The organism is Bradyrhizobium sp. IC4060 (assembly GCF_020193715.1).
In the GTDB taxonomy this organism is placed as follows: domain Bacteria; phylum Pseudomonadota; class Alphaproteobacteria; order Rhizobiales; family Xanthobacteraceae; genus Bradyrhizobium; species Bradyrhizobium yuanmingense.
The window spans coordinates 844,291-901,961 of sequence record NZ_JADYVJ010000002.1 but is presented as its reverse complement, the minus strand read 5'-3'; the positions used below and the strand labels follow the sequence as shown (position 1 = coordinate 901,961).

Genomic DNA, 57,671 nt, shown 5'->3' with positions numbered 1-57,671 from the left:
CTTCGCACCGGCAGCTTGAGCGACGGCGGCAGCCACGGGGTGATGGCTCGACAGTGCGAGCCGGCCGGCGAGCTCGAAGATGTCGGCGGGGATGGCGGCGGCGTTCATCACCTCGAGATCGGGCAGCGTCAGCGTGCCGGTCTTGTCAAAGATCACATGGTCGGCTTCAGCCAGCCGCTCGATCGCATCGCCCGCATTGAGCAGCACACCGGCCTTGAACATCGCGCCCGAGGCCACCGTCTGCACCGTCGGGATCGCAAGCCCTAGGGCGCAGGGACAGGTGATGATCAGCACGGCGACGCCGGTCACGATCGCATCGTGCCAGCTCGCACCGGCGAGGACCCATCCGAGAATGGTCAGGAGCGCGGTCGCATGCACCACCGGCGCATAGAGCCGCGAGGCCCGGTCGGCAAGGCGCATGTAGCGCGAGCGCGCCTGGAGCGCGTTGTCGAGCAGCCGCGTGATCTCGGCGAGCAGCGTCGCCTCGGAGGCGGCCGAGACTCGCACCCGCAAGCTGCCGGAGATGTTCATCGATCCCGCATAGACCGGCGTGCCCTGCTCGGCCGTGACATAGAGCGTCTCGCCGGTGATCAGGCTCTGGTCGATCTCGGAACGCCCTTCGATCACGGTGCCGTCGACCGCGCAGCGCTCGCCGGGCCGGAGCAGCACGATGTCGCCCGGATTGATCGCCGCCACCGGCACCTGCGAGATCTCGTCGGGCCCGATGAACTTCGCCGCCGTCTCCGCCTTCAGCGCGGCGAGATTGCCGGCGACCGCGCGGGTCCGCCGCCGCATGTTCTGGTCGAGGAAGCGGCCGACCAGGAGGAAGGTCAGCAGCATGATCGCGGCGTCGAAATAGGCATGCTCGGCGTGGTGGATGGTCTCGACCACGGACATGCCGAGCGCCAGAATCACGCCGATCGAAATCGGCACGTCCATGTTGGTGGTCTTGGCCGACAGAGCGCGCCAGGCCGAGCGAAAGAACGGCTGGCCGGCATAGGCCGCCGCCGGCAGCGCGATCAGCGCCGACAGCCAGTGGAAGAAATCGCGCTGCTCCGGCAGCATGTCCGAGACGTTGCCCGACCACACCGGGATCGACAGCATCATCACGTTCATGGTGGCGAAGGCCGCAACGCCAAGGCAGCGCAGCAGGAAGCGGGATTCGGCGACCTCCGCCGCTTCCGCACTCTCGGTCTCGAACGGATAGGCCTTGTAGCCGAGCTCTTCGAGCCGGTCGATGAAACGGCCGGGGTCGAGCGTGCCCGCCTTCCATTCCAGCGCGACGCGGCGGTCGGTGAGGTTGACGCGCGCCAGGGTGACGTCGGGGATGGCCGAGAGCCCGCGCTCGATCTTGGCCATGCAGCCGGCGCAGTGAACGCCCTCGACGGCGAGATCGATGTGCCGGAGGCCCTCGCCCGCATCGCGGACGTAATGAGAGAAATCGCGCGTGACCTGCATGACGGAATCCTTCAGTTCAGGATCACGCGGTTGCGCGACATGAACACGCGCGTCCCCCGCGCCTCGCCCTCGATCACCAGGTCCCATTGGCCCGGCGCGACGGACGCCGCATTGCCGCGATAGAGGCCGATGCCGGCTTCGCTGAGCTCGACGGCGAGGTCGGCGCGCTTGTCGGTGGGCCGCTCCAGCCGGCCGCCGAACTTCAGCCCGGAGATCGGCTGGCCGCCGGCGTCGCGGGCCTCGACCTGGACCGAGGCGCCGCCATCGTTGCGGCGCTCGACATGGGCGTTGACCTTCCACTTCCGCGCGGCCTGGTCCTGCGCCGCCGAGATCTCGCGATCGTAGACGAGGCCCGCGGCATAGGGGCTGTCGACGTCGGTGCCGGGCAGCGTTGCGATGGCGAGCTTCATCATGGTGGCATTGACGCCGATCACGAGGCCGAAGAAAGCGACCAGCATCAGGAAAACCTTGGTTCCGGTCAGCGGCTTGGATGACATGGTGGTCTCCTGATCTTACGGCGCGACAAAATTGTCGGTGGCGCTCGCGGCGACGCCGAGCCCGATGTCCATGACGTGGAAGCGGACCGGAATCGATTTCTCCGGATTGTTTTCGGCCGGCGCGGTGACCAGCAGCCGCAGCTCGCTGGTCGCATCGCGCGGGATCACGATGATCGGACGGTCCGGCGTGACCGAATCGATGCCGACGACGTGCATCGTGGGGTTCACGGGCCCCTCGACGTCGATCGCGATGACGCGGTCGTAGCCGCTCTTGTTCAGCAGCCGCACCGTATAGGCGTTGCGGATCGAGCCGTCGCTCAGCTTGACCGCGACCGGGTTGCGGTCGTGCAGCACGTTGACTTCGAGCAGGCTGCGGGTCGCCAGCGTATAGATCATGAAGCCGCCGACGGCCGCGATAATGGCACTATAGACGACGGTGCGAGGCCGGACGATCCGGTAGATCGGCGCCTTGCCTTCCTGGCGGCGATGGATGTTGATGTCGTTGTCGTAGCCGATCAGCCGCTTCGGCCGGCCGATCTTTGTCATCACGTTGTCGCATGCGTCGATGCAGAGGCCGCACTGGATGCATTCCATCTGCGGCCCGTTGCGGATGTCGATGCCGGTCGGGCAGACCGCGACGCATTGGTAGCAGTCGACGCAATCGCCGACCTGCTGGCCGAGGGCGCACAGCTCGGCGGCCTTTTTCACCGAGGTGCGCTTCTCGCCGCGGTCATAGCGATAGGTGACGTTGAGCGCCCATTCGTCGGTGAGTGCGGCCTGAATGCGCGGCCACGGACACATATAGGTGCAGACCTGCTCGCGCATGAAGCCGGCGAGCAGATAGGTCGTCGCGGTGAGGATGCCGATCCAGATATAGGCGAGCATCGGCCCCTGGAAGGTGACGAGCTCCTTCACCAGGGTCGGCGCGTCGTTGAAATAGAGCACCCAGGCGCCGCCGGTCCACCAGGCGATCATGAGCCAGATCGAATGCTTGAGCACGATCTCGGAGATGCGCTCCAGCTTCATCGGATCGGACGATTTGTCCTTCTTCATCCGCTCGCGCCGGTCGCCCTCGATCAGTCGTTCGACCGCGTAGAACAGGTCGGTCCACACCGTCTGCGGACAGAGATAGCCGCACCAGATCCGCCCGCCGATGGAGTTCATCAGGAACAGCGCCACCGCGGCGACGATCAACAGGCCCGTGAAGTAATAGACCTCCTGCGGCCACAGCTCGATGAAGAAGAAATAGAAGCGGCTGTTGGAAAGATCGATCAGCACCGCCTGGCTCGGCGCACCGAGACCGCGATTCCAGCGCACGAAGGGCAGGAAGTAGTAGACGCCGAGGCAGAATGCCATCAGGCCCCATTTGATCCGGCGGAAAGTACCGGAGACGCTCTGGGGATAGACCTTCTTGCGGGCCGCATAGAGCGGCCCGACGTCGTCCGCGGGCTTCAGTTCGTTCGGATTGACGGTCTTGTTCATCGCCTCGAGCTTCTTCAAAGGTGCGATTAAACCTAGACCCGGCACCGCCGCGCGGGTTGATCCAACGCAAACGGGGGCGCTTTTCTTCGCCCCCGCCGGAAGTCGTCGGTCGCGGACCGGCCTATTTGCCGCCGCCGAGCGAGTGGACGTAGACCGCCATCGCCTTGATGGTGGCGGGATCGAGCCGGCCTTCCCAGGCCGGCATCACGCCGGCGCGGCCCTGGCCGATGGTCTCGATCAGGCTCGCCTCGTCGGAGCCGTAGAGCCAGATCTTGTCGGTCAGATCAGGTGCGCCCATCTCCTGGTTGCCCTTGCCGGCGTCGCCGTGGCAGGCGGCGCAATTCTCCGCGAAGATCTTCTGGCCCTTGGCGGCGTCATAGCCGTTGCGGGTCGACAGGCCCGACAGCGACCGCACGTAATTGGCGGCGGTGACGATCTCGTCGCCCTTCAGCACGCCATCCTTGCCGAAGGCGAGCATCTGCCCCTCATGGGTCTTGGCATGGCCCGACCGCACGCCGAACTGGATGGTCTGCATGATCTGGTCGAGCGAGCCGCCCCACAGCCATTCGTCATCGTTCAGGTTGGGATAGCCCTTGGACCCCGTCGCACCCGTGCCGTGGCACGGCGCGCAATTGTCGCCGAACACCGTCTTGCCCTTGGCGCGCGCAAGCGCGAGTAGAGCCGGATCCTTCTGGATGTCGGCGAGCGAGGCCGTGCCCAGCGCCGCCATCTTGTCACCCCGGATCTTCTCGAGGTTGGCGAGCTCGACCGCGACGTCGGCGCGCGAGGAGTAGCCGAACAGGCCGGTGGTGTTGCTTTGGATCAGCGGCCAGGCCGGATAGACGATCCAGTAGCCGATCGACCAGACGATGGTGAGATAGAAGGTGATCACCCACCACCGCGGCAGCGGCGTGTTGAGCTCCTTGATGCCGTCCCACTCGTGTCCGGTCGTGGACTTGCCGGAGACGGAATCGATGTCGCTAGAATGATCGGTCATGTTCTCTCACTCCTCCCGCAAGGGCAGGTGCGCTGCCTTGTCGAACGCAGCCTTGTTACGGGGCCAAAATGCGTAGGCGATGATCGCGAGAAAGATCGCGACGAACACCGGTGTCCAGATCGTCGTCACGAGATCGGACGCAAGATTATGGACGGTCAGGATGGCTTTCATCGTTCATGCCTTCTCAGCGAAGATTGGCTTTCTCGTTGTAGATCTTGAAGTCGACCAGCGTACCGAGCATCTGCAGGTACGCGACCAGCGCGTCCATCTCGGTCGGCGTGCCGGTCTTGCCGTCGAAATTGCGTACGACGGCCTTGGCGTAGCGCTTGGTGAAGGCGTCGGTGCCGGCATTGTCCGGATCGGCCTGGGCCTTCAGGTCGCCGGCGGCATTGGCGATCTGCTCGTCGCTATAAGGGACGCCGACGGTCCTGAGGGTGCGCATGTCGCCGGCGATCGCATCGGGGTCGATCTCGGCCTTGCTGAGGAACGGATAGCCGGGCATCACGGACTGCGGCACGATCGCGCGCGGGTTGGCCAGATGGGTGACGTGCCACTCGTCGGAATACTTGGCGCCGACGCGCGCGAGATCCGGACCGGTGCGCTTGGAGCCCCACTGGAACGGGTGGTCATACATGCTCTCCGCGGCGAGCGAGAAGTGGCCGTAGCGCTCGACCTCGTCGCGCAAGGGCCGGACCATCTGCGAGTGGCAGAGATAGCAGCCCTCGCGGACGTAGACGTTGCGTCCGGCGAGCTCGAGCGGCGTGTAGGGCCTGACCCCATCGACCTTCTCGATCGTGCTCTTGAGGTAGAACAGCGGAGTGATCTCGACGAGACCGCCGATCGCAACCACGAGGAGGATACCGACGACCAGGATGATCGAGTTCTTTTCGAAGATTTGGTGGCGTGTCCAGAACGACATTGCTTGAGCTCCTCATTCCGCCGGCTGAAGAGCGACGGGCATCTGGACTTCCTGCTCGCCGACGCGAACCGTCATCCAGAGATTGTAGGCCATGATCAGCGAGCCGATCAGGAACAGGCCGCCGCCTGCGGCGCGGATGATGTAGAAGGGATGCATCGCCTCGACGGTCTCGATGAAGGAATATTCGAGGAAGCCGAGCGAGGTGTAGGCGCGCCACATCAGGCCTTGCAGGATGCCGGAGACCCACATCGCCGAGATGTAGAGGACGATGCCAAGGGTGGCGACCCAGAAGTGCCAGTTGACGAGCTTGAGGCTGTAGAGGCCCTTGCGATTCCAGGCCCACGGCACCAGGCAGTACAGCGCGCCGAAGGAGACGAAGCCGACCCAGCCGAGCGCGCCGGAATGCACGTGGCCGATGGTCCAGTCGGTGTAGTGGCTGAGCGAGTTGACCACCTTGATCGACATCATCGGGCCTTCGAAGGTCGACATGCCGTAGAAGGCGACGGAGACCACGAGCATGCGCAGCACGGGATCGGTGCGCAGCTTGTCCCAGGCACCCGACAGCGTCATCAGGCCGTTGATCATGCCGCCCCAGGAGGGCATCCACAGCATGATCGAGAAGGTCATGCCGAGCGTCTGCGTCCAGTCCGGCAGCGCCGTGTAGTGCAGATGGTGGGGACCTGCCCAGATGTAGAGAAAGATCAGCGCCCAGAAGTGGATGATAGAGAGCCGGTAGGAATAGATCGGCCGCTCGGCACGCTTCGGGATGAAGTAGTACATGATGGCGAGGAAGCCGGCGGTCAGGAAGAAGCCGACCGCGTTGTGGCCGTACCACCACTGGAACATGGCGTCCTGGATGCCGCCCCAGGCGACGTAGGACTTCGAGCCGAACACCGAAACGGGCAGCGCCGGGTTGTTGCCGAGATGCAGCACCGCGATCGTCACGATGAAGGCGAGATAGAACCAGTTCGCAACGAAGATGTGCGGCTCCTTGCGCTTGAAGATGGTGGCAAGGAAGACGAGCAGATAGACGACCCAGACGATGGTCAGCCACAGATCGGCGTACCATTCCGGCTCGGCATATTCCTTTGACTGGGTGACGCCGAGCAGATAGCCGGTGCCGGCGATCAGGATGAAGAAGTTGTAGCCGAGCACGACGAACCACGGCGCGAGGTCACCGGCAAGGCGGGCGCGGCAGGACTTCTGCACCACGTAGAAAGAGGTCGCGATCAACACGTTGCCGCCGAAGGCGAAGATCACGGCGGAGGTGTGCAGCGGACGCAGGCGGCCGAAGCTGATCCAGGGCAGATCGAAGTTCAGCGCGGGCCAGGCCAGCTGCGAGGCGATGATGAGGCCGACGAGGAATCCGGCAATGCCCCAGAACATCGCCATGAAGGCCGAGAACTTGATCGGCCCCATGCTGTAGTTCGGGCGGCCGTTGATCTCCTGGGCCGGCAGCGCCGCCGGCCGCTCGAAGTAGCGGTTGACGATGAAGAACACCGCAGCGAGGCTCGCCGCCGCGCTGAGCGCAGCGTGGAACGCGAAGGGCGCATCGAGCGCCTTGGCCGAGGCGATCACGCAGAGGAAAGCGGTGACTGCGAATACGACAGCCAAGCCGCTTTCACCGATGGTCATGGATTTTGAGATGGAGGGCTGGCTCATGCGGATTCTCTCTGAAAGAACACGCTGCCAGAAACCACATCCACCTTCGCGGCGAATTGATTGAAATCAAGATAGATGGATTTCTGTTAATGTGAGCCGATGCAGTGCCGCTTGAAATGCCCTCTCCCCTTGTGGGAGAGGGCAGCGAGAAAGGTGCGGCAAACTCACTTGGGTGAGGGGTTGGTTCCGCACGAAAAGTTTTTTCGTTGAAGCGGACCCCTCATCCGGCGCTTCGCGCCACCTTCTCCCGCAAGGGGAGAAGGGAAGAAAGATAGATAACCTCCGTGAAATCACGGAGGTTGGAACAGAAGGATCCAGACGTCACTCCCGCGCCGTCGCCTTGAGCGCCGCAATGACGTCCTCGCGCGCGATGATGCCGGCGAGCTTCTGCGCGCCGTCGAGCACGATGATGCTCCTGATGCGGTGCTCGACCATGATCTGGAGCACGCGCGTCAGCCGCGTGTCGGGGCTGACATAGATGAACTCGGGCGTCATGACGTCGCCGATCTTGCGGCTCATCAGGTCGTCGTAGCGCGGCAACATCTGGCTCGGCGTAAAGGCGAAGCACTTCAGGATGTCGAACTTGGTCACGATGCCGACCACCTGCCCGTCGTCTTCGACCGGATAGGAATTGAAATCGTCGGTCTCGAACATCTCGCTGAGCTGGAACAAATCGAGGCCGCGCTGCACCGTCTTGACGTTGCGCGTCATGTAGCCGTCGACGGTCTGTTCAAGAAATTGGTACACGGCGCGTCCTCCTCGATTCCTCCAACTGGCCAGCCGATGGTCAGTGCGACAGCAGCACGCTGCGGACGGTTTGCGTCACCAGATATTGGGTGACGCCTCCGAGGATCAGTTCGCGAAATCTCGAATGACCATAGGCGCCCGCGACGATCAGGCCCGCGCCGGTGTCGCCGGCGACTTTCTCCAACCGCGCAGCAGGGGTTTCGTTTCCTGCGGCCTCGAGAACCCGCGCAGTCGCGGTGATGCCGTGGCGGCCGAGCCAGGCGGCAACGTCGCTGACACCGGCCATCACGGCCGAACGTTCGTCGCCCCGCTCCGGGATTTCCACGATGGTGACGTCCTTCGCCTTGTGCAGCATCGGCAGCGCGCCCGCCACCGCCCGCCGCGCTTCCGGCGTGTCCTTCCACGCCACCAGCACGCTGCGCAGGTCGAGCCAGTTGGCCCGGTCGGGAACGACGAGCAGCGGGCGGCCGGTCTGCATCACCAGGTCCTTGGGACTCGCCAGCGAGAAAGCATCGGAGAAGGCCGGGCTCTGCCCGCCGCTGACGACGATGTCGGCGCAACGCGCCTGCGCCGTGACGAAGCGGGCCGGATAATCCATCGCGCTGCGCCACTCCGCATGCCCACCGCGATTCTTCACGGCCGCCCGGAATTGCGCTTCGAGCCCGGCCAGCCGCCGCTTGATCGAAGCTTCGCCCTCGTCGATCAGCGCTTGCGCCTCTGCGCCGTCGGTGAAATAGAGCGGCGGGACGAACTGCGCCGCAGCGACCCCGACGATGGCCGCCTCGAATCGTTCGGCGAGCTCGCCTGCGACCTGAAGACGCGCTTCGTTGGGCTGATCGAGCGCCAGGCTGACCATGACTGTCGCGTATGTCATCGGGAATCTCCAGCATTACAGAATTTTTTGAATCCTAGACCGGCTGCCGCGCAACAGGCTGAGCTAGATCAAATCCGACGCCTCTGGTGGTCCGCTCTCCCGGCGATGGGGAATCCGCCAGTGGATTCAACGCCCGCGCTTGCCTCCGGCCAAGCCTTGGGCGACATTGCCGACGCGGTAACGGCATCCTGCCGACCCGCCGAGAAGAGGAGCAGAGCTTGGCGCCGACCCGCGTGACCCATCCGGCAGACGATGGTCGGGGCGAGCCCTTCCGAGTCCGCATCGAGGGATTTGGGGTCGGAACCTGGGACCTCGACCTCCAGACCCGCGAGCTCGAATGGTCGGACACGGCCAAGCGGCTGTTTGGCCTGAAGCCGGACCAGGCTGTCAGCTACGATCTCTTTCTTTCCCTCTTGGAGCCGGGCGATCGGGACCACCTCCTGAAGGCGATCGGCCGCACATCGGAAGGCGGCGGGGGTCTCGACCTGTCCTTCAAGATCGGGGGCGCATCCGGGAAGGGTCAATGGATCCGGGCCAGGGCCGGCGTGATCCGCGACGAAGCGGGCACGCCGCGTCACCTCAGCGGGATATTCCTCGACATCAACGAGGAGAAGCAGCTCGAAGAGGCCCTGCGGTCCCAGGAGAATCATCTTCGCTCGATTCTCGAAACGGTGCCCGATGCCATGATCGTCATCGATTCACGCGGCATCATGCAGCTCTTCAGCAGCGCGGCGGAGCGGCTGTTCGGCTACAGCAGGCAGGAAGCGATCGGCCGGAACGTGAGCATTCTCATGCCGGAACCCGATCAGTCGCGTCACGACAGCTATCTCACGCGCTATCTCAGGACCAATGATCCGCACATCATCGGCATCGGCCGGATCGTGACGGGCAAACGCCGCGACGGCACGACCTTCCCGATGCACCTGTCCGTCGGGAAGACGCAACGCGCGGGCGAGCCCCATTTCACCGGCTTCGTGCGCGATCTCACCGAGCACCAGCAGACCCAGGCGCGGCTCCAGGAGCTGCAATCCGAGCTCGTGCACGTGTCGCGGCTGACCGCGATGGGCGAGATGGCTTCCGCGCTCGCCCACGAGCTCAACCAGCCGCTGGCGGCGATCAGCAATTACATGAAGGGATCGCGGCGCCTCCTCGCCGGCAGCACCGATCCCAACATGCCGAAGGTCGAAAGCGCGCTGGACCGCGCGGCGGAACAGGCATTGCGCGCCGGCCAGATCATCCGCCGCCTGCGCGACTTCGTCTCCCGCGGCGAATCCGAGAAGCGGGTCGAGAGCCTGTCCAAGCTTATCGAGGAAGCCGGCGCGCTCGGGCTCGCCGGCGCGCGCGAGCAGAACGTGCAGCTCCGCTTCAGCCTCGATCCCGACGCCGACCTCGTTCTCGCCGACCGGGTGCAGATTCAGCAGGTGCTGGTCAACCTGTTCCGCAACGCGCTCGAGGCGATGGCGCAATCGCAGCGGCGCGAACTCGTTGTCGCCAACACCCGTGTCGCCGACGGCATGATCGAGGTGGAGGTCTCCGACACCGGCATCGGCTTCCGGGAAGACATCATTCCAAACCTGTTCCAGACCTTCTTCACCACCAAGGACACCGGCATGGGCGTGGGACTCTCCATCAGCCGCTCGATCATCGAGGCCCATGGCGGCCGCATGTGGGCCGAGAGCAACGCAACGGGCGGAGCGACGTTCCGCTTCACCCTGCCGGCAACCGACGAGAGCTGATCCATGACGACCAAGGGAAATGTTTACGTCATCGACGACGACGCGGCGATGCGGGACTCGCTGAACTTCCTGCTGGATTCCGCCGGCTTCGCCGTCACTTTGTTCGACGACGCGCTCGCCTTTCTCGAAGCCCTGCCCGGCCTCGGTTTCGGCTGCATCGTCTCCGACGTGCGCATGCCCGGCCTCGACGGCATCGAGCTCTTGAAGCGGATGAAGGCGCAGCAAAGCCCGTTCCCGATCGTGATCATGACCGGTCACGGCGACGTGCCGCTGGCGGTCGAGGCGATGAAGCTCGGGGCGGTCGACTTCCTGGAAAAGCCATTCGATGACGACCGTCTCACCGCCATGATCGAGTCGGCGCTCCGCCAGGCCGAGCCCGCCGCCAAGAACGAGGCCGTCGCGCAGGATATCGCTGCCCGCGTCGCATCCTTGAGCCCGCGGGAGCGCCAGGTCATGGAGGGGCTGGTCGCGGGCCTCTCCAACAAGCTGATCGCCCGCGAATACGACATCAGCCCGCGGACCATCGAGGTCTACCGGGCCAACGTCATGACCAAGATGCAAGCGAGCAGCCTTTCGGAACTGGTTCGCCTCGCGATGCGCGCCGGCATGCTCAACGATTGAGGCAGGTCAAGGCGACTTCACGGCGCAGTGCTAGCCAGACAGCATGGTTGAGGTCAGCCCACATCGTGCGCGGCCGTCGTCCTCCCCACAACCCACCGTCTTTGTGGTCGACGATGATGCCGCAGTTCTCGGATCCCTGCGGTTCCTGCTGGAGACCGACGGCTTCGCCGTGCGGACCTTCAGGAGTGGCACGGCGCTGCTCAATCTCGGCGCCGCGCCCGGGCCGGACTGCTACGTCATCGACTACAAGATGCCCGACATCAACGGCATCGATTTGACCGGCCGGCTTCGCAAATCCCACCGCGACGCGCCCGTGATCCTGATCACCGGCTATCCCGACGAGAACATCTCGGCCCGGGCCGCGATGGCGGGCATCAAGGACGTCGTTTTGAAGCCGCTTCTCGACGAAAACCTGGTCAAGTGCATCCGCCACGCCATCCAGGACCGCCCCGGAGCGGGACCTAGGGACTCTACGTAGGTAAACATCCCTAAGATAACGCGCGAAATTTCCGGATTGCGTGTTTCATCGTAGCAGTGCTCCATCACAACGGAGATGGCGCAGATGCTGACCCAGACGCTCAACACCCAGGCGATCAACACCCAAATCGGTGGCAAGATTGCTCCTGCCCACCCCGTTACCGACCAGTTCGGCGCGATCGCGGGCCATGTCGGCCTGGTCGCCACCGAGTTCTCCTACGGCAAGGACGAGGAGATCTATGGCGAGGAGGAGGCGGCCGAATATGTCTATCAGGTCGTGACCGGCGCGGTGCGCAGCTACAAGCTTCTCTCCGACGGCCGCCGCCAGATCGGCGCCTTCCATCTTCCCGGCGACGTGTTCGGCCTCGAATCCGGTCCCACTCACCGCCTCGCCGCTGAAGCCATCATCGACACCACAGTCCGCCTCGTGAAGCGCGCCAGCCTGGAAAAGGCCGCCGGCACCGACGTGCAGGTCGCCCGCAAGCTCTGGGCCATGACCGCCGGCGAGTTGCGCCATGCCGAGGACCACATGCTGCTGCTGGGCCGCAAGACTGCGATGGAGCGTGTTGCGACCTTCCTGCTCGAAATGGACCGCCGCCTCGCCGTCGCCGGCATGATGGCACTGCCGATGTGCCGCCGCGACATCGGCGACTATCTCGGCCTCACCTTGGAGACCGTGTCGCGCGCGCTGTCGCAGCTTCACGCTCAGGGCATTCTCGGTTTCTCCGGTGCCCGCCAGATCGTGCTGCGCAACCGCCAGCGTCTGCACAATCTCGACGCCTGATCCTCAATCTTCCTCCCCACCCACTTTGGCCGGCTGAATTCGTTCAGCCGGCCATTTCTTTGGTGGCTGTCAGACCCGTGCGCCGCGTCTCCGGCATCACAAAGAAGATCAGCAGGAGCCCCGCTGCGGCAACGCCGGACAGCCCGATGAATGCGGTGGCATTGCCGAACTTGTCGCTGACATAGCCGCCAAGCACCGTGCTCAGCGACGCGCCGATGCCCGTTGCGGTGCCGACGATCCCCTGCGCCAGGTTGAAATGCCCGCTGCCGAACGCGACGTCGGCGACGATCAGCGGGATCATCACCGCGAAGACCGCCGCGGTGATGCCGTCGAACACCTGCACCAGCACCAACAGATACGGATCGCGCACGGTCGCAAACAACAGGCCGCGAATCGCCAGAGCACCGAATCCGATCAGCAGCAGCGGGCGCCGGCCCCACGCTTGCGCCTTGCGCCCGACCGTCGGCGACAGCAGCGCCACGATCGCTTGCGGAACGACGATGCAAAAGGCGACGAGCACGGTCGCCCATTGGCTCGATCGCGCCGTCACCGCGCTCGCCATCAGCGGCATCATCGCGGCGTTCGCGAGCTGCAGCAGCAGCACGCTGAGCGCGAACACGATGAGCGGGCGCTGCCGGATCAGGTGCCAGATATTGGGATCGCCGCGGTCGGCGGCTTCAGGCGGCAGCTCGCCGTGACAGCGCCTGATGTCGACCTCGTTCTCGCGGATGCGCGACAGAGCGATCAGGGTTGGAATCACGAGCAGGAAGGTGACCAGGAAGACCGAGCGGCTCGATAACAGGTAGCCCGCGGTGCCCATCACCGCCGCCGCGACGCCGTTGCCGAGCGAGGCGAAGCGCGCGTTGCGCCCGAGCCGCTCGCCGATCGCGAGCGGGCCGACGAGGCCGAGGCTGATCGCGGCGATCGCCGGCCCGAGCACGCAGCTCGCCATCGCATGCAGCGTGGCGGCGGTCACCACGACGGCGAAGATCGGCATCGCCGCATAGGCCAGCGCGCAGGCGCCGATGGTCGCGATCGCGAGGGCAGCGACGAGGCGCTCCGATTTCGCGGCATCGATGATCGCGCCGCCCGGCATCTGGCCGATCAGGGCGACGATGCCGCCGATCGACAGCACGAACCCGATCTCGACCTGGGTCCATTTCTGCGTCGTCAGATAGACCGCGATGAAGGGACCGAATCCGGTCTGCACGTCGGCGAGGAAGAAGATGAACCAGTCGAGGCCGCGCAGGCTCTGGCGCGACGGCGCCGGAATGCCCGCAGCCGCCGGCTCCGCGACGTTGTCCTGCTCGACGACGCCGCCGCGATCTGCATGATTCGGCTTCCTCGACAACAGCACGGGCGGTCAGCCCTCCCTGCACCTCACTGAATCGCTTGCAGCGGCTGAAGGCTGCCGGACGCGCCGAGCACGACGATCGGCGTGTCCTCCTTGTATTCCGGTGCGGCCGCGACCTGCGCCTTGGTCAATTCCAGCGTGATGCTGTCCTTCTTGTTGGCGATCTTGCCGAAGCGCAGCGCGTTCCAGTCGACGACGATCTTGCGGCTGCCGACGCCGAGGAAGCCGCCGAAATCGATCGCCGCAGCGCGGACATGGCCGGTGCGATCGACGATGACGTCGACGATGCGACCCATGTCCTCGCCGGCGGCGCTGCGAACGTCGCGGCCGAGAACGCCGTGGGCCTCGCTCGCGCCGATGATGGTCACCGATGGCGGCGGCGCGGCGTCCTTGGGCGTGACGGGCACCGTGGAAGCCGGCGGTTGCACATTTGCCGGTGCCTTTGCCTCGCTCGGGGATGCAGGCGGCTCCTCGGCCGCGCGCGATTCGGCGACCGTCAAGCCCGCGACGATCGCCACGCCCAAGATCAACCTTCCGATCGCACGCATGACCTCCTCCTCGCGCCTCTAGCGCGCCAGCACGATCGAGACCTGGATCTGACCGCGCGTGCGCAACACTTCCAGCGCCACGTCGTCGCCGTGACGGCTGACGCGAAGATCGACGCTGGATTCGCCAAGGCGCAGATCGCGCAGGATCACCTCGTTGAGGAACGCCGGCAGATGCGGGTTGCGCAGGCGAATCTCGCCGCGCGCGACGTCGAACTCGAGGCCGAGCGCCGCCTCCAGCAGCGTGAACGGCGTCGCGCTGGCCCAGGCCTGCGGCGCGCAGGCGACCGGGTAAAGCGTCGGCCCGCGCCGCTTCTCGCGCCGGAAGCCGCAGAACAATTCGGGCAACCGGCGCAAATCCATGTAGGTCGCGGCATCGAACAGACCCTTGAAGACATGCGCCACCGAATGCTTGAGGCCGTAGCGCGCCAGCCCCAGCGCGATCAGCGCGTTGTCGTGCGGCCAGATCGATCCGTCATGGTAGGACATCGGGTTGTAGCGCACCTCGCCTTGCGCGACGGTGCGGATGCCCCAGCCCGAGAAGAAATGCGGCCGCATCAGATCGGCAGCGACGAGACGCGCGCGGTCCTCGCGGACCATGCCGCTGAACAGGATCTGCCCGGCATTCGAGGTCCTGACCTTGCAGGGCCGCTTCTTGCCGTCGAGCGCGAGCGCATAGGTGCCGAGCTCCTCGCACCAGAACGCCTGCTCGAAGCGCTCGGCGAGCGCCCTGGCTTCGGCCTCGAGCTTGCGCACGCGGTCCGGCTTGCCGAGCCGCAGCGCGCAACGCGCCGCGAGCTGCTTGGCGGCGAAGACGTAGCCCTGGACCTCCGCGAGCGCGATATTGCCCTCGGCAAGCCGGCCGTCGGCATGGAAGATCGCGTCATAGGAATCCTTCCAGCCCTGGTTCGCCAGCCCTTTCTCGGTCGCGCGCTGGTATTCGACGAAACCGTCTTGGTCGGGATCACCAGGGCCGTCGATCCAGGCCAGCCCCGCCTCGATCGCCGGCCACAGCTCGATCAACGTGGCCTCGTCGCCGGTGCGCTCGAAATAGCTGCCTGCGAGCAGCACGAACAGCGCGGTCGAATCGACGCTGCCGTAGTAATGCGCGAACGGGACTTCCCCGAGCGCCGCCATCTCGCCGCCGCGCATCTCGTGCAGGATCTTGCCGGGCGCGGCGTCCGCGAGCGGATCGACCGCCGCGGCCTGGAAATGCGCGAGCCGGCGCAGGACGCCCTTGGCAATGCGCGGATCGACCCAGAGCATCTGCAGCGCGGTGATGAGGCCGTCGCGCCCGAACGTCGTCGAGTACCAGGGAATGCCGGCATAGGGATAGCGTCCCTGCGGCGTCTCGGTCATCAGCATGTTGAGGTCGGCCATGGCCTGGCACAGCACCTCGTTGAAGATGTTGTTGGAGGTCTCGATGCTGGCCGCGCCCATGGTCGACTGCCGCATCTCGCGGCGGTGCGCCAGCAGACCCGGGAAGAACCGCACCGGCTTCTCCGTCAGCGGCCGGTTGCAGGACACGGCCACGAACAGCGATTTGGCCTGGTGCGGCTCAAGGTCGAGTTCCCACGTCGCAGCGTTGACCGAGAGCCGCGTCGGACGCGGATCGAAATGCAGGCCGGTGGTCCGCTCGGCGTCGTCAAGGCCGCGATACTCGAACAGGACGTCGGTCGGCCCGAGCAGCCGGCCGGTTCCGACGCCGCGGCGCGGCCGCCGCTCGCCGCGAACCTCGAACAGATCGGCGAAGTCGTTGCCGAACAGCAGCGTCAGCTCGAAGCTGGTGCGCCGGTCGCCATGGTTCTGCACGCCGATGCGCTGGTAGGCGGTGCCGCGCCACAGGAAGATGGTGCGCACGACGTGCAACAGGTCCTTTTGCAGAACGAGGTTGCCCTGCCGGTAGATGTCCGGATTGGTGAGATCGACGGTCAACGCCGAATTGTCGTCGCGCAGATTCGAGCCGAGCAGCAGCGGCTGGAGATCGTCGAGCACGAGCTCCAGCCGCGCAAGATAGCGCGTGTCGTGATGGAACAGCCCGTCCGGCCCGCCAGCGGACGCGCCGATGTCGCCGTGGCTGTCGAGCACGATAAAGGTGTCGTCGTGCTTGAGCGAACGCCGCGGCCGGGCCGAGGGCCCGGTCATCGGAATGTAGAAGGGCTGTTCCGCGACCTGTTCCGGGGTCCGCGTCACGGAGACGAACTGGGTTACGGCTTCTGCCGACATGCGCTGCTCCCCTGCGCTTGATTCGAAACGCGACCGACTCGAGAACGCGACTGTTGGTTTACGCGGCGGCTTGCGCGAGCCGGCTCATTTCCTGCGTGACCAGCTCACGATACGGCCCGTGACCCTGCATCAGGCGCTCGGGCGAGCCGTCCTCGATGATCTTACCATTCCTCAACACCACGACACGATCGAAATTGCGCAGCGTCGCAAGGCGATGAGCGATCGCGATCACGGTGCGGCCGCGCATCAGGCGGGACAGCGCCTCGCGGATCGCCTCTTCGGATTCGCTGTCGAGCGCGGCGGTCGCCTCGTCCAGCAGCAGGATCGGCGCGTCCTTCAGGAAGGCGCGCGCGATCGCGATGCGCTGGCGCTGGCCGCCCGACATCTTGACGCCGCGGTCGCCGACCATGGTGTCGAGGCCCTCGGGCAGGCTCTCGACGAAGTCGCAGCGCGCTGCGATCGCCGCGCGCAGCACCTCGTCGTCGGTCGCGTTCGGCCGGCCATAACGGATGTTCTCGCGAATCGAGCGATGAAACAAGGAAATGTCCTGCGGCACGACGGAAATCGCCTCGCGCAGGCTCAGCTGCGTCACCTTCGAGATGTCCTGGCCGTCAATGGTGATATTGCCCTCGTCGACGTCGTAGAAGCGCTGCAGCAGCGTGAACAGCGTCGACTTGCCGCCGCCGGACTGGCCGACCAGTCCGACGCGCTGGCCGGGCTGGAGGCGCAGGCTGAAGCGCTCGAAGATCTTGTCGCTGCCGGGATAGCCGAAGGTGACGTTGTTGTACGCGATGGCCGCGCCGCTTTTGACCAGGGGCTCGGCCTCGGGATGATCGCGGAGCTCGTGCGGCACCAGCAGCGTGGCGATCGCCTCTGTCAGACGCGCGACGTGCTGGGTGACGTCGACCAGCGCCACCGCGAGATCGCGCGTCGCGCTCAGGATCGAGATGCCGAGCGTACAGACCAGCACGACGTCGCCGGTCGTCGCTTGGCCCTTCTGCCAGAGCGAGATCGCCCAGGCCATCAGCGCAATGGTCAGAAGCACGGTGATGACGGCATGCAACAGCCGCAGCTTCTCCAGATAACGCAGGCTGCGGCTGCGCGCGGTCAGCTCCTGGTTCACGGTCGCGTCGAACCGCTCATGCTCGTGGCTGATGCCGCAGAAGGCGCGCACCAGCGGCATGTTGCTGATGACGTCGATCATCTCGCCGTCGACCAATGCGGCCTTGTCGGCGAAATCGTCATGCAGCGGCTTGCCGGCCGCGGCCAGACGAAACATCGCAACCACCATGCCGCCCGCGATCGCGATCAGGCCGAGCGCCATGTAGGGACTGACGGTTCCAATCAGGATGATTGCCGCAATTGTGGCAATGCACGGCGGCAACACATTCCAGACGAACATGTTCTCGACAGTGAACACCGCGTTCGAGGTCGCGGTGATGCGGCTCGTCAGCATGCCCGGCATCCGGTCCGAGAAATAGCTCGGCGCGTGTCCGGTCAGATGACGAAAGATGTCGCGCCGTAAATCGCCCGTGACCCGGACAAAGGTGAAGCTCGCCGTCCAGCTTGCGATCCGCCACAGGAAGTTGTCGGCGGCGATGAGTGACATGAGCAGAATGAATGCCAGCCATACGCCACCGCCATACGACGGACCGGCAGACAAGGCGTCGACCAAAGCTTTGACACCATACTGGGTGCCTACGGAACAGGCAACGGCCCCCACGACCGCGACGAGGATCACCAAATGCGACGCAAGACGACGCCGGAGATAGCGCAAGACAAAGGCAAATGGCCTGCGCGCGTATCCAGAAAGCTGATCCATATGGCTGTCGCCCCGTTATGCTGATTTTCGTTTGTTACTGGTCGAGTGAACATCGACCGCTTCGCCTCGGTTCCCGGGCAATCCCATCACGACATGCGGATGCGGACGATGTGCGAAGATGTAGTGGCAGCATCGCGACGCTCCGCCGACGTGTCGAATATGTAACGTTCGGGGGAAGGAACTTCGCAGGTGCGGGAACGTTCCCTCGTCTGGCATTGCCGGTGCCGTTAAGGCGGGGGTTTCAACATTCATGATCGCAGAGGAGATGGTGAGATGCGCATCGCGCAGGTAGCTCCGTTGACGGAGGCTGTTCCACCCAAGCTGTATGGCGGCACCGAGCGGGTGGTGCATTGGTTGACGGAAGAGCTGGTGGCCCTGGGCCATGACGTGACGCTTTTCGCCAGCGGCGACTCGCGCACATCGGCCAAGCTCGATGCATTATGGCCGCGGGCGCTTCGGCTCGACGGTTCCGTGCGCGATCCCAACGCGCTGCACATGGTGTTGCTGGAGCGGGTGCGGCAAAAATGTGACGACGAGGAGTTCGATTTCCTCCACTTCCATCTCGACTATTATCCCTGGTCGTTGTTCCACCGCCAGCCGACCCCGTTCGTGACGACGTTGCACGGCCGGCTCGATCTTCCCGAGCATCAGCCGGTCTTCAACACGTTCACCAAGATGCCGGTCATCTCGATCTCCAATGCGCAGCGGCGGCCGGTGCCGCAGGCGAACTGGGTGACGACGATCCATCACGGCCTGCCGGAGAAGCTGCTGACGCCGAAGCCGGCGAAACAGGAATACCTCGCCGTGCTCGGCCGCATCGCGCCCGAGAAGGGCGTCGATCGCGCCATCAAGATCGCGACCCATTGCGGCATTCCGCTCAAGATCGCGGCCAAGGTCGACCGTGCCGACCAGGATTATTACGACGAGCTGATCCGGCCGATGATCGAGAACAATCCGTTGGTCGATTTCATCGGCGAGATCAGCGATCACGAGAAATCGGATTTCCTCAGCGGCGCGCTCGGCCTCTTGCTGCCGATCGACTGGCCGGAGCCGTTCGGCCTCGTCATGATCGAGGCCATGGCGTGCGGAACGCCGGTCGTCGCCTTCAACCGCGGCTCGGTGCCGGAGATCATCGACGAGGGCCTCACCGGCTTCATCGTCGAAGACGTCATCAGCGCCGCGGGCGTGGTGAACCGGCTTCCGCAACTCGACCGCGCCGCGATCCGCAAGCAGTTCGAGACCCGCTTCACCGCGCGGCGCATGGCCCTGGACTACCTCGCCGCATATCGCAGCCTGACCGAGGCGCAGGCACCGCGGATCAAGCTGGTGAGCAGCGCAGAGTAGGAAGGCAACTTAGGCGCAAACCTCATGGCCGGGCCAGTACCGGCCATGATTTGCGTAAGCGCCCGGCCCTATCAATTCGTCATTGCGAGCGCAGCGAAGCAATCCAGGATCTTTCCGCGGAGGGACTCTGGATTGCTTCGCTGCGCTCGCAATCACGGAGGACTTGGCGATCTCGAACATCCTTCCTACGCCGCTCACCCCGCTACATCCCCAATAGCCGCGGCAGCCACAGCGACAGGCCCGGCCAATAGGTCACCACCACGAGGAAGCCCAGCATCGTCAGCAGCCACGGCCACACTGCGACCGTGAGCTCGGTGATCCCCATCTTGGCGATGCCCGAGGCGACGTAGAGATTGAGGCCGACCGGCGGATGGCACAGGCCGACCTCCATGTTGACCGTCATCAGGATGCCGAAATGAATCGGGTCGATGCCGAGCTTGACCGCGACCGGAAACAGGATCGGCGCCATGATCAGGATGATCGAGGACGGCTCCATCACATTGCCTGCGAGCAGCAGCAGGATGTTGACGAGCAGCAGGAAACCGATCCAGCCCAGGCCCTGGTCGATCATCCATTGCGCCAGCGCCTGCGGCACGTTCTCGTAGGTCATCAGGAACGAGAACAGCACGGCATTGGTGATGATGTAGAGCAGCATCGCCGAAAGGTTGGCCGACGACAGCAGCACGCGCGGCACGTCGCGCAGCTTCAGGTCCTTGTAGATGAACACCGCGACGATGAAGGCGTAGACCGCGCTGACGGCGGCAGCTTCAGTCGGCGTGAACAGGCCGCTGTAGATGCCGCCGATCACGATCACGATCAGGAGGATGCCCCAGATCGACTTGCGGAACGCATCGAGACGCTCCATGAAGGTCGCCTTCGGCATCCGCGGATAGTCGTTGCGCCAGGCGCGATAGAACGTCGTCATGCCGAGCAGCGTGGCGAGCGCAAGCCCCGGCACGATGCCGGCGATGAAGAGCTTGCCTACCGAGCTGTTGGTGGAGACGGCGTAGAGCACCATCGGGATCGATGGCGGAATCAGAATGCCGAGCGAGCCCGACGTCGTGATCACGCCGGCGCCGAACCGCTTCGGAAAGCCTTGCGCGACCATCGCGGGCAGGATCACTGAGCCGATCGCCACCACGGTCGCCGGCGAGGAGCCGGAGATCGCGGCGAACAGCGCGCAGGCGACCACGCCCGACAGCGCGAGCCCGCCGTACCAATGGCCGACCAGCGAGGTTGCGAAGGTGATCATCCGCCGCGCCACACCGCCATGGGTCAGGAAGTTGCCGGCGAGGATAAAGAACGGGATCGCCATGATCTCGAAATTCTCGATGCCGGTGAACAGCTTCAGCGCCACCGATTCGGTTCGCACGTCGGTCAGCGTGAACATGAAGCTGAGCACGGTCAGACCCAGCGCGATCGAGATCGGCATGCCCGTCAGCATCAGCGAGAGCAGCAGCGCGAACACGATGAAGACGCGCAGGCCCTGCGGCAAGGTGATGACATGGGCCGCATGCGCGAAGCACAGCGCGACGATCAGGACCGGCAGCAGCATCAGGATCCAGCCGAGCGGGCTGCGCTCGTCCCGGACCACCTGGGTGGGCGTGACCGGCGCCGGATGCACCGGATCCGCCTCGACGCCCTCGACGCCCGCCATATCGTGATGCGGCAGCTCGCCGGTGCGGTAGAACGACCAGGCGACCTGCAGGAAGCGGAAGCACATCAGGCCGGAGCCGATCGGAATGGTGAGGTACACCACCCACATCGGCGCCTCGAGGTCGTTGGACTGTTGGCCGCTGTGCCACATGTGGCTGACGAAGGCGGCTCCGAAATAGCCCACGATGGCGGTGAACAGCGCGCCGCACAGCAGGCCGAAGGTGATGATGCGGCGGCGCGAGCCGCCCGGCAGGATGTTGACCAGCACGTCGACGCCGACATGGATGCCGGTCCGCACGCCGTAGGCGGCGCCGAACTTCGCCATCCAGATGAACATGTAGATGCAGAGCTCCTGCGCCCATGACAAATCGAGCGCGGCAAGCCAGGCGAACGTCGCGCGCGCGGGCACCGCCAGGACGGTGAGGTTGCGGGCTTCCGCCCATTTGGCGAGGTCGATCGACAGCCCGGCGCCGTAACGGTGCACCACCGCGACGAAGATGAGCGACGTCGCAGCCGCGATCATCGTCGCGATCAGCCATTCCTCGAGATGATCGAGAAAGCGATTCAGCACACGCAGCAACTTGGTCCCCCCGGATTGGATCATTCAAGCGCAACGGCCGGGAGCGCAATTGCCCCCGACCGTTGGTATTGTTGTTATTGGGCCGCAGCCGTCGGTAACAACGAGAGCTAAGCGCTGCCAAGCTAACGTGATGACCGCCGGATGCGCAAGCCGGCATCCGCGCGTGTCCAAGGCAACGCGTGCTATGCCGCGTTGCGGCAGCGCCATCAGCCTTTGCGCTGGGCGACCATGAAGAGGCGCCGGAACGGGAACAGCGTCTGCCCCGCCGCATTCTTCGGATAGGCCCTTGCGACGCGCATCCCGTAGGCGGCTTCGAACGCGGCCTTCTCCTCGCCTTGGAGCACGTCGAGATAGCGCGTCAGCCAGGTGCCCTTGGTCCATTCCTTCACGGGATTGTCGCCTTCGAGCACCTGCAGATATTCGGTCTCCCAGATGTCGATGTTGGCCGACATCGGCGCGAGCAGATCGTGATAGAAGCCCGGCCCTTCCACCGGCGGCCGGATGACGAGATGCTCCACCTTGGAGCGCCATGGGCCGTCGAGCGCAGTCTCGCCGATCAGCACATGCGAAGGCGCGAGGAAATTGCGCGGCATCTGCACCGCGAGCATGCCCCCGGGCGTCACCTTCTCCATCAGCGACGGAAACAGTGCCGCATGATTGGGCAGCCAATGCAGTGCGGCATTGGAATAGATCAAGTCGTACTGCCCAGCGGGACTCCAATGGCCGAGATCCTCATGTGACCATTCCACGTCAGGCGCGGCCTTGCGTCCTGCCGCGACCATCTCCGCCGAGCCCTCGACCCCGGTCACGCGTGCCTCCGGCCAGCGCTCCGTGATCAATTTGGTGACGTTGCCGGCGCCGGCGCCGAGATCGGCGATCGCGCGTGGGGCAAAATCGGGAATCCGCATCAACAGGTCGACGGCGGGCCGGAGCCGATGGCCGGAGAACTTCAGATATTGCTGCGGATCCCAGACCATCCTTCGACGCCTTTGTTCTTCGTATTTCCCTCGCCAAGGCTCTTGTCCTTCGGCAAGCCTCTTGGTTACCACTGCTCGTCCCGGTCGGGCAATTCGCAAGCCCGCGGGACAGAGCGGCAAACGAACAACAAAAAGCAGGCAGGACCAAGGGAGCGTGCGACCATGGACCTCGGGCTCAAATCGAAAACCGCCGTCGTCACCGGCGCGAGCATCGGCATCGGCCGCGCCATCGCCAGGGGCCGCGCCGCCGAAGGTGTGCGCGTCGTCGGTGTGGCGCGCCGCGCCGACCTGCTCGCCGAGCTGGTGAAGGAGATTGCTACAAGGCAAGTGCACTCCCTCTCCCGCTTGCGGGAGAGGGCTGGGGAATGTTTCCGCAATGGGATAGCCCCGAGAGGAGAAAGCCCTGACCCGCGCCGGAGACTGTCGTCGGGCGCGCCGTCGGCGCAAGCCGGTGGCGTGACCTCTCCCGCATCCGCCTTCGCCAAGGCTTCGGCGGACAAGAGCGGGAGAGGTTGCACCGAGCCCGTGGCAATCGATTCAACCTAAAGCCATTCCGCTCTAACTGCGCATCCGATGGCCCCATTGTCGCCGGACCTCACGGTTTGACGTAGCTCCAGCCCTGTTCCTGCAGCTCCATGACGCGGACGACACCCGATTTGACCACCGTCGCCTGCGGAATCAGATTGATCTCCTTGTTCTCCGCCTTCCGCATATTTTCCTGGGTGTTGCCGCAGCCTTTGAAGGAGATTTCGGGATTGCTCATCGCGAGCACCTCGATGCGTGGCTTTACCGGCGAGCTATCATCGCGCAGCATATGAAGACCGGGACCAAAGGTGACAATCTCGATTGAGACTGGTTCACCGAGATCGCGGTAATATTGCGCGACATTGGTGGCATTGTTGAGCGTGAGGTTCATCATCGCAGGTTCGTTGGAATTGACCTGCAATATTAGCTGGTGCGGCTTTTTGACGATCTCGGGTTTTGTCGCCTGAGCCATCGCCGCCCGTGTCGCAGCGGTTTGCTTGCTCGTGTGAGTCTGCCCCGGCTTGCTCACGTGCATCCGTCTAGTCGGTTGGTTCGGATCGCGTGCCTGATTCTTCTCGCTCATCTGCGGGATCAACTGGTTGTCCTGTTGCGCCTGCACGCTTGGTTCGACCAGAAGCACCATCGCCAGGCCGCCGATGATTGCTATCGTCAACTTCGGATTGATCATCTCGTGTCTCCCGTTCCTTGACCATCACCTTCCCGGTCTGGCGACGCTATGTGGCCATTTGCATGCAGCCGCCATTCTCTTGCGCACGTTCTCGAATCCGCTGAGCAGGAACTGTCCGTCTTGCACCTGACCAGTGCGGGCGAAAAGGCGCACGACGATGTGACCCTCGTCGGGTAGCGCGTTCAGCAACTTTACGACGTCGCCCCCGAAAGCGACGCCGGAGCCGAATGACGGCGACGCCGCCGCGAGTTGCATCGGCGTGTCCGCATTCAGCCGAAAGGAGATGACGTATTCGTTGGCGCTCCGTGACAGCGCCGGTCCGGCGACCGTGACTTCCGTTCGGCCTTTGCGGCAGTGGATTGCGAGTTGCATCGTGGCTCCATCCGAGCCGCCAACCGAAAAGGTGGTGGCGGTGACGACGGGTGAATAGTCGACCGGCGAGGTGGTCTCGCTGATCAGCCAGCCGCCGTCTGACGCCCGCCGCCCGGGCGGCGGAATCTTACGTGACAGTTCTTGCAGGCATTCCAGCCGGCCCCGCCCTTCCATCGCCGAACAAGCCCGAAGTGATTCGACGGCATCGCCCGTGTCTTGCGCGTAAGCGATTCCGCAGGCTACGTTCAAGGCGACGGCGAACGGAGGAACGGCACTCTTCATGGCCTCGCCTGTACGCTGCGTGCCTTGCGATCCAGCCATTCCTGCGCAGCCGGGAAGCGGGTGAGCCCGGGGACGGACGCCGCGAGATTGATGGACTGCCATTTCGGATCGAAGCCTGGTGCCTGCAGGCGGTCAATCCGCGAGAACAGGTACTCGACGAGGCGCGCCACGCGTTGATAGCGGTTTGAGCGTGGCGGCCAGTTGAATGCAACGAGAGCCGTCGGCACGGCAAGAGTCGCAACCCGCTCACCCTGTTTGATCAGATTGGGATACTCGTTGGCGTTCAAGGTCGCCGGCAGATAATAGTCCTCGAACTTCCTGTCGTAATGGACCGGCAGGAACTTGAATCCAGCTTCCCAGCGGCCTCGCACGAAGGCGTCCACGGGCTTCGACGTGATGAACACGACGGCCGACATCTCCCCCTTGCGCATCTGTTCCAGGGCAAGCTGATGCGGAATGAACGTCTTGTCGACGTCGATGCCGAGGCGGCTGAAGATCAGCGGACCGGAATAGGCGGCTGCGGTGCCCTGAGTATTGAAGTTCACCTTCTTGCCGGCAAGGTCCTGCAGGCTCGTGATCTCCGGCCGCACGAAGATGTGCAACTCGGACGGAAACAGATTGAGCAGATAAGTGATGCGGCTTTGGATCTGCGGAACCTGAAGCTTGTACTCCTCGAGCGCGTCGGAATTGATGATCGCGGTATCGACACCACGCAGATAGAGCAGCGCATTCAGATTGTCGGTGGCGCCCCGGGTGACGATCGGCAGGAGATGCAGCTCTGCTCCGTCGTCGACGACACGGGCCATTTCTGCCGCGAGGCGGATCGGCGCGCCCTCGAGCAGGCCGCCGGCGAGCCCGACGGTCCAGGCGTTCATCCGGCCCTTTTCGCTCTCCTGAGGGAGCGGCCGTCGGAGCATTTGTGCATCCGCCTTGGCGGATCTTGCGGTTTGTGCTTCCAGGCAAGTCGTTTGAAGCAGCACGGCAATCGGCACCAGCGCGGCGAGCACGAGCGACGAGAGCGACCTTGGCAGCTTGTTCATGTCGTTCCTTTCCGGATTGCCCACCGTCACCACTCTTCCCGGCATGAATGCAAAGCCCACTCTCAGTGATGCAATGCATCCAGTCGTTCCTTGGCTCCGCGAATGCCGCTCCTCTGTGCCTTCGCGTAGAGCTCGCGCGCCTTGGCCGCCTCGCCGCGCGTTCCATAGGCACCCCAAGCCGACAGAACCGCCGGATCATATGTCTCCGCGAGCATGAAGGTCGCCTGCGCACTGTTCTTCTCAGCCGCAAGCTCGAGCACAATCCGCGCTGCACCGATATTGCCCTGATCGAGCAACGCTCTGGCACGCGGGATCAATCGGGCCTCCACCTCGTCCTGGCCTGGATTCGTCGGCGGCTCCGTTGCGGTCACGTTCTGCGCCGTCGACAAGGTCGGGCCGCCGTTTCTTTGCGCCGCCGGGGCGTGCTGATCGATAAGGCGCGATACCGAGGCGATCTCGCTCTCCCTGGCTTCAGTCCTGCTCCGCTCCCGCTCCAGCGACTGTCGCAGTTCGGCGATCTCCCGGTTCGCTGCCTGTCTCTGCTGCGAGGCTGCATCGTTCGCCTCGCGCAGATGCCCGTTCAGCGATTCGATGACGCCGCGCGTTTGCGCAAGCTTGCTCTCCAGCGCGGCAGCATGAGCCTGGGCCTCTTCGAGGGCACGGCGTTGTTGCTCGGCGTTCGCCGTTGCCGACCGCGCGGCGTCCTCTTGTTGCGCGAGGGCTGCGTTCCTTTCGCGCTCCTGCTGCAAGGACTGCCGCAATTCCGCGATCTCCCCGCCCACCGCCTCGCTTTGCTCCGCCGTCGCACCGTCGGCCGTAGCCGATCCCCCAGTCATGCCGGCAAGCTCGCTCGCGAGGGCGGCGGCGCGTGACTGCGCCTCGTAGCGTTCTTGCTCAGCGCTTGCCGCTATCGCCTGCGCGGCGCTCACTCGGTTCGCCAGGACGGCGCTCTTTTCCCGCTCCTGCTGCAGGGACTGCCGCAGTTCAGCGATCTCCCACGCCGCCGCATCCCTCTGCTGTGCGGCCACCTCGTCCGCCTCGCGCGCCTGCGCGATACGAGCCTCTACTTCGCGGCGGGTTCCGGCAAGTTCGTCCGCGAAGGCGGCGCTGCGGGCTCGCTCAATTTGAAGAGACTGCCGCAGCTCCTCCGTGGCAGTTTCCGCTGCATGCGTGCGCTGGACCGCCTCTTCGAGCTCCCTGCGCGCGCCGGCCAGTTCACCGGAGAGCGCGTCACTGCGCCCGTCGGCGTCGAGCCGTGGTGGCGGGCCCGCCGTGCTTGCGGAGACCGCCTGAATCGGGGCCTTGGACATTTCGCTCTGAAGGAGTGCTGGCGATCCGGTCGCGAAGTCAGGCCGCTGGTCGAGGCCGGCGGCGCTCCCGCCGTCGATTCGAGTTGTTTCGGCAGTCGGTTGTGCCTTGAACGGGTCGAAAGCACCGAGCAGGGTCACCCCAGCGAAGATAAGGGTGACCAGAACGACAGCTGCAATGAGCGAACCACCCGTCTCCTCCGGATCGATATCCTCGGTCTCACCCCACCAATGGGTCCGTGAAGAGCGGAGCGGCGAGCCGCCCCATCTGCCCGTCTCGGGCGACCCGTGACCGAGCTCCTCCGCCGCATCTTCTATTCGGGTGCTTTCTCGGTCCCTGGGTGCAGTATCGATTGATTGGCGCATGCATCACGCCTCTCTCAAGAGCAACTCCAATGGAGCGATCGCCCAGCCTGTTCGCATGGTTTCGGCACCCGATCAGAACACGCGTAGATAATGTGTTGCGGCGCGGCGACACGCCCAAATTAAATATAGCAATTAACTCAAATACATATAATTTTGACCATATTCAAAAGTCAAATTAAATATGCTCGTCGGATGCCGTTAAACAACCTCATACATCGCATGGAATATAGGGCTGGCGCCCCGAATCTGCGTATCTGACCATGTTCTCGTCGCGTCTAGGCATGGAGGAATGACCATGCGCATTGCGTTGCCGTATTTGGGAATTGGCGTCTGTTTGTCTGTTGCCAGCTGGTTGGTGCTCGGGCTTGTGCTCTAGCAGCGGTTTTCCGTAAGAACTCGGAATCGAACTGGGGTGGTCGCGCAAAATCACCGATCCAACGGCGCTTTGATCTTTGGCATGTTCCGATCGCGGTCGGCGACGTCCCTGCCGCGCGTGTCAATCAAATTTCATGAACCTTTGCTATGGTCATCAACACCCATAGGTTTAAGTCCATTCTGTTTCTTGGCCCAGCTGTTCATTTCCTGACAGTCATAGTTTAGGGCGCGTCATGAGTACTCGTGGTCAGTGCGACCGTATTGCGATTCTGCGTCAACGTGTTTTGTCGCTCAGCTCTCAACTGACGGAGCTTCAGAACCTTCGTACCCGCCTGGAAAAGGCTGAGGAACGACGAATGCGCAAACGTTCAAAAGTTACTGGTAGCTTGGCGATGCGACGCCGATCTTGGCAGTAGGCGAGTCGACAGCCCAAGCCCGCGTTGGGAGCGCCTCAAATTTCGAGGATCGTAACTCCCGGATGCGGGTCCTTCACTTGCCTCATCGCGCCCATGCCCGTTACACACCCAGGCGTGTCCCTTCAGTTGTTCTCGTGCCACCACAGCTGGCTCGAGATCGCCGAAACGGCCCGGCTTGACCGCATGAGTGCGCTCGTAGTGTTTTGGGCCTCGCGGGTGCGGTACATCACGGGAGCGGTGATCCCGGTAGATGGGGGGGTTGCGGTATCAGTTCTAGGAATTCATGCGATGCGTTCGACATTGAAGAGCGTGAGGGTTGGGGTCGGTCTCTTGATGCTCCTCGCCGCAGTTCACTTGACCTCCGCCGCGTTCGGCGAGGACAAGCAGAGCGCCGGCAGTCGAGATGAGACTGCCGCCTTCGATCCCATCCCGTTTGGAGGCAGAACGGATTTCCAGGTCTCAGCCCTCGCCGAGGTCCCACGGCAGGTGGCGCGCGCAGCACAACGCGAAAACTGCGACGTCGAAAAAGGCATGAAACAGATTCCGCTTCGCTTCTTGGTCGAGAGAGAGCGCCGTTTCGTCCTCGTATATTGTCAGTGGATCGTGGGAAGTCATCTCGTCTTCGACCTTAAGGACGCGCGCCATCCGAAGCTCGTCGCGTTTCCATTCTTCGCACAGAACACCGGGTTCGGCACCACGCCGCGGCCGGGCCTCATCACCTGGCGAAAGGAGGCCGGCGTGTTCGAGGCTGAGACCGGAACAGACATGTGTCCGAGCTCTCGCCTTCGTCACGTCTACCGCCTGGGAACGACCGAAGGCTATACCAGTGGCACCAGCAGCTTCGTGCTCGTCCGCGTGGATGTCACGGCGCGCGGCTGTGGGGGTGACCAGCCGTGGTCGACGGTGTGGCAAGCACCGAACTGGCCGGAGTCGATGATCGTGCGGTGAGGACGAACGTGAGGGATGGCCAGGTTATCGCACATGACTTGGCCGGTGCGCACGCCTCGTCCTTCGAGACGGCGCTTACGCGCCTCCTCAGGATGAGGCTAATCGGCGTCAGTGTCTTCCGAGACTGCAGCCACACACTCCCTGCTCAGGAGCCCGCCTGAGCGGGCGTCGCGAAGGATGGCACAGAAAAAGGCTCTCGGCCCTTCGGTGGATGGCGGGTTGCGGTATCAGGTCTAGGAGCGAAGGCTCTCGTCCCAAGGATTGCTGCGCCGCGGAATAGTCGGGGTTACGGCAACGTTGATTTGCGTCAAGCGAGTGGTCGAGTCGTTGCGAGATCGTCGCGCGCTATCGGCGAGCCGACACGTGACTGCAGATATCCGTGTTGATCGTCTGTTGACCGGCGATCGCTTCGCATGGCGACCGGCCTTTGGAGTGCGCGCGGTGAACGTTTGGACGCGTTGGGTGCCCGGGATCGATACGCTTCGGTACTACGAAGCGGCCTGGCTTCGGCATGATGTCTTCGCAGGTCTCGTGCTGGCGACCATGCTTGTCCCGGTCGGAATTGCCTATGCCGTGGCGTCCGGTCTGCCGGGCATCCACGGCCTCTACGCGACCATCGTCCCGCTTCTGGCCTACGCGATGTTCGGTCCGAGCCGCATCATCGTGCTCGGACCGGACTCGGCGCTGGCAGCTGTCATCCTCGGCGTCATCGTCCCCCTGTCCGGCGGCGATCCGGTCCGCGCCGCAATGCTTGCCGCCATGATGGCGCTCGTTTCGGGAACGGTGCTCATTGTGGCCGGCATCGCACGGTTAGGGTTCGTGACGGAGCTGCTGTCCAAGCCGATACGGTACGGCTACATGAACGGGATCGCGCTGACCGTTTTGATCAGCCAGTTGCCAAAGCTGCTCGGCTTCTCGATCGAAAGCGAAGGACCGCTGAGAGACCTATGGGCGATCGCCGTTGGGATCGGTGATGGCAAGATCAATTGGGCCGCATTCGCAGTCGGACTTGGTACGTTGATCGTCATCCTGCTGCTCAAGGACAGCAAGCGACTGCCGGGAATCCTGATTGCCGTCGTCGGAGCGACCCTTGTCGTCTCACTCCTTGATCTGGGAACTGGTTATGGTGTGAAAGTCTTGGGGCCACTTCCACAAGGTCTGCCGGCCTTCTCCATTCCCAGGATCGGCTATGGCGATCTGATCCCCGTGCTGGCCGGCGGCTGCGCCATCGCTCTGGTCTCGTTCGCCGATACCAGCGTGTTGTCGCGAACCTATGCTGCTCGTCTGGGCGACAAGGTCGATCCGAACCAGGAGATGGTGGGCCTCGGCGCGGCCAATTTGGCGACCGGCTTTTTCCAGGGCTTCCCGATCAGCAGCAGTTCCTCGCGCACGCCCGTTGCCGAAGCCGCCGGCGCCCGCACCCAGCTCACATGTGTCGTCGGCGCGTTTGCGATCGCGTTCCTTCTGTTGGCTGCGCCAAACCTGTTGCAGCACCTGCCGAATGCCGCATTGGCCGCCGTGGTGATCGCAGCCGCAATCGGCCTGATCGAGATCAGTGATCTCAAACGAATCTACCGGATCCAGCGCTGGGAATTCTGGTTGACCGTGCTGTGCTTCGTGGGCGTAGCCGTGCTCGGCGCAATTCCCGGAATCGGCCTCGCCATCGCGGTCGCCATTGCCGAGTTTCTGTGGGACGGCTGGCGTCCGCACTCCGCAATTCTCGGGCGGGCGCAGGGCGTCAAGGGCTATCACGACATCACGAGATATCCCGATGCCCGCCTGATACCCGGACTGGTGCTGTTCCGCTGGGACGCGCCGCTGTTCTTCGCCAATGCCGAGTTCTTCAAGGAACGTATTCTGGCCGCGGTCGAGCAATCGCCGACACCCGTGCGCTGGCTGGTCGTCGCCGCCGAACCGGTCACGAGCGTCGACGTCACCGCCTGCGACACAATTGCCGAACTGGACGAGGCGCTCCACGTCAGGAGCATCGAACTTTGCTTTGCCGAGCTGAAGGATCCCGTGAAGGACAAGCTGAAGCGGTTCGGGTTGTATGCGCAGGTCGGCGAAGCCCAGTTCTTTCCGACCATCGGCTCGGCCGTCTCGAGCTACCTCCACATCAACAATGTCGAATGGGAGGACTGGGAGGATCAGGTCGAGGTCGGTCGTCACGTCGGGTCTTGACGAGCCGGCCAGCGCGACAACCAGCGCAGGGCCGCACCTGCGGCCATTTTCGGCGAGCATGGCGGCCAACCGCCAGACCGCCGCCGGCAATAAGCGAGTCATTGCTGAACTGCGGGCGCGCACTTCGTGCCCGGCTTCGGGGAACATGGGCCCAATCCAATCGTTGCCTCCGCTCCACTGGAGGAAAGTTCATGCCCAAGAAATCGCTCGCCGAAATCTCAAAGGAAATGGCCGGCATCGACATCGCCATTCTCTCGACGCACACCGAGAACGGCGAGATTGCCAACCGTCCGATGAGCAACAACGGCGACGTCGCCTACGACGGCACCTCGTACTACTTCACCTACGAACAGGCGCGAACGGTATCGGACATCCAACGAAATCCCAAGGTAGCGCTCGGATTCTCATCGGAGGCGGGCCTATTCTCGAAGGGAATCTACCTCGCGGTCGAAGGGACTGCCGAGCTGATCCGCGACAAGGCCGCCTTCCAACAGCATTGGACCAGCGACCTCGACAAGTGGTTCGACAACGGAATCGATACGCCGGGCATCGTCCTGATCAAGGTCAAAGCCAAGCGCATCACTTATTGGACGGGCCGCGAAGAGGGTGAGGTCGTGATCTGACCGACGCGGTGATCGTGCGCCGATTCCTCGATTGGTTCTTCAGGAGCCGCGAAACCGGTGCCATCACCATCGCGCAATGGCCTAACCTCATCCTATGGATCGTGATCGTCGCGGGCCTTCTGCTTTGGATCTGGCCTTCCGCGGGAAGAGCCAGCGTCGCCCTGACAATCGTCTTTAAAAGCGGACTAGTGATTTGGGGCGCCGATGAGATTATCCGCGGCGTGAATCCCTGGCGGCGCTGTCTCGGCGCTGCGGTCGTCGTCTACGAGCTCATCACGTTTGTGCCGTAAGGTGATTTCGACGAAGCACGCCCAACCTTCGCGGTTTGCTGATCCCTGCGCATCGCGCCGCCATGCACCCGGGCTGACGCCGACGATCGCGGCCTGGAACTGGCATTTTCTCGTACGACCAATAGCCTGCCGGAGCGAGATCGAAGGGCACCGAACTTCACCCCTGCCCCGCCGGCGGGACCACGTAGAGCGTCAGCGCGAACACCGCATAGATGAAGATCAGCAGGGCGCCGACGAACCAGGCCGAGCGCCCGCTGGCCGTGATGAAGGCCGACGTCACCGTCGCGATCATCATCATGGTGACGGCCCCCGGCCAGAATTGCAGGTCCATCGGCTTCGGCCCCACGACATAGCTGAGCAGCACCAGAGCGGGCGCGACGAACAGCGCGATCTGCGAGGCGCTGCCGAGCGCGATGCTGACGGCCATGTCGAGCCGGTTCTTGCGCGCCGCGGCGAAGGCCACCGCGAATTCGGCGGCGGCGCCGACCAGCGAGACGACGATGAAGCCGACGAAGGCCGGGCTCATTCCGAAGGTTTCCGCCGCCTTCTGCACCGATTCCACGAAGATCTCGCTGACCAGCGCGACCAGCACGGTGACGACCAGCAGCGTGCCGACGGCCGTTCCGATCGGCCAGTGCGCCTCCTTGTCGTCGTCGCCGTGACCGGCGCTTGCGAACAATTCCTTGTGCGTTCGAAGCGAGAACAACAGGCCGAGCCCGTAAGCTGCGATGAGCAGGACCGAAATGCCGAGGCTGAGCTTGTTGAGGATGCCCCCGCCCTGCGGCAGGTGGTCGAGATCGGCGACCGCCGAAGGCGCAAGCAAGGCGACGGTCGCCATCAGCAATAGGCCGGACGAAAGCCGCGCACCGGCGCGGTTATATTCCTGCACATGATAGCGCAGGCCGCCCAGCAACAGGCAGGCGCCCAGCATGAACACCGCGTTGGTGACGATCGCGCCCGCAATCGAGGCCTTCACCAGCATGTACTGGCCGGCGCGCAGCGCCGTGATGGCGATGATCAGCTCGGTCAGATTGCCGAGCGTTGCATTGAGCAATCCGCCCACGGCATCGCCGGTCTTCGCGGCAACCGCCTCGGTGGCGTGGCTGAGCAGCGCCGCCAGCGGAACGATGGCCAGCACCGCGAGCACAAACAGCAGCGTATGGGAATGTGGCGCCACCGTCTCGGCCACCAGCACGATGGGCACGAAGGCCAGCATCCAGAGCAAAGGGGTATTCCGGATTTCCCTGAGCAGAATCTGCATGTAGCCGCCCTTCCATCGATGCGCTGATGGAAAGTTCGGGCGGCCGCGCAGGTCGAGTGTTGATCTGTCTCAACGTCGGCGTGGTGGAGGCGGCGCAGGACGCGCATGCGGCCTGCTCCCGGCCTGATCGCTGCCACGCTGGCATCCTGCCAGTGTTTTGCCCGACGGGTCAACGTGATCACGGCTGCGACCGCCGTTTGCGACACGGCGGGAAAATGCCTTGTCGATCAAAGGGCCTCCTACTGTGCATGGGGTTGTTTTTCGACTTTTCTTTTGGCCTCGCCCTTGCGCCCGCAGCGCAAGCGCGTCGCCCGACCTTCGCGCATACACAGCATGCAAGCTTGCGCCTGTGGAAGCCGGCGCCTCCGTAGTACATGCCGAACGTCCCCCATGGCTACGCCGCCGGAGCAGCGCGCCAACAAAAATGACGATCACGTTACCTGCCGCCGCGCGCGAGCCCGACCATCCCACCGCCGACGGTCTTCCGTCGACGCAGCGGCGCTGGGCGGTTGCCGCGATCTTCACTGCGCTCGCGATGGCCTCGCTCGACACTGCCATTGCCAACATCGCCCTGCCGGCCATCGCCGCCGACCTGCACGTCACGCCGGAGCAGTCGGTCTGGGTCGTCAACGTCTACCAGATCGCGCTGGTGGCGACGCTCTTGCCGCTCGGAGCGCTCGGCGAGATCGTCGGGCACCAGCGCATCTATCTCGGCGGCCTGATCCTGTTCACCATTGCCTCGCTGTTCTGCGCGGTGGCCTGGTCGCTCGACAGCCTGTTGCTGGCGCGCGCGCTGCAAGGGCTGGGCGCGAGCGGCATCATGAGCGTCAACACCGCGCTGGTGCGCTTCGTCTATCCCGGCCGCATGCTCGGCCGCGGTTTCGGCCACAACGCGCTGGTGGTCGCGACCGCCTTCACCATCGGGCCCTCGATCGCCTCTGCCATCCTCGCGCTCGGACCGTGGCCGTGGCTGTTCGCCGTCAACATCCCGTTCGGCCTCATCGCGATCGGCATTGGCTTTGCCATGCTGCCGAAGACCCCGCGCGCCGATCACGGCTTCGACTTGCTCGGCGCGATCCTGGCCACCGCCTGCCTCGGCCTGTTCATCACCGGCATCGGCAGCGCCGCGCACAATCTGTCGCCATTCGTGGTCGGCATCGAGCTGGTCACCGCCCTCGTGCTCGGCGTGATCCTGACCCGCCGCCACGCCGATCATCCCGCGCCGATGCTGCCGATCGACCTGTTCGCCAGGCCGATGTTCGCGCTGTCGGCGGCGACGGCGGTGTGCTCCTTCGCCGTCCAGGGCCTCGCCTTCGTCTCGCTGCCGTTCTATTTCGAGGATGTGCTCGGCCGCTCGCAGGTCGAGACCGGCTTCTTCATGACGCCCTGGCCGCTGGTGGTCGGCATCATGGCGCCGATCGCAGGCCGCCTCTCCGACCGCCATGCCGTCGGCCTGCTCGGCGGCATCGGGCTCGTGCTGCTCGGTCTCGGCATGGCGCTGCTGGCGACGCTGCCGCCCAATCCCGCCATTGCCGACATCATCTGGCGGATGGTGATCTGCGGCATGGGCTTCGGCTTCTTCCAGGCGCCGAACATGAAGGCGGTGATGGCAAGCGCGCCGCCGCACCGCAGCGGCAGCGCCTCCGGCATCGTCGCGACCGCGCGCCTGACCGGGCAGACCACCGGCGCGGCGCTGGCCGCCGCCTGCTTCGCACTCGCTGGCCACGAGGGCGCGACGCTGGCGCTGGCGCTCGGCGCGGGCTTTGCCGCGCTCGGCAGCGTGATGAGCTTCCTGCGGCTCGCGGTGAAGTAAGGCCTCAGGCCGCCGTCACGCCGACAGCCACAGGAGAGACGGCCTCGTTGTCCAGCGCGGCCAGGCGCTGGTCGATCGCCGCGATGACCTTGCGGGAGTACGGTCCGAGATGCGCATAGGCCGCGATCATCTGCACGGCGATGCGCGCGGACGACGTGTCGCGCTTGGCGCAGTTCATGAAGGTCTGCCAGAGCGGCCCCCGCGCCTCAGGAAGCGCGGACACCACCTTGTGCACGGTCTCCATGGCTCCGAGCTTGGAGCGGATATCGCCTTCGGCAAGCTCGGAACGCTGCCTCGACCGGTCGAGCAGCGTCATCAGGCGGTCGACACGTGCTGCATAGGCCGCCGGGCTGTAGATGTGTTCCAGCACCCGCTTGTAGTCCGTCAGAATGTCGCGCAACGGGCGGACCGGATCGAAATTGATGCCCGCCGTGCACTGATCGGCGCCAATCGTCGGCGCCACGTCGTGCCCGGAATGCAGCCGGCCTTCGCGCTCCAGCCGGCGCGTGAGCTGCGTGTTGGGCAAGGCATAGAGCAGGCCGACCATGGCGACGGGGATTGCCGCCTCCTCGATGAAGTCGATCATCGCCTCCGCCATCGAGACCTTCTCGTTGTCGAAGCCAACGATGAAGCCCGCGGTGACGAGCATGCCGGCGGCGTAGATCTTGTGGATGCTCTCGGCGATGTTGCGCCGCGTGTTCTGCTTCTTGCGCATCGCGACCAGCGTCGCCGGGTCCGGACTTTCGATGCCGACGAAGATGCCGAAGAAATTGGCCGCACCCATCAGCTCCAACAGCTCCGGGTCGTCGGCGAGATTGACCGAGGCTTCCGTGGAGAATTCGAACGGATAGCCGTGCGTGCGCTGCCATTCGGCGAGCTTCGGCAGGAACTGCCGTAGCGACTTCTTGTTGCCGATGAAATTGTCGTCGACGAAGTCGAGATGGCCGCGATAGCCCATCTTGTAGAGCGTCTCGAGCTCGACGAACATCTGCTCGATCGTCTTGGTCCGCGGCACGCGCCCGTAGAGCTCGATGATGTCGCAGAACTCGCAGGTGAAGGGACAGCCGCGCGAATATTGCACACCGAGATAGAGATAGTCCTCGAACTTGAGCAGGTCGAAACGCGGCACCGGCGTCTTGGTGACGTCGGCCTGGAACTTCGGTGCGGTGAAGAGGCCGGATCGCGCGCCGCTCTCCCAGGCCGCGATGAATTCGTTCATGACGCTCTCGGCCTCGCCGAGCACCCGGAAATCGGCCCGTTCATAGATATGGGGGCTCGAGGTGGGGTCGGGTCCGCCGACCACGACCGGCTTGCCGGCAGCGCGGCAGAGCTCGATCAGACGCAACGTGTCGGCCTGCTGGGGCAACATTCCGCCGGTGAAGACGACGTCGGCCCAGGCGAGATCCTCCTCCCCGAACGGCGCGGTGTTGCAATCGATCAGCCGGACGGTCCAGCTCTCGGGCAGCATCGCGGCGACGGTGATCAGGCCCAGGGGGGCGGCCGGGCGCTTGACGCCCAGCACTTTGCAGGACTCGCCGAAGGTCCAGAAGGACTCTGCCGAGAACAGCGGGTAGAGCATCAGTACGTTGCAGGGACTCGGCACGTTCATGGAACTCCTTTTGCGTCGGCGCAGTGTACCAAAGCGCCCGCGACTTGCACCCCGGCAATAGGGACAAACTGTCGCCGCAGCGCAAGCCGCGCGGGGCCCTGGAACCGGCATTCACAGCCGGACGTCGCCTCAAGCCGCGGATTGGCGCCCTCGGAACAAGGCCTCAAGTCCGAATCGATTGCGAAGGGATGAGCCAAAACGGCGTCCCGGTCCATACCCAGAGCGGGGGCCAAGCGCCCTGGTCGCGCTCGGTTTGTTGATTTGAACCTCGGACTGTTGATTTGAACCGTTCCAGTTTGCCGCACACATTGCGCCCCTGAGTTCAATCGGTGGATTGGGCCAATCAGGGGACTTGCGATGGCAAACCTAACAATCAACGGAAAACCCTTCACGCTCGACGTCGAGCCGGATACGCCGCTGCTCTGGGCAATCCGCGAGAATGCCGGCCTGACCGGCACCAAATACGGTTGCGGCATTGCACAATGCGGTGCCTGCACGGTTCACCTCGATGGCGTTGCGATGCGCTCCTGCGGCATCTCGATCAGCGAGGCCGAGGGCAAGCAGATCACCACCATCGAGGGGCTCGCCTCGGGCAATACGCTGCACAAGGTGCAGGAGGCCTGGATCGCCCAGGACGTGCCGCAATGCGGCTATTGCCAGAGCGGCATGATCATGGCGGTGGCCGCGCTCTTGAACGAGAAGCCGAAGCCGACCGACGCCGACATCGACGAGGCCATCACGAATATCTGCCGCTGCGGCACCTTCCAGCAGGTGCGCGAGGCGATCCACACGATCGCGAGCGCGTAAGGAAATCCCCACATGAACAAGCATATATCGCCGCGGCTCAACCGCCGCGCCTTCGTCATCGGCACCGCTGCGGTCGGTGCTGGCCTTGCCATTGGCCTCGACCTGCCCTTCGGCGGCCCCGCCGTGGTCCGCGCCGCCGACGGCTCGCCGGAGATCGGCGCCTGGGTCGTGGTCAGGCCCGACGACACCGTGGTGATCCGCATCGCCCGCTCGGAGATGGGCCAGGGCTCGCTGACCGGCCTCGCCCAGCTCGTTGCCGAGGAGCTCGAATGCGACTGGACCAAGGTCACAACCGAATATCCGACGCCCGGCCAGAGCGTCGCGCGCAAGCGCGTCTGGGGCGATTTCTCGACTGGCGGCAGCCGCGGCATCCGCTCCTCGCAGGACTATGTCCGCAAGGGCGGCGCCACCGCGCGCGTGATGCTGATCCAGGCCGCAGCCGACGCCTGGAAGGTGCCGGCCTCCGAATGCAGGGCCCAGAACAGCGTCATCACCCATACGCCCTCGGGCCGGACCACGACCTATGGCAAGGTCGCCGAAGCTGCGGCGAAGCTGACGCCGCCGGCGGACGTCAAGCTGAAAGATCCGAAGGACTGGAAGCTGATCGGCAAGGGCGTCAATCGGCTCGACACCGCCGACAAGACCACCGGCGCGATGATCTACGGCGTCGACGTCAAGCTGCCGGGCATGCTGAACGCCGCGATCAAGGACTGCCCGGTGTTCGGCGGCAAGCTGAAGAGCTTTGACGAAGCCAAGATCGCCAACATGAAAGGCGTCAAGAAGGTGGTCAAGGTGGGCGATACCGCGGTCGCGGTCGTTGCCGACACCTGGTGGCACGCCAAGACCGCGCTGGAGGCGCTGCCGATCGTCTGGGACGAAGGCGACAACGCCAAGGTCTCCAGCGAGTCGATTGCGAAATGGCTGGCCGAGGGCCTCGACAATGCGCAGCCGGCCTATGTCGGCAACAAGAACGGCGACGCGAAGGCCGCGATTGCCGGCGCCGCCAAGAAGGTCGAGGCCGTCTACTCCTATCCCTACCAGAACCACGCCACGATGGAGCCGATGAATGCCACCGCGCTCTACACGGCGGACCGATGCGAGGTCTGGTGCGGCACGCAGAACGGCGAGGCGGCGTTTGCAGCGGTGCTGGAAGCGTCCGGCCTGCCGCCGGAGAAGTGCGACGTGCACAAGGTGATGTTAGGCGGCGGCTTCGGCCGGCGCGGCCAGACCGACTATGTCCGCCAGGCGGTTATGATCGCCAAGCAGATGCCGGGCACGCCGATCAAGCTGCTGTGGTCGCGCGAAGAGGACATGGCGCACGGCAGGTATCACCCGATCACCCAGTGCAAGATGACCGGCGCGTTCGATGCCAACAACAACCTGATCGCGCTGCACTACCGCCTGTCCGGGCAATCGATCCTGTTCTCGCTCCGCCCCGAAGCGTTGCAGAACGGCATGGATCCCGCGGCATTCCAGGGCGTCGCCCAATCCGGCGAAGCCGCATTCGGCTATTCGGTGCCGAACCTTCTGGTCGAGCATGCGATGCGCAACCCGCACGTCCCGCCCGGCTTCTGGCGCGGCGTCAACGTCAACCACAACGCGATCTACATGGAATGCTTCATGGACGAGCTCGCCCATGCCGCAGGCCAGGATCCCCTCGAATTCCGTCGCAAGCTGATGGGCAACCACCCCAAGCACCTCGCGGTGCTCAATGCGGTGGCCGAGAAGATCGGCTGGACCACGCCGGCGCCGCAAGGCGTCTATCGCGGCATCGCGCAGGTGATGGGCTATGGCAGCTATGTCGCCGGCGCCGCCGAGATCTCAGTGACAGAGGGCAGCAAGATCAAGGTGCATCGCATCGTCGCCTCCACCGACCCCGGCTACGTCGTCAATCCGGCGCAGGTGGAGCGACAGGTCGCCGGCTCCTTCGTCTATGGCCTCTCCGCGCTGTTCTACGGCGGCTGCACGGTGAAGGACGGCAAGATCGAGCAGACCAACTTCGACACCTACAACTCGATGCGCATCAACGAGATGCCGAAGGTGGAGGCGGTGATGGTGCCGAGCGGCGGGTTCTGGGGTGGCGTCGGCGAGCCGACCATCGGCATCGCGGCGCCGGCGGTGCTGAACGCGTATTTCGCTGCGACCGGCAAGCGCATCCGCCATGTGCCGCTGCGCGACCAGAACATCACCTTCGCGTAAAGCATGATCCGGAGAAGTGTGGAGCGGTTGTCCGAAAAGATCATGCTCAAAGGACAAATCGCGGCGGCCGTATCGGCCGCCGCAGCATTTTCCGGACAGGTCTCATGAATGCGCCGGTGACGCGGCGGAATGCCGTCCTCGGCATCGCCGTCGCGGCTACATCGCTCGCCGCCCCTTCGATCCTGCGCGCGCAATCGGCGGGCCGCGTCGTCGTGGTCGGCGGCGGCTTCGGCGGCGCCGCTTGCGCCCGCGCGCTCAAGCGCGCCGATGCTAAATTGCAGGTCACCCTGATCGAGCCGAACAAGACTTACATCTCCTGTCCCTTCAGCAACGAGGTGATCGCGGGCCTGCGCGAGATCGAGGCGCAGCAGTTCGCCTATGACAAGCTTGCCGCCGGGGGCATCAGCATCGTCACACAGGCTACGACGAACATCGACACGCAAACACGTCGTGTGACGACGGGCGATGGCACCACGTTCGGCTATGACCGCCTCGTGCTCTCGCCCGGCATCGACTTCCATTTCGAAGCCCTGCCCGGCTACGACGACGCCGCATCGGAGACGATGCCGCACGGCTGGAAGGCCGGCGCGCAAACGCTTTTGCTGCGCCGGCAATTGGAAGCGATGGCGGACGGCGGCACGATCGCCATTGCAATCCCGGCCAATCCTTCCCGGTGCCCGCCAGCGCCCTACGAGCGCGCGAGCCTGATCGCGCATTACCTGAAGTCGAGAAAGCCGCGGTCGAAAGTTCTGATCCTCGATGCCAAGGACGCGTTCTCTCAGCAGCGGCTGTTCGAGAAAGCGTGGAAGGAGCTCTATGGCGACATGATCGAGCGCGTCGCACTGTCGCAAGGCGGCCGCGTCACCTCGGTCGATCCGACGATGCGAACCATCGTCACGGAGTTCGGCAACTACACCCCTGACGTCGCCAACGTCATCCCGCCGCAGCGCGCGGGGCGCATCGCCGCCATCGCGGGCGCTGCGGACGCGACGGGCTGGTGCCCGATCGATCCCGTCACGTTCGAGTCGAAACTCGTTTCGAACGTCCACGTCATCGGCGATGCCTGCCTCGGCGGCGGCATTCCCAAATCAGCATCCGCTGCGAGCGCGCAAGGCAGGGCCTGTGCTGGCGCGATCGTGAATCTCTTTGCAGGCCGCGCGCCGGAGACGCCACGCCTGACAGGCGTCTGCTACAACGTCGTCGCGCCCGGTTACGGCTTTTCGTTGGCCGGCAACTACGAGCCCAGGGGCGACATCTTCGCCGAGGTCGAGGGCGGCGCCACCAGCCCGGTCGACGCGCCGCGCGAATTGCGCGCCCGCGAGGCGGACGAGGCCGAGCGCTGGTTTGAAACCATCACGGCGGACACCTTTGGCTAGAGCACCGATCCATATCGCAGCGCTGATCTCTGCCAGCCTCGCCTGCAGCGCGAGCGCGGACGAGCTCGTGCCCTACACAATCGTCGGCGACGGCATTCCCGCCTCGCTCACCGGCTCGCCCAGCGATGCCACGCGTGGGCGCGCGCTGGTGCTCGCACGCACGACGACCTGCATCCTCTGCCATTCCGGCCCATTTCCGGAAACGCGGTTCCAGGGCGACCTCGCGCCTGATCTTGCCGGTGCCGGGAACCGGTGGTCCGCGAGCCAGTTGCGGCTTCGACTGGTCGATGCCTCGCGCTTCAATCCGGACACCATCATGCCGTCCTATTATCGCAACGACGGCCTCGTCCGCGTCGGACGCAACTTCGCCGGCAAGCCGATCCTGTCGGCTGCGGAGATCGAGGACATCGTGGCTTTTCTTGCAACGCTTCGGGACTAGGTTTCATGCCAACCACGCGACGACAATTCTTGAACCTCGCCGGATGCGTGACAGTCGCCGGCACGGTCCCGATCGTGACGCTGCGGCCGCTTCAAGCGACGCCGGCGATGCTCAACGCTGCGATCCGTAACCTCGTCGGCGAAGCCCAGCTTCGCAACGGCAGGATCAGGCTCGACATTCCGCCGCTGGTCGAGAACGGCAATACGGTGCCGATGACGGTCAGCGTTGCAAGCCCGATGACGGCGGACGACCACGTCAAGAGCATCCACGTCTTCAACGAGAAGAACCCGCAGCCGAACATCGGCAATTTCTATCTTGGTCCTTCCTCCGGCCGCGCCCAGGTCTCGACCCGGATCCGGCTCGCCGACACCCAGAAGGTGGTCGCGATCGCGCGCCTGTCCGACGACACGTTCTGGCAGGTTGCCGCCGATGTCGTCGTGACGCTGGCGGCCTGCACCGAGGAGATGAACTGATGGCCGCCCTCATCAACGTTCCCTCGAAAGCCAAACGCGGCGAGATCATCGAGATCCGCACGCTGACCTCGCACATCATGGAAACGGGATTCCGCCACACCGCGAACGGCAAGCTCGTGCCGCGCGACATCATCACGAGCTTCATCTGCCGCTACAACGGGGCCGATGTCTTTCGCGCCGACCTGTTTCCGGCGATCGCGGCGAACCCATATTTATCGTTCTTCACGGTGGCCAAGGAGAGCGGCAAGTTCGAGTTCGAGTGGATCGGCGACAACGGCTATTCGTCCACCGCATCGGCATCGATCACGGTCGAATGATTGTTTGGCGCGCGATAGCGGCGGCGATATTCCTCGTCACAGGCCCAAGCCTGCTCGCCGCAGAGATCCCGCCCGATGCGCGCCGCTCCGGCTATGCCTTCATGGGGCCGGACTCCCGGGCGATGCAGGACGACGACACCGCCAATCCCGGCATGCTGTTCGTGCTCGACGGCGAGCAGCTGTGGAAGAAGAAGACCGGCAGCGCCGACAGGGCATGCGCCGATTGTCATGGCGATGCGCGCACCAGCATGAAGGGCGTCGCGGCGCGTTATCCTGCCTTCGACAAGGCCCTCGGCCGTCCCGTCACGCTCGACCAGCGCATCAATCTCTGCCGGGCCAATCATCAGCAGGCGACGCCGCTACCTTACGAGACCCGCGACCTGCTCGCATTGTCCGCCTTCGTCGCCCACCAGTCGCGTGGCAATCCGATCACGGCCGGCGACGATCCGCAACTCAAGCCGTTTGTCGACCAGGGCCGCGACCTCTTCATGCAGCGCGAAGGCCAGCTCAACCTTGCCTGCACCAACTGCCATGACGACAATTTCGACAAGCGCCTCGCGGGCGCTCCGATCACGCAAGGACAGCCGACCGGCTATCCGCTGTATCGACTGGAATGGCAGACGCTGGGCTCGCTGGAGCGACGGCTGCGCAGCTGCATGAGCGGTGTCCGCGCCCAGGCCTATGATTACGGCTCGCCCGAGCTGGTCGCGCTCGAGCTCTATCTGATGTCGCGCGCGCGCGGCCTGCCGATGGAAACGCCGGCGGTGCGGCCCTGAAACAGCAACGGCCGGACCATCCGCCCGGCCGTTCCGCAACAATGAAGCCGGGCCTACTCCGCCGGTGCGGCCGACATCTCCGGATGCGCGGCATAGTGTTCGCTGGCGCCGAGCTTGCTGGCCGCGAACAGGCCGGCGGCCATCACGGCGTAGGCCAGCGCGACCGTGGGGGTCACGCCAAAGCCGCCGCCGATGCCGACGGCCTCGCCATGCATGAAGCCGAAATAGGTCAGGATCGCCCCGACCAGCGCAAAGGCGGAGGCCTTCTCGAAATCGCGCTCGATGATGAAGACACCGATAGCGCCGAGGATGAGGCCGCCGAGGATGGAGCCGCCGCCCATGACTTCGAGGCCGTGATAGAACACGCCCTGCTGCGGCAGCGCCGCCACCGCTGCGGTCTTGACCGCGTCGGCCTTGTCGGCCGCCATCCCGCCGACGGTTGCTGCCGCAGTCATGATCGAGGCCAGCATCGTATCGATCTGGAGCTTGGCCCAGGCGGCAAGGTGCGGGGTCAGTGCCAGCACGATCGCAGGCGCGTGCTTGACCGGCGTGGTCTGGAACGCCTGCGCGCCGATCAGCATGCCGATGTAGAGCAGGATCGGAGAGATCGCGACCACGGGCACCAGCGCCAGCAGCACCGAGATGATGCCGAACCAGGACAGCACCACCACCATGATGCCGGTCGCAGCCGAATAGCCGATTCGGCCGCCCATCGCCTTCCAGCCGGGATGGCCGATATAGACCGCGTTGATGAAAGGATTGCCCATCAGGCAGCCGATCAGGCTGACGACGCCGTCGGCGGTGAGCACGCGCGTGGTCGGATAGTCGTCGCCGGCCGCTTCCGCGCTCTCGACATTGTCCATGGCCTCGACGAGGTCGTAGATGCCGAACGGAATGGCGGTGACCAGGATGATGCCGAGGAATTCAAAGCCGGAGAAGACGTAGCCAAGCGCCGGGATCGGCACCGAGAAGCCGAAGTTCGCAAAGGCCGCACCGACGCCCGCGATGCTCAGGCCGCCGAGGCCGAGCCCGAACAGGTTCGAGCCCCAGGCGATGATCATGCCGGCCGCGATTGCGACGAGGCCCGCGGGAATGCCGCGCCAATACTTCACGCCGCCGAACCAGCTCACCAGGATGATGGCGAAGCAGACGAGACCGATCTGCGGCGTCATGTACATCTCTAACGCTGGCCGCATCGAGATGAAGGTGACGGAGACCCCTGCGAGCGTGCCGAGCAGCGCCGCGCGCGGCGTGATCTTGCGGATGAACGGCGCGATGAAGCCGCCGATCATCAGGATGAAGCTCTGGAAGAATACCCAGACGAGGCCCGCCGACCACCCCTTGAGCGGATCGCCGGTCTTGAGCGTGATCGGCAGCATGATCACGAAGGTCACGATGAACATGTGCGGCACGCTGACGCCCGACGGCAGCGCGCAGACGTCGTTGCGGCCGGTCTTCTGGGCCAGGCGATAGGCGAGATAGGCGTAATAGAAGGTGGAGAGACACATCATCAGCCCGAGCGCGGGCAGGATGCGGCCGAACACGAGGCTATCGGGCATCTTCAGCACGAAGCGCAACAGGCCCGTGAGCACCAGCATGTTGACGAGGATGTTGGTGCCGAAGCCGAACAACGCGTTCCAGTCGCCCGATGTCCATAGCGCCGGCTTGAAGTCGGACTTGTTCAGATCAGAACTGCCCGCCGCCCCCGTCAATGTCCTCATGATATACCCCTATGTGGTCGAAACCTTCATTGCCTCCAGAACTGCGGCTGAATCCGCGACCCAACCGAAGATGCCGCCCTGGGCCTTGATCATCTTCAGGCCCATCTCGTGAAACTCGGGGAAGTAGGACGCGCAGCCGTCGGCGATGACGACGCAGCGATAGCCGCGGTCGTTGGCCTCGCGCACCGTGGTGTTGACGCACACTTCCGTGGTGACGCCGCACACCAGCAAATTCTCGATGCCGTATTTCTCCAAGACCTCGCCGAGCTCGGTCGCGTAGAACGCCCCCTTGCCGGGCTTGTCGATGACGATTTCGCTGTCGAGCGGATAGAGCTCGGGAATGATGTCGTGGCCGGCCTCGCCGCGAATGAGGATGCGGCCCATCGGACCGGGATCGCCGATGCGAAGGCTCGGCGCGCCGCGCTCGACCTTGGCCGGCGGCGCATCGGAGAGATCGGGCAGATGCCCCTCCCGCGTGTGGATGACCAGCATGCCGGTGTCGCGCGCGGCCGTCAGCACCGCGCCGATCGGCTTCACCGCGCGCGCGAGCTGGCTGACGTCGTTGCCCAGCGTCTCGCCGAAGCCGCCGGGCTCCATGAAGTCGCGCTGCATGTCGATGATGAGGAGCGCGGTGGCGGGCCAGTCGAGCGCGATCGGCTCGGGCTCGGCGCTGACGACGCCCTTGGTCGGCTTGGCTGAGTTCAACATGACGGCCCCGCGAGAACTCTCCTGGCCGGGAGTTCTGCAAGCGCCGTGCCATTGTGTACAATTGCGGTTGAGCGCGGGTAGCGAGGGAATTTGTCGTCTGGTCAGAAGGTTACGCCGGCGATCGGCGTCTGCTTATTCCCTGTGCGACGGCTTCGCGCCGTGCATCTGCTTAAAGGATGAGCGGCCTCCGCTCGTCATTCCGGGGCGACGCGAAGCGTCGAGCCCGGAATCCATCGGGCGGCAGTGCGCGAGGTGAGATGGATTCTCTGATGCGCAATTGCGCATCATAGCTCGCGCTGCGCGCGCCCCGGAATGACGGGAGTGGGACTACCGCCCCGCCCCATACAACTGCCGATGCTCTTCCTCATACGGGGCGTAAGACTCCTTCAGCGTCGCCATGTTCAGCAGCATGGCCGCCACCATCGTGCCCGCCTTGTCAAACACGCGCGTCTTGACCCAGGCGCTTTCGGTGCGGCGGCTGCCGGACAGCGCGACCACTTCGCGCTCGACCTCATACTCCTCGCCCTCGAAGAGCGGGCCCTTCAGCAGGCGGATCTCCTGGTCGGCGAACAGGCCGACGGCCGGGCCCTTGGCCGGCAGCGGATCGTCCTTGGAGCGGTACTGGAACAGCACGCTCAGCATCTCCATCGGGATGATGGGCTTGCCCCACGGATTGTCCGCGCCCGAATAGTACGGCGAGCTCTCAGTGATAACGGCGAGCTTCTGCCTCAGCGAGAACGGATAGAGGTCGCCCATGTTCTGGTCGAACGCCATGCGCACCGACTGCCGCTTGCCGGTTTGCGCCACCTTCACATCGCGCAAGATCACGGGATCCGTGAGCGGCTTGAGCTCGCCGAGGCGCGCCTCGAGCGCCGTCGCAACCGGCGAATCGCCGATGGATGCCGTGCCGCGCAGCACCTCGGTGCCGTCGCGCTTGACCATCTGGATCTGGCACTGGCGGGTGCCGGGCAATGGCTTCGCCAGGATCGCCTGCACCTCTTCGCCCTCGTAGCAGACGCTGCGGTAATGTGCTGAAAGGCAGCCTATCTCGAACCAAGCCTGCCCCCACAGCCGCTCGCCGAGCGGAGCGAACTGGCTGAAATGCGTCGGGCCCTCGATCGTGCCGCCCTTGAAGCCGAGCTTCTGCGCGGTGGCGTCGTCATGGATCGAGGCGTGCGCGTCATAGGTCTGCGCCTGCAGCATCTGGCGTGGCTGACGCCACGGCCCGATCAGGGCCTCGGCCGTCTCCGTCATCTCGGTGTCGAATGCGTTTGCAGTCATGGCGCTCTCCGCGTGCAAGCCATGACTAGCAGGAGCGCCACGGATGCGGCCAGCGATATTGACTTCGCTGGCCCATCCTTTTGACTGTCACAATTCGCATCGCGCAGCCGCGATTCCTCCCGCAGCGCAAACTTTCCGCCGAACGAAAGACGAGGACTCCCGAATGACGCTGTTGCAGGTCGAGCTGGACGACAAATACCGGCTCGAATCGAAGCGGATCTTCCTGTCCGGCACACAGGCCCTGGTCCGCCTGCCCATGTTGCAGCGCGAACGCGACCGGCTTCAGGGCCTCAACACCGGCGGCTTCATCTCGGGCTATCGCGGTTCCCCGCTCGGCATGTACGACCACGCGTTGTGGCGGGCGAAGTCGCACCTTCAGCAGCACGACATCGCTTTCGTCCCTGGTTTGAACGAGGACCTCGCCGCAACTGCGGTCTGGGGCAGCCAACAGGTCGGCCTGTTTCCCGGAGCCAAGGTCGATGGCGTGTTCGGAATCTGGTACGGCAAGGGCCCGGGCGTCGACCGCTCGGTCGATGCGCTCAAGCACGCCAATGCCGCCGGCACGTCGCGCAACGGCGGCGTGCTGGCGCTCGCTGGCGACGACCACGGCTGCCAGTCCTCGACGCTGGCGCATCAGAGCGAGCAGGTGTTCGCGGCGGCGCTGATTCCCGTGATCAATCCTGCCACGCTCCAGGACTATCTCGACCTCGGCCTCTACGGTTTTGCACTGTCGCGCTTCTCGGGCTGCTGGGTCGGCTTCAAGGCGATCAGCGAGACCGTGGAGAGCTCCGCGTCGATCTATAGCGACCCTGACCGCATCCAGATCGTGGTGCCCGACGATTTCGAGATGCCGCCCGGCGGCCTTAACATCCGCTGGCCCGATCCGCCGCTCGAGGCTGAGAAGCGCCTGTTCGGCCCCAAGATGGCCGCGGTGCAGGCCTTCGCCCGCGCCAACCAGCTCGACCGCATGGTGCTAGATTCCAAGCCTGCGCGGCTCGGCATCGTCGCGACTGGAAAAGCCTATCTCGACCTGCGCCAGGCGCTCGTTGATCTCGGTATCACCGACAAGGACGCGCAGGACCTGGGCCTTCGCATATACAAGGTTGCCTTGACCTGGCCGCTGGAGGAAAGCGGCGCGAAACGTTTCGCTGAAGGTCTTCAGGACGTGCTGGTGGTCGAGGAGAAGCGCGGCTTCATCGAAGACCAGCTGATGCGGATCCTCTACAACGTCGATGCCTCAAAGCGCCCGACCGTCACCGGCAAGCGCGATGAGCGCGGCGCACCGCTGTTGCCGAGCGAGGGCGAGCTGACGCCGACCATCGTCGCTGGCGCGCTGGTGGCGCGCTTGCGCAAGCTCGGCCATCACAGTCCCGTGCTGGAGCAGCGCCTCGCCAGGCTCGAGGCCTTCGACAACCCGGTGACGACCAGCACGCCGATCAAGCTCGCGCGCACGCCGTTCTTCTGCTCGGGCTGCCCGCACAACACCTCGACGCGGGTGCCCGAGGGCAGCCGCGCCATGGCCGGCATCGGCTGCCACGGCATGGCGCTGAGCATGCCGACCCGCCGCACGGATCTGATCTCGCATATGGGCGCCGAGGGCGTGAACTGGATCGGCCAGTCGCCCTTCACGAACGAGAATCACATCTTCCAGAATCTCGGCGACGGCACCTACACGCATTCCGGCCTGCTCGCCCTTCGTGCGGCTTCGGCCGCCGGCATCAACATCACCTACAAGATCCTCTACAACGACGCCGTGGCGATGACCGGCGGCCAGCCCGCCGAAGGCGCCTTCAACGTCGCGCAGATCGCCCATCAAGTCTGGGCCGAAGGCGTCAAGCGGCTTGCGATCGTCTCCGACGATCCCACAAAGTATCCGCAAGGCGGATACTTCCCGCAAGGCGCGACCATCCACCACCGCCGCGAGCTCGATGCCGTGCAGCGCGAGCTGCGCGATATCAAGGGCCTAACGGTCATCATCTACGACCAGACCTGCGCCGCCGAGAAGCGCCGCCGCCGTAAGCGCGGGCTCTATCCCGATCCCGCCAAGCGCGCCTTCATCAACGAGCTCGTTTGCGAAGGTTGCGGCGATTGCTCGCAGGCCTCGAACTGCGTCTCGGTGCAGCCGCTGGAGACCGAATTCGGCCGCAAGCGCCAGATCGACCAGTCGAACTGCAACAAGGACTTTTCCTGCGTCGAGGGCTTTTGCCCGAGCTTCGTCACCGTCCATGGCGGCTCGCTGAAGCGGATGAAGACCTCGGCTGTGGATTCCGGCCAGCTGTTCGCGGATCTGCCGCTGCCGCCGGCGCGTGAGCTGGACGGGCCCTACAACATCCTCGTCACCGGCATCGGCGGCACCGGCGTCATCACCATCGGAGCCCTGCTCGGCATGGCTGCCCATGTCGACGGCCGCGGCTGCTCGGCGCTCGACTTCACCGGCCTGTCGCAGAAGAACGGCGCGGTGATGAGCCATGTCCGCATCGCACGGACGCCGGAAGACATCTCCGCGGTTCGCATCACCACGGGCGGCGCCGACGTCATCCTCGGCTGCGACATGATCGTCTCCGCGGGCCCGACGGCGCTGAGCCGCGCCGAGCGCGGCGTGACCAAGGCCTACATCAACGCCGATCTGCAGCCGACCGCGAGCTTCGTGCAAAACCCCGATCTCGATTTCGAGATGGGCGCAATGCAGACCGTGCTCCGCGACGCTATCGGCGACAACAACCTCGACATCATCGACGCGACAGGCATTGCCGCGGCACTGATGGGCGATTCCATCGCCACCAATCCCTTCATGCTCGGCTTTGCGTTCCAGAAGGGCGCGATCCCGCTGTCGCTGGAGGCCCTGCTCCGCGCCATCGAGATCAACGGCGCTGCGATCGAGATGAACAAGCTCGCCTTCACCTGGGGCCGGCTCGCTGCCCACGACATGTCGCGCGTGCGCAGCGTGCTCCAGTTCAAGGCAAGAGCGTCCGCGCCTGCGAAATCGCTCGACGATATCATCGCGACGCGCGCCGAATTCCTGACCTTCTATCAGGACAAGGCCTATGCCGACCGCTACCTCGCAGCCGTCGCCAAGGTGCGCAAGGCGGAGAGCACGGCTTCGGCGGGGTCAACCGAGCTCACCGAAGCGATCGCAAAGAACCTGTTCAAGCTGATGTCCTACAAGGACGAATATGAAGTCGCCCGGCTCTACACCGACGGCAGCTTCGCCAAGAAAGTCTCGGAGAAGTTCGACGGCGACTTCACGCTGAAGTATCACCTCGCACCGCCGATCTTCGCCAAGCGCGACAAGGCAACCGGACATCTGCAGAAGCAGGAGTTCGGCAGCTGGATGACCCACGCCTTCCGCGTGCTCGCCAGGCTGAAATTCCTGCGCGGCACCGCGTTCGATCCGTTCGGCCGCACCGAGGAGCGCCGGACCGAGCGCAAGCTAATCGCGCATTACCTGGCGATGATCGATCAGCGGATCACAGGGCTGAAGGCGGAGCAGATCCCGCTGCTGGCGCGGCTTGCGCGCGTGCCGGAGACCATCCGCGGCTTCGGCCACGTCAAGGAGGCCAACATCAGGCTGGCGGCGGCCGAGACGGCGCGGCTGGAAGCGGAGCTGGAGAACAGCCGCTTTGCCGCCGCGGCGGAGTAGAGGCTAGGCGCCAGCCTCTCTCCGCGTCAGGCACATACACGCTGTCATCGCCCGGTTCAGCGCGCCGGCTTGCGCTCGATCGGGTCGATATCGATCGCCCGGAGGCGGCCGAGGCGCAGCACGTCCATGGCGAGCCGGCGGCCGATCCGGTCGCGGTCGAGCACGCGGATCAGATCGTCGACGCCGTTGATCTCGACGCCGTCGAGCCTGATCACGACGTCACCGGGCAACAGGCCTGCCTTCGCCGCTGGTCCATCCGGCTCGATCTGCATCAGAAGCGCGCCCATCTTGTTCTCGACGCCGGCCAGCACCGCATGTCGCCGCGGGACCGGCGCGGTCTGCCCGGCGACACCGATATAGGCGCGGCGGACATAGCCGTGGCGGATGATCTCCGACAGCACGAATTGCGCGGTGTTGCTGGCCACCGCAAAACAGATTCCTTGCGCGCCATTGATGATCGCGGTGTTGATGCCGATCACCTCGGCATGCGACGACACCAGCGGCCCGCCGGAATTGCCGGGATTGAGCGCGGCATCGGTCTGGATCACGTCCTCGATGGTGCGCCCGCTCACCGAGCGGATCGAGCGGCCGAGCGCGGAGACCACGCCGGCCGTCACGGTCGATTCGAAGCCGAGCGGATTGCCGATCGCGATCACGAGCTGGCCGCGCCGCAGGCTCTTGGAATTGCCGAGCGCGGCATAGGGCAAGTGCCGCACGCCATTGGCACGCAGCAGCGCCAGATCCGTGTCGGGATCGGCGCCGAGCACCTGGGCGTCGCCGACATGGCCTTCGACGTCGCGCAGCCGGATCTCCTTCGACGTGCCGACGACATGGCTGTTGGTGAGCACGAGCCCATCCGGCGAGATCACGATGCCAGAGCCGAGCCCGCCGCGCTCGCGACCGTTCGGCACCTTGGGGCCGGTCTCGACGCGCACGACCGCAGGGCCGACGCGATCGGTGACGTCGATCACAGCATTGGAATAGGCGTCCAGCAGCGCCCGGTCATCGGCCGGGCCAGGCGCCGTCGTCCGCGATGACGGTGCGTCATCGGCGATATCTGAGGTGAAGTCCAACATGGCAAGAGTCCTCGAAGGCTCACACAGATGGTGGCCTGCTCCCGGAGGCGCAAGTGGCCCGCCTGGAGCGCAGGGCCGGACTGCCCAGATGGCTAGGGCGGGCGCCTCAGCGAGCCACCTCTCGCCTTGACCGGATCGAGCAGCGACCAGTCCCCCTCTGGGAGCACATGGCCCTTGGGGAATGGCGCGCGCAGCTCGAGCCCCAGCGAGCCCAGCACGCGGTCGTCGCGGTAATAGCATTGCAGCACGACACGGACGAGCGTTGCGGCGGCGACGCCGCCGCTCTTCCGAAACTCATGCACCACCGCATCGCGTCTGGCGGCATCGAGCTCGGCAAGCGGGCCCCCGGCGAGCCGCGCCAGGTGATCCAGCGCCGCCGCCATCAATTTGGTATCGCGACCGAGCGTTGCCAGCATGTCGGCCTGGATCGCGGGATCGTCGGCGCCCGGCACCTTGTACTCGTCGCTGGCCGGAATGATCATCGCGGCGATAGCGCGGAGATCGTCGCGTTGCCTGCGTGTCAGTTGGTTGTCTGCGGACATCACAGCCTCAATCGAACAAATTGGCGAGGCGCTGCTTCATCTGGTCGGCGATGTAGAGCGCGAGGGCCTGGATGGTGGAGGTCGGGTTCACGCCGCCCGAGGTGACGAAGATGCTGCCGTCGACAATGAAGAGGTTCTTCACATCGTGCGAGCGGCCCCATTCGTTGACGACGGAACGCTCGGGGTCGGTGCCCATGCGCGCGGTGCCGAGCAGGTGCCAGCCGCCCCAGGGGATCGGCGAGTTGACGCAGATGTCGCTCGCGCCGGCCGTCTCGAGAAACTCGCGGCCGCGCGCCAGCGCGTGCTCCATCATCTTCCGGCTGTTCTCGCTGATGGTGTAGTCGACCTTCGGCGCGGGAATGCCGTGACTGTCCTTCAGCACCGGATCGAGCGTGACACGATTGTGCTCCTCCGGCAAATCCTCGCAGATTGCGGAGAAACCAAGCCGGTGGCCGTTCAGCTTGCGGAACACGCGGTGGTGATCCTCGCCCCACGGCAAGATGCCCTTCTGCTCGCTGACTACGGCCTCGAACACCGGCCCGGCCCCGCGCACGAACTGCACGCCATAGCCGCGCACGAAGCCGCGCGACAGGTCGGTGTCGTACCATTGCTTGCTCCACAGACAGGTCGGCGGCGCGCGGTTAGAGTCGGTCGGCTCCTTCACATAGCCGTAGATCTGCGCATAGGGATGGAACATCAGGTTCTTGCCGACGAGGCCCGACGAATTGGCGAGCCCGTTGGGGAAGCGGCCCGATGCCGAGTTGAGCAGCAGCCGCGGCGTGCCGACGCCGTTGCAGGCGATGACGACGACATGCGCGGGCTGAAACTGCTCGATGCCGTCCTTGTCGTAATAGACCACGCCCGAGGCCATGCCGTTCTCGTCGGTGGTGATCTCGCGCACCCGGCAATGCGTGCGCAGCTCGACGCCGGCGCGGATCGCATGCGGCCAATAGGTGATGTCGGTGGAGGATTTTGCGCCTTGCGCGCAGGCCGGCGTGCAATGGCCGAGATTAATGCAGCGCGCCCGGCCCTCGTAGTCCATCGTCGCGACCGTGGTGTCCGACGGCCACCAGTGCCAGCCGAGCTTGTTCATGGCCTTGGCGATGATGGCGCCGGACAGGCCCATCGGCTGCTGCGGCATCGGCGGATGCGTCAGCGGCGACAGCGGATCGCCTGACAGGCCCGACGTGCCCATCATGCGGTCGTTCTCTTCGAAGAACGGAGTCAATGCCTCGTAGTCGATCGGCCAGTCGTCGGCGACGCCGTCGAGCGTCTTCACCTTGAAATCGGAGGGATGCAGCCGCGGCCAGTGCGCGGTGTACATCACCGTCGAGCCGCCGACCGCGTTGTAGTTCACGACCTTGATCGGAGAGTTGTCGTCGTTGATCGGGTAGTCCTCGGGCCGGCCGCGCACGTTCGGGCTCGACGACCATTCGCCGTAGAACTTGGCCTCCCAGTCGCGGCCCGTGCTGGGATATTCCGCCGGGTTCATCCAGCCGCCCTGCTCCAGGCAGAGGATGTGCATCTTGGTCTCGGCCAGCGACCACGCCACCGCCGCGCCCGAAGCGCCGGCGCCGATGATCAGGACATCCACGGGGTCTTTCATCGCAACCTTGTCCTCCCCCTCGCCGCTTACCGGGCGATTCGGCCTTGCGCGGTCAGCGAGGCCGGCGAAACGATACGGGCAGAGCGCCGGCGGAGTAAAGCGGCGGGGCCGGAATGTCGCACTTCGCGAGGCGCAGACCATTGGTCTCGCCACATCCGGATGCTAGGAACGGGGCGCACGAGCCATCGATAAGCGAGACCGTATGTCCTTCCAGAAATTCGTTGCCGCCACCCGCGCTTTTGCGCTCGTTTCGTTTCTCGCCTGGTCCGGATTTCTGGCCTCGTCCGGACCAGTTTCCGCGCTGACCGGCGCCGCGACGGCCCGTGACGGCAACTCGGTCCAGCTCGGCGACGTCACCTACCGGCTCGACGGCGTCGACGCGCCGGAGCTCGACCAGGTCTGTATAGACAATAAAGCCGATGCCTGGACCTGCGGCATCGAGGCCCGCGACCAGCTCGCGAAGCTCATCAACAAACGAACGGTGCGCTGCGACGATGTCGGACCCGAGAAGAGCTTTGGCAAGCGGCACCGCGCCATCTGCACGGCCGAAGGCGACAAGGCCAGCCTGAACGAGCAGCTGATCAAGCTCGGCTTTGCCCTCGCACGCGAGCCGATGAAGGCCAACGTCAAGCCGGCAGCCACCGAGGCCAAGACGACGGCGGCGGGGATCTGGAAGGGCTGTTTTGTTGCACCGCAAGATTTCCGCAGCGGCAAGAAGGACGGCGCGCTGCTGGGCACCGCCTGCCGCCCGGACCGCGACAAGGAAATCCGCGCCGTGCTGTTTCCGGAGGAGCTGACCATGCCCCCCAATTGCAGCATCAAGGGGAAGCTCGCGGTGCGCGCCCGCGTCACCGGCAATATCGGCATCTACCATCTGCGCGGATGTCCGAGCTATCCCGCGACCACGACACCGGATCGCTGGTTCTGCTCGGAGGACGACGCCCAGGCGGCCGGCTTCCGCAAGGCCTACAATTGCCGCCGGCCAAGGTGAGCAAGCTCCCTCACGCACCCGTGAGTGGTAATCCGAGACCGTATTGATCCGGAATTGAACTTCATCGGCGGTTGCTGCATTTGTATGCCGACGCAAGCGCCCTTGCGCGAGCGTTTCCTTGGCAGCAATCCGGCTCCGGCCGATTGTCTTTGCTTGGGCGTTTCCTCCCTAGACTTGGGCCGCTTGTCACAAGCAAGCGGCTCTTTCTTTTTGCGCGGCTGTCACTGCATCCGCATGATCTGGTCCATCGGCGGCATGTTGGCGTTGAGATTCGCCATGATCCAGACCGTGCCGCCGACCACCAGGAACACCACCAGCAGCCCGAAGGCGAGCGCCAGCACGTTGTTGGTGTTGTCGGGGCCGGTAGTGATGTGCAGGAAGAACACCAGATGCACGCCCATCTGTGCGATCGCGAGCACGATCAGCGCGACGGGAATCGAGGGCTGCCAGACCAGGTCCGTGCCGGCGATGAAGAACGACGTCGCCGTGAGCAGCAGCGCGAGCACGAGCCCGACGACGTAACCGAGGATCCTTGCGCCGACGCTATGCTCTTCTTCCTCGCCCGGCGCGAGGTCGCGTTTGACCATCCCATGCGTCTGCTCACTCATGGCGCGCTCCCGAGCAGGTAAACGACGGAGAACACTGCGACCCAGACGATGTCGAGCGCGTGCCAGAACAGCGCAAAGCACGTCATCCGGCGCAAGATGTCTGCGCGAAAGCCCTTGGCGAACACCTGGGCCATCATGGTGAGAAGCCACAGCACGCCGGCGGAGACGTGAAGGCCATGGCAGCCGACCAGCGAGAAGAACGCGGTCAGGAACGCACTGCGTGACGGGCCATAGCCGCGCGCGATGAGGTCGGCAAATTCGCGAAACTCGAGAACGAGGAATATCAGCCCGAGCACGCAGGTCACGGTCATGCTAAGATAAAACCAGAACCGGTTGCGCACGTCGGCGGCGATGCTGGCCATGCCGCAGGTGAAGCTCGACAACAGCAGGCAGACCGTCTCGATCGCCACGTTCCTCTGCTCGAAGATCTCCGCGCCCTTGGGGCCGCCGGCGGTCTGGCCTGACAGCACCGCATAGGCCGCGAAGAAGCAGGAGAACATCACGATGTCGGAAAGCAGGAAGATCCAGAAGCCGTAGGCGGTCACGATCCGCTTCGGCGCGGGGCCGGGATGCTCGATGACGAGGCCGATATGATGGGGATCGGCGTGCGCGTGGCTTGCGGTCGCGGTCATCGCCATCAGACTGCTCCCGCCATGCTGACGAGGTTGCGCCGTTCCTCGATGTTGCTGCGGTCGATGCGGGCGACCTCCTCGGCCGGGATGACGTATTCGTCATGGTCGCGCCAGGCGAACACGACGAAGGTCGCCCAAGCGCCCAAGCCGCCCAGGATCACCATCCACCAGATGTGCCAGATCAGCGCGAATCCCATGATGGTGGCGAAGAAGGCACAGACGAATCCGGTCGGGGAATTCCGGGGCATCTCGATATCCTGATAATCCGGCGTCTTATGCGCGAGCGATTGCTGCCTCGCGCGCGCCTTCATATCCCAATAGGCGTCCTCGCCGCGCACATCGGGATTGAAGGCGAAGTTGAACACCGGCGGCGGCGACGAGGTTGCCCATTCCAGCGAGCGCCCGTCCCAGGGATCGCCGGTGCGGTCGCGCAACGCCTCGCGATTGCGGATGCTGACGACGAGCTGCACGATCTGACAGATCACCCCGATCGTCAGCACCGCCACGCCGACCGCCGCAACGATCATCCAGGGCCGCCAGGCCGCGACGTCGTAGTGCTGCATGCGCCGGGTCATGCCGAGCATGCCGGCAATGTAGAGCGGCATGAAGGTTATGAAGAAACCGATGAAGGTGAACCAGAACGCGGCCTTGCCCCAGCGTTCGTCGAGACGGAAGCCGAACGCCTTCGGGAACCAGTACTCGAAGCCGGCAAAAACGCCGAACAGCACGCCGCCGATGATCACGTTGTGGAAGTGCGCCACCAGGAACATGCTGTTGTGGAGCATGAAGTCGGCCGGCGGCACCGCGAGCAGCACGCCGGTCAGTCCGCCGATGAGGAACGTCACCATGAAGCCGACCGACCACAACATTGGTGTCGCAAAACGGATGCGGCCGCCATACATCGTGAACAGCCAATTGTAGATCTTCACGCCGGTCGGTATCGCAATGATCATGCTGGCGATGCCGAAGATGGCATTGACGTTGGGACCTGCGCCCATCGTGAAGAAGTGGTGCAGCCAGACCATGAAGGAGACGACACAGATCGCCATGGTCGCGAGCACCATGGAGCGGTAGCCGAATAGCGCCTTGCCGGAGAATGTCGAGACCACCTCGGAGAAGATGCCGAAGGCGGGCAGCACCAGGATGTAGACCTCGGGATGGCCCCAGGCCCAGATCAGGTTCATGAACATCATGACGTTGCCGCCGGCCTCGTTGGTGAAGAAGTGGAAACCGAGATAGCGGTCGAGCAGCAGCATCGCCAGCGTCGCGGTAAGGATCGGGAACGCCGCGACGATGAGGAGGTTCGAGGCCAGCGTGGTCCAGCAGAACATCGGCATGCGCAGGTAGTTCATGCCCTTGGTGCGCAGCTTCAGCACGGTGGTGACGAGATTGATGCCGGCCACCAGCGTGCCGACGCCGGAGATCTGCAGCGACCAGGCGTAATAGTCGACGCCGACGCCGGGCGAATAGGACAGTTCCGACAGCGGCGGAAAGGCGAGCCAGCCGGTGCGCGCGAATTCGCCGACCACGAGCGAGATATTGACCAAGAGCGCACCCGTCGCCGTCAGCCAGAAGCCGACCGAATTGAGCGTCGGGAAGGCGACGTCGCGCACGCCGAGCTGGAG

49 protein-coding genes and 2 pseudogenes (2 of these 51 only partly in view) are annotated in these 57,671 nt (G+C 64.6%); 20 read left to right on the top strand and 31 right to left on the bottom strand.

The window, feature by feature from the left end:
- The 9 genes from I6F16_RS11120 to I6F16_RS11080 form a co-directional block, all read right to left on the bottom strand.
- A protein-coding gene (locus I6F16_RS11120) for a cation-translocating P-type ATPase (RefSeq protein ID WP_225112675.1) crosses the window boundary here: on the bottom strand, positions 1 to 1,458 show its 5' portion. Its footprint begins 732 nt before the window's first position; only the first 1,458 of its 2,190 coding nucleotides appear in the window; its start codon is at positions 1,456 to 1,458; the stop codon falls past the left edge of the window.
- Between the two features lie 11 nt (positions 1,459 to 1,469).
- The gene (locus tag I6F16_RS11115; protein WP_057026793.1) at positions 1,470 to 1,955 is read right to left on the bottom strand and encodes a FixH family protein; all 486 of its coding nucleotides are present in this window, start codon (positions 1,953 to 1,955) and stop codon (positions 1,470 to 1,472) included.
- Between the two features lie 15 nt (positions 1,956 to 1,970).
- The gene (gene ccoG, locus I6F16_RS11110) at positions 1,971 to 3,437 is read right to left on the bottom strand and encodes a cytochrome c oxidase accessory protein CcoG (RefSeq protein ID WP_225112676.1); all 1,467 of its coding nucleotides are present in this window, start codon (positions 3,435 to 3,437) and stop codon (positions 1,971 to 1,973) included.
- 121 nt (positions 3,438 to 3,558) lie between these two features.
- Positions 3,559 to 4,434, bottom strand: coding sequence for a cytochrome-c oxidase, cbb3-type subunit III (ccoP, locus tag I6F16_RS11105; RefSeq protein WP_036025941.1), 876 nt, complete (start codon positions 4,432 to 4,434; stop codon positions 3,559 to 3,561).
- A gap of 6 nt (positions 4,435 to 4,440) precedes the next feature.
- Positions 4,441 to 4,605 carry a cbb3-type cytochrome c oxidase subunit 3 gene (locus I6F16_RS11100; RefSeq protein WP_025034779.1) on the bottom strand — a complete coding sequence of 55 codons (165 nt, stop codon included), beginning with the start codon at positions 4,603 to 4,605 and terminating at the stop codon, positions 4,441 to 4,443.
- 13 nt (positions 4,606 to 4,618) lie between these two features.
- Positions 4,619 to 5,353 carry a cytochrome-c oxidase, cbb3-type subunit II gene (ccoO, locus tag I6F16_RS11095; RefSeq protein ID WP_225112677.1) on the bottom strand — a complete coding sequence of 245 codons (735 nt, stop codon included), beginning with the start codon at positions 5,351 to 5,353 and terminating at the stop codon, positions 4,619 to 4,621.
- Between the two features lie 12 nt (positions 5,354 to 5,365).
- On the bottom strand, positions 5,366 to 7,015 hold the full coding sequence (gene ccoN, locus I6F16_RS11090; protein WP_036004408.1) for a cytochrome-c oxidase, cbb3-type subunit I: 1,650 nt from the start codon (positions 7,013 to 7,015) through the stop codon (positions 5,366 to 5,368).
- Positions 7,016 to 7,336: 321 nt separating this feature from the next.
- Positions 7,337 to 7,762, bottom strand: a complete 426-nt coding sequence (locus I6F16_RS11085) for a CBS domain-containing protein (RefSeq protein ID WP_036004405.1) — start codon at positions 7,760 to 7,762, stop codon at positions 7,337 to 7,339.
- 40 nt (positions 7,763 to 7,802) lie between these two features.
- Complete coding sequence (locus tag I6F16_RS11080; protein WP_036004402.1) at positions 7,803 to 8,636, bottom strand: universal stress protein; 834 nt, start codon at positions 8,634 to 8,636, stop codon at positions 7,803 to 7,805.
- 218 nt (positions 8,637 to 8,854) lie between these two features.
- On the opposite strand from I6F16_RS11080, the gene fixL reads away from it, so the two are divergent.
- From fixL to I6F16_RS11060, 4 genes are all read left to right on the top strand, one after another.
- On the top strand, positions 8,855 to 10,372 hold the full coding sequence (gene fixL, locus I6F16_RS11075) for a sensor protein FixL (protein ID WP_225112678.1): 1,518 nt from the start codon (positions 8,855 to 8,857) through the stop codon (positions 10,370 to 10,372).
- A 3-nt stretch (positions 10,373 to 10,375) separates the two neighbouring features.
- Positions 10,376 to 10,993, top strand: coding sequence for a response regulator FixJ (gene fixJ / locus I6F16_RS11070; RefSeq protein ID WP_225112679.1), 618 nt, complete (start codon positions 10,376 to 10,378; stop codon positions 10,991 to 10,993).
- A 43-nt stretch (positions 10,994 to 11,036) separates the two neighbouring features.
- Positions 11,037 to 11,471, top strand: a complete 435-nt coding sequence (locus I6F16_RS11065; RefSeq protein ID WP_036004393.1) for a response regulator — start codon at positions 11,037 to 11,039, stop codon at positions 11,469 to 11,471.
- Between the two features lie 84 nt (positions 11,472 to 11,555).
- Positions 11,556 to 12,254, top strand: coding sequence for a helix-turn-helix domain-containing protein (locus I6F16_RS11060; protein WP_036004466.1), 699 nt, complete (start codon positions 11,556 to 11,558; stop codon positions 12,252 to 12,254).
- A 43-nt stretch (positions 12,255 to 12,297) separates the two neighbouring features.
- Here I6F16_RS11060 and I6F16_RS11055 read toward each other — a convergent pair whose 3' ends face one another.
- From I6F16_RS11055 to I6F16_RS11040, 4 genes are read right to left on the bottom strand one after another with little or no spacing between them, the layout of a single operon-like run.
- A complete protein-coding gene (locus I6F16_RS11055) occupies positions 12,298 to 13,611 on the bottom strand; it encodes an MFS transporter (protein ID WP_036004390.1) in 1,314 nt (437 codons plus the stop codon).
- Between the two features lie 23 nt (positions 13,612 to 13,634).
- Positions 13,635 to 14,156, bottom strand: coding sequence for a PRC-barrel domain-containing protein (locus I6F16_RS11050; RefSeq protein WP_057026798.1), 522 nt, complete (start codon positions 14,154 to 14,156; stop codon positions 13,635 to 13,637).
- Positions 14,157 to 14,174: 18 nt separating this feature from the next.
- Positions 14,175 to 16,379, bottom strand: coding sequence for an amylo-alpha-1,6-glucosidase (locus I6F16_RS11045; RefSeq protein WP_036004384.1), 2,205 nt, complete (start codon positions 16,377 to 16,379; stop codon positions 14,175 to 14,177).
- Positions 16,380 to 16,437: 58 nt separating this feature from the next.
- Positions 16,438 to 18,201 carry an ABC transporter ATP-binding protein gene (locus I6F16_RS11040; protein WP_225112680.1) on the bottom strand — a complete coding sequence of 588 codons (1,764 nt, stop codon included), beginning with the start codon at positions 18,199 to 18,201 and terminating at the stop codon, positions 16,438 to 16,440.
- A gap of 273 nt (positions 18,202 to 18,474) precedes the next feature.
- On the opposite strand from I6F16_RS11040, the gene I6F16_RS11035 reads away from it, so the two are divergent.
- Positions 18,475 to 19,545: a glycosyltransferase family 4 protein gene (locus I6F16_RS11035; protein WP_036004379.1), complete on the top strand. Its 1,071-nt coding sequence runs from the start codon at positions 18,475 to 18,477 to the stop codon at positions 19,543 to 19,545.
- Between the two features lie 202 nt (positions 19,546 to 19,747).
- Here I6F16_RS11035 and I6F16_RS38175 read toward each other — a convergent pair whose 3' ends face one another.
- From I6F16_RS38175 to I6F16_RS11020, 3 genes and pseudogenes are all read right to left on the bottom strand, one after another.
- Positions 19,748 to 21,028: a TRAP transporter large permease subunit gene (locus I6F16_RS38175; RefSeq protein WP_036025977.1), complete on the bottom strand. Its 1,281-nt coding sequence runs from the start codon at positions 21,026 to 21,028 to the stop codon at positions 19,748 to 19,750.
- Between the two features lie 219 nt (positions 21,029 to 21,247).
- Positions 21,248 to 21,724, bottom strand: a pseudogene (locus tag I6F16_RS38170) (TRAP transporter small permease subunit); the annotation flags it as partial.
- A 263-nt stretch (positions 21,725 to 21,987) separates the two neighbouring features.
- Complete coding sequence (locus I6F16_RS11020) at positions 21,988 to 22,758, bottom strand: methyltransferase domain-containing protein (protein WP_225112681.1); 771 nt, start codon at positions 22,756 to 22,758, stop codon at positions 21,988 to 21,990.
- A 162-nt stretch (positions 22,759 to 22,920) separates the two neighbouring features.
- Here I6F16_RS11020 and I6F16_RS11015 point away from each other — a divergent pair.
- Positions 22,921 to 23,073 (top strand): annotated as a pseudogene (locus I6F16_RS11015) (SDR family NAD(P)-dependent oxidoreductase); the annotation flags it as partial.
- A 280-nt stretch (positions 23,074 to 23,353) separates the two neighbouring features.
- On the opposite strand, the gene I6F16_RS11010 reads toward I6F16_RS11015, so the two are convergent.
- From I6F16_RS11010 to I6F16_RS10995, 4 genes are all read right to left on the bottom strand, one after another.
- Entirely contained in the window at positions 23,354 to 23,971 is a 618-nt protein-coding gene (locus I6F16_RS11010; protein WP_225173688.1) for a hypothetical protein, read from the bottom strand.
- A 24-nt stretch (positions 23,972 to 23,995) separates the two neighbouring features.
- Positions 23,996 to 24,625, bottom strand: a complete 630-nt coding sequence (locus I6F16_RS11005) for a hypothetical protein (RefSeq protein ID WP_074447514.1) — start codon at positions 24,623 to 24,625, stop codon at positions 23,996 to 23,998.
- Complete coding sequence (locus I6F16_RS11000) at positions 24,622 to 25,665, bottom strand: TAXI family TRAP transporter solute-binding subunit (protein ID WP_157783996.1); 1,044 nt, start codon at positions 25,663 to 25,665, stop codon at positions 24,622 to 24,624. The genes I6F16_RS11005 and I6F16_RS11000 overlap by 4 nt, the downstream gene beginning before the upstream one ends.
- Positions 25,666 to 25,727: 62 nt before the next feature.
- The gene (locus tag I6F16_RS10995) at positions 25,728 to 27,338 is read right to left on the bottom strand and encodes a hypothetical protein (protein ID WP_225112683.1); all 1,611 of its coding nucleotides are present in this window, start codon (positions 27,336 to 27,338) and stop codon (positions 25,728 to 25,730) included.
- A 1,079-nt stretch (positions 27,339 to 28,417) separates the two neighbouring features.
- Between I6F16_RS10995 and I6F16_RS10990 the strand changes: the two genes are divergently transcribed.
- From I6F16_RS10990 to I6F16_RS10975, 4 genes are all read left to right on the top strand, one after another.
- Positions 28,418 to 29,077 (top strand): hypothetical protein, encoded by a 660-nt coding sequence (locus I6F16_RS10990; protein WP_225112684.1) that lies wholly within the window; start codon positions 28,418 to 28,420, stop codon positions 29,075 to 29,077.
- Between the two features lie 441 nt (positions 29,078 to 29,518).
- Entirely contained in the window at positions 29,519 to 31,258 is a 1,740-nt protein-coding gene (gene sulP / locus I6F16_RS10985; protein WP_225112685.1) for a sulfate permease, read from the top strand.
- Positions 31,259 to 31,449: 191 nt separating this feature from the next.
- The gene (locus tag I6F16_RS10980) at positions 31,450 to 31,881 is read left to right on the top strand and encodes a pyridoxamine 5'-phosphate oxidase family protein (RefSeq protein ID WP_036004340.1); all 432 of its coding nucleotides are present in this window, start codon (positions 31,450 to 31,452) and stop codon (positions 31,879 to 31,881) included.
- A 14-nt stretch (positions 31,882 to 31,895) separates the two neighbouring features.
- Positions 31,896 to 32,171: a hypothetical protein gene (locus tag I6F16_RS10975; protein WP_225112686.1), complete on the top strand. Its 276-nt coding sequence runs from the start codon at positions 31,896 to 31,898 to the stop codon at positions 32,169 to 32,171.
- A gap of 157 nt (positions 32,172 to 32,328) precedes the next feature.
- Here the strand turns inward: I6F16_RS10975 and cax are convergent, their stop codons facing one another.
- Positions 32,329 to 33,432: a calcium/proton exchanger gene (cax, locus tag I6F16_RS10970; protein WP_225112687.1), complete on the bottom strand. Its 1,104-nt coding sequence runs from the start codon at positions 33,430 to 33,432 to the stop codon at positions 32,329 to 32,331.
- Between the two features lie 424 nt (positions 33,433 to 33,856).
- Here cax and I6F16_RS10965 point away from each other — a divergent pair, with 424 nt between their 5' ends.
- Positions 33,857 to 35,245 (top strand): MFS transporter, encoded by a 1,389-nt coding sequence (locus I6F16_RS10965; RefSeq protein ID WP_225112688.1) that lies wholly within the window; start codon positions 33,857 to 33,859, stop codon positions 35,243 to 35,245.
- A gap of 4 nt (positions 35,246 to 35,249) precedes the next feature.
- Here I6F16_RS10965 and I6F16_RS10960 read toward each other — a convergent pair whose 3' ends face one another.
- Positions 35,250 to 36,854, bottom strand: a complete 1,605-nt coding sequence (locus I6F16_RS10960) for a B12-binding domain-containing radical SAM protein (protein ID WP_036004332.1) — start codon at positions 36,852 to 36,854, stop codon at positions 35,250 to 35,252.
- A 357-nt stretch (positions 36,855 to 37,211) separates the two neighbouring features.
- Between I6F16_RS10960 and I6F16_RS10955 the strand changes: the two genes are divergently transcribed.
- From I6F16_RS10955 to soxA, 7 genes are all read left to right on the top strand, one after another.
- The gene (locus tag I6F16_RS10955; RefSeq protein ID WP_225173687.1) at positions 37,212 to 37,661 is read left to right on the top strand and encodes a (2Fe-2S)-binding protein; all 450 of its coding nucleotides are present in this window, start codon (positions 37,212 to 37,214) and stop codon (positions 37,659 to 37,661) included.
- A 12-nt stretch (positions 37,662 to 37,673) separates the two neighbouring features.
- Positions 37,674 to 39,860 carry a molybdopterin cofactor-binding domain-containing protein gene (locus I6F16_RS10950; RefSeq protein ID WP_225112689.1) on the top strand — a complete coding sequence of 729 codons (2,187 nt, stop codon included), beginning with the start codon at positions 37,674 to 37,676 and terminating at the stop codon, positions 39,858 to 39,860.
- Between the two features lie 104 nt (positions 39,861 to 39,964).
- On the top strand, positions 39,965 to 41,236 hold the full coding sequence (locus I6F16_RS10945; protein ID WP_225112690.1) for an NAD(P)/FAD-dependent oxidoreductase: 1,272 nt from the start codon (positions 39,965 to 39,967) through the stop codon (positions 41,234 to 41,236).
- A complete protein-coding gene (gene soxX, locus I6F16_RS10940) occupies positions 41,229 to 41,675 on the top strand; it encodes a sulfur oxidation c-type cytochrome SoxX (RefSeq protein WP_036004323.1) in 447 nt (148 codons plus the stop codon). The genes I6F16_RS10945 and soxX overlap by 8 nt, the downstream gene beginning before the upstream one ends.
- 5 nt (positions 41,676 to 41,680) lie before the next feature.
- A complete protein-coding gene (locus tag I6F16_RS10935) occupies positions 41,681 to 42,148 on the top strand; it encodes a SoxY-related AACIE arm protein (RefSeq protein WP_225112691.1) in 468 nt (155 codons plus the stop codon).
- On the top strand, positions 42,148 to 42,465 hold the full coding sequence (gene soxZ, locus I6F16_RS10930; RefSeq protein ID WP_225112692.1) for a thiosulfate oxidation carrier complex protein SoxZ: 318 nt from the start codon (positions 42,148 to 42,150) through the stop codon (positions 42,463 to 42,465). The genes I6F16_RS10935 and soxZ overlap by 1 nt, the downstream gene beginning before the upstream one ends.
- On the top strand, positions 42,462 to 43,241 hold the full coding sequence (gene soxA, locus I6F16_RS10925) for a sulfur oxidation c-type cytochrome SoxA (protein ID WP_225112693.1): 780 nt from the start codon (positions 42,462 to 42,464) through the stop codon (positions 43,239 to 43,241). Before soxZ ends, soxA begins: the two co-directional genes overlap by 4 nt.
- Positions 43,242 to 43,294: 53 nt before the next feature.
- Here the strand turns inward: soxA and I6F16_RS10920 are convergent, their stop codons facing one another.
- The 3 genes from I6F16_RS10920 to I6F16_RS10910 form a co-directional block, all read right to left on the bottom strand.
- On the bottom strand, positions 43,295 to 44,962 hold the full coding sequence (locus tag I6F16_RS10920) for a regulator (RefSeq protein WP_225112694.1): 1,668 nt from the start codon (positions 44,960 to 44,962) through the stop codon (positions 43,295 to 43,297).
- Positions 44,963 to 44,971: 9 nt separating this feature from the next.
- A complete protein-coding gene (locus I6F16_RS10915) occupies positions 44,972 to 45,670 on the bottom strand; it encodes an isochorismatase family cysteine hydrolase (RefSeq protein WP_057026813.1) in 699 nt (232 codons plus the stop codon).
- 327 nt (positions 45,671 to 45,997) lie between these two features.
- A complete protein-coding gene (locus I6F16_RS10910; protein WP_225112695.1) occupies positions 45,998 to 46,951 on the bottom strand; it encodes a hypothetical protein in 954 nt (317 codons plus the stop codon).
- A 163-nt stretch (positions 46,952 to 47,114) separates the two neighbouring features.
- On the opposite strand from I6F16_RS10910, the gene I6F16_RS10905 reads away from it, so the two are divergent.
- On the top strand, positions 47,115 to 50,591 hold the full coding sequence (locus tag I6F16_RS10905) for an indolepyruvate ferredoxin oxidoreductase family protein (protein WP_225112696.1): 3,477 nt from the start codon (positions 47,115 to 47,117) through the stop codon (positions 50,589 to 50,591).
- Between the two features lie 56 nt (positions 50,592 to 50,647).
- Here I6F16_RS10905 and I6F16_RS10900 read toward each other — a convergent pair whose 3' ends face one another.
- From I6F16_RS10900 to I6F16_RS10890, 3 genes are all read right to left on the bottom strand, one after another.
- Complete coding sequence (locus tag I6F16_RS10900; RefSeq protein ID WP_225112697.1) at positions 50,648 to 51,667, bottom strand: trypsin-like peptidase domain-containing protein; 1,020 nt, start codon at positions 51,665 to 51,667, stop codon at positions 50,648 to 50,650.
- A gap of 92 nt (positions 51,668 to 51,759) precedes the next feature.
- Positions 51,760 to 52,209, bottom strand: coding sequence for a gluconate 2-dehydrogenase subunit 3 family protein (locus I6F16_RS10895; protein WP_225112698.1), 450 nt, complete (start codon positions 52,207 to 52,209; stop codon positions 51,760 to 51,762).
- A gap of 7 nt (positions 52,210 to 52,216) precedes the next feature.
- The gene (locus I6F16_RS10890) at positions 52,217 to 53,815 is read right to left on the bottom strand and encodes a GMC family oxidoreductase (RefSeq protein ID WP_225112699.1); all 1,599 of its coding nucleotides are present in this window, start codon (positions 53,813 to 53,815) and stop codon (positions 52,217 to 52,219) included.
- Positions 53,816 to 54,017: 202 nt separating this feature from the next.
- On the opposite strand from I6F16_RS10890, the gene I6F16_RS10885 reads away from it, so the two are divergent.
- A complete protein-coding gene (locus tag I6F16_RS10885) occupies positions 54,018 to 54,806 on the top strand; it encodes a thermonuclease family protein (protein ID WP_036004291.1) in 789 nt (262 codons plus the stop codon).
- Positions 54,807 to 55,027: 221 nt separating this feature from the next.
- On the opposite strand, the gene cyoD is transcribed toward I6F16_RS10885, so the two are convergent.
- The 3 genes in view from cyoD to cyoB are tightly spaced (each overlapping or abutting the next) and all read right to left on the bottom strand, a layout consistent with a single transcriptional unit that may run on beyond the window.
- Positions 55,028 to 55,414: a cytochrome o ubiquinol oxidase subunit IV gene (gene cyoD, locus I6F16_RS10880; RefSeq protein ID WP_036026014.1), complete on the bottom strand. Its 387-nt coding sequence runs from the start codon at positions 55,412 to 55,414 to the stop codon at positions 55,028 to 55,030.
- Complete coding sequence (locus I6F16_RS10875; RefSeq protein ID WP_036037890.1) at positions 55,411 to 56,052, bottom strand: cytochrome (ubi)quinol oxidase subunit III; 642 nt, start codon at positions 56,050 to 56,052, stop codon at positions 55,411 to 55,413. The genes cyoD and I6F16_RS10875 overlap by 4 nt, the downstream gene beginning before the upstream one ends.
- Positions 56,052 to 57,671, bottom strand: the 3' portion of a protein-coding gene (cyoB, locus tag I6F16_RS10870; protein WP_225173730.1) for a cytochrome o ubiquinol oxidase subunit I. The gene runs 381 nt beyond the window's last position; the window shows 1,620 of its 2,001 coding nt (coding positions 382–2,001); its start codon lies off the right edge, out of view — the gene reads right to left on this strand; it ends in the stop codon at positions 56,052 to 56,054. The genes I6F16_RS10875 and cyoB overlap by 1 nt, the downstream gene beginning before the upstream one ends.

Coding starts and splice junctions, on each gene's coding strand:
- I6F16_RS10935 (WP_225112691.1), top strand. CDS start 41,681: ATGCCAACCACGCGACGACAATTCTTGAACCTCGCCGGATGCGTGACA.
- I6F16_RS11045 (WP_036004384.1), bottom strand. CDS start 16,379: ATGTCGGCAGAAGCCGTAACCCAGTTCGTCTCCGTGACGCGGACCCCG.
- cax (WP_225112687.1), bottom strand. CDS start 33,432: ATGCAGATTCTGCTCAGGGAAATCCGGAATACCCCTTTGCTCTGGATG.
- I6F16_RS10920 (WP_225112694.1), bottom strand. CDS start 44,962: ATGAGGACATTGACGGGGGCGGCGGGCAGTTCTGATCTGAACAAGTCC.
- I6F16_RS10965 (WP_225112688.1), top strand. CDS start 33,857: ATGACGATCACGTTACCTGCCGCCGCGCGCGAGCCCGACCATCCCACC.
- soxZ (WP_225112692.1), top strand. CDS start 42,148: ATGGCCGCCCTCATCAACGTTCCCTCGAAAGCCAAACGCGGCGAGATC.
- I6F16_RS10905 (WP_225112696.1), top strand. CDS start 47,115: ATGACGCTGTTGCAGGTCGAGCTGGACGACAAATACCGGCTCGAATCG.
- ccoN (WP_036004408.1), bottom strand. CDS start 7,015: ATGAGCCAGCCCTCCATCTCAAAATCCATGACCATCGGTGAAAGCGGC.
- I6F16_RS10895 (WP_225112698.1), bottom strand. CDS start 52,209: ATGTCCGCAGACAACCAACTGACACGCAGGCAACGCGACGATCTCCGC.
- I6F16_RS10890 (WP_225112699.1), bottom strand. CDS start 53,815: ATGAAAGACCCCGTGGATGTCCTGATCATCGGCGCCGGCGCTTCGGGC.
- I6F16_RS11080 (WP_036004402.1), bottom strand. CDS start 8,636: ATGACATACGCGACAGTCATGGTCAGCCTGGCGCTCGATCAGCCCAAC.
- ccoG (WP_225112676.1), bottom strand. CDS start 3,437: ATGAACAAGACCGTCAATCCGAACGAACTGAAGCCCGCGGACGACGTC.
- ccoO (WP_225112677.1), bottom strand. CDS start 5,353: ATGTCGTTCTGGACACGCCACCAAATCTTCGAAAAGAACTCGATCATC.
- soxA (WP_225112693.1), top strand. CDS start 42,462: ATGATTGTTTGGCGCGCGATAGCGGCGGCGATATTCCTCGTCACAGGC.
- I6F16_RS11005 (WP_074447514.1), bottom strand. CDS start 24,625: ATGAAGAGTGCCGTTCCTCCGTTCGCCGTCGCCTTGAACGTAGCCTGC.
- I6F16_RS10885 (WP_036004291.1), top strand. CDS start 54,018: ATGTCCTTCCAGAAATTCGTTGCCGCCACCCGCGCTTTTGCGCTCGTT.
- I6F16_RS11010 (WP_225173688.1), bottom strand. CDS start 23,971: ATGATCAATCCGAAGTTGACGATAGCAATCATCGGCGGCCTGGCGATG.
- I6F16_RS10990 (WP_225112684.1), top strand. CDS start 28,418: ATGCGTTCGACATTGAAGAGCGTGAGGGTTGGGGTCGGTCTCTTGATG.
- I6F16_RS11065 (WP_036004393.1), top strand. CDS start 11,037: ATGGTTGAGGTCAGCCCACATCGTGCGCGGCCGTCGTCCTCCCCACAA.
- I6F16_RS11050 (WP_057026798.1), bottom strand. CDS start 14,156: ATGCGTGCGATCGGAAGGTTGATCTTGGGCGTGGCGATCGTCGCGGGC.
- I6F16_RS10980 (WP_036004340.1), top strand. CDS start 31,450: ATGCCCAAGAAATCGCTCGCCGAAATCTCAAAGGAAATGGCCGGCATC.
- I6F16_RS11060 (WP_036004466.1), top strand. CDS start 11,556: ATGCTGACCCAGACGCTCAACACCCAGGCGATCAACACCCAAATCGGT.
- I6F16_RS10875 (WP_036037890.1), bottom strand. CDS start 56,052: ATGGCGATGACCGCGACCGCAAGCCACGCGCACGCCGATCCCCATCAT.
- I6F16_RS11020 (WP_225112681.1), bottom strand. CDS start 22,758: ATGGTCTGGGATCCGCAGCAATATCTGAAGTTCTCCGGCCATCGGCTC.
- I6F16_RS11100 (WP_025034779.1), bottom strand. CDS start 4,605: ATGAAAGCCATCCTGACCGTCCATAATCTTGCGTCCGATCTCGTGACG.
- I6F16_RS11000 (WP_157783996.1), bottom strand. CDS start 25,665: ATGAACAAGCTGCCAAGGTCGCTCTCGTCGCTCGTGCTCGCCGCGCTG.
- cyoD (WP_036026014.1), bottom strand. CDS start 55,414: ATGAGTGAGCAGACGCATGGGATGGTCAAACGCGACCTCGCGCCGGGC.
- I6F16_RS11115 (WP_057026793.1), bottom strand. CDS start 1,955: ATGTCATCCAAGCCGCTGACCGGAACCAAGGTTTTCCTGATGCTGGTC.
- I6F16_RS11035 (WP_036004379.1), top strand. CDS start 18,475: ATGCGCATCGCGCAGGTAGCTCCGTTGACGGAGGCTGTTCCACCCAAG.
- I6F16_RS10995 (WP_225112683.1), bottom strand. CDS start 27,338: ATGCGCCAATCAATCGATACTGCACCCAGGGACCGAGAAAGCACCCGA.
- I6F16_RS10915 (WP_057026813.1), bottom strand. CDS start 45,670: ATGTTGAACTCAGCCAAGCCGACCAAGGGCGTCGTCAGCGCCGAGCCC.
- I6F16_RS10960 (WP_036004332.1), bottom strand. CDS start 36,854: ATGAACGTGCCGAGTCCCTGCAACGTACTGATGCTCTACCCGCTGTTC.
- I6F16_RS10955 (WP_225173687.1), top strand. CDS start 37,212: ATGGCAAACCTAACAATCAACGGAAAACCCTTCACGCTCGACGTCGAG.
- ccoP (WP_036025941.1), bottom strand. CDS start 4,434: ATGACCGATCATTCTAGCGACATCGATTCCGTCTCCGGCAAGTCCACG.
- I6F16_RS10910 (WP_225112695.1), bottom strand. CDS start 46,951: ATGACTGCAAACGCATTCGACACCGAGATGACGGAGACGGCCGAGGCC.
- I6F16_RS10945 (WP_225112690.1), top strand. CDS start 39,965: ATGAATGCGCCGGTGACGCGGCGGAATGCCGTCCTCGGCATCGCCGTC.
- I6F16_RS11040 (WP_225112680.1), bottom strand. CDS start 18,201: ATGGATCAGCTTTCTGGATACGCGCGCAGGCCATTTGCCTTTGTCTTG.
- I6F16_RS10950 (WP_225112689.1), top strand. CDS start 37,674: ATGAACAAGCATATATCGCCGCGGCTCAACCGCCGCGCCTTCGTCATC.
- fixJ (WP_225112679.1), top strand. CDS start 10,376: ATGACGACCAAGGGAAATGTTTACGTCATCGACGACGACGCGGCGATG.
- I6F16_RS10900 (WP_225112697.1), bottom strand. CDS start 51,667: ATGTTGGACTTCACCTCAGATATCGCCGATGACGCACCGTCATCGCGG.